Here is a 56,276-nt window from a genome sequence, read left to right as displayed (position 1 = left end):
TCCGAAAGCAGAGGAGATAAAGGCAGACAATGCGGCAAGGCAGGAATGGAATCGGACAGTTGATGTGGCATTAGTCGAGGGCGTTCCCGAAGAAGATATTTTGAAGATCAAGCAGGAAAAAATCGCAGACAAAACGCTGCAATCTATCAGGACACACGGTTGGCTGCCGGATATGTTCCGTCAGATTATCCGAGGTGCGAAGGACTTTTTGCAGGAAGTAATTTTCAAATTTAAACTACCGCCTAAACCTGTACCAAAGATTGATTTGCAGGAATGGAAAGATATGCAGAAGCTCATGTATGAATTGCAGAGACAGTCCATGGAGATAAAACGCACACAGCAGGATATTTCTTCTTTGAAAAAGCAACTGTCACAGTTACGAGGACTATTTAAAGGCAAAGAGCGAAAATCTTTGGAGGGGAAAATTGAACTGTTAGAGGATTTGGAGAAACGTCTGCACAAGAGTTTGGAACAGATAGTAAAGCGGGAAGGCTATCCCAATGTGCAAGCCTTTCAGAAGGTTTATAATAAGGCAGAAGAATTGATTATAGAATACAACGAAGAACTAAGGGCATGGAAAAATCAGACGGAACAGAAGAAAGAGAAAACGTTAGAACAGCCGAAAAAAGCGAGTGTACTGGAAAAGCTGCACCGCTATCAGCAGGAAGGCAGACAGCAGCCGAAACGGTCAGTCAAGAAAAAATCTATGGATAGAGAACGATAAGAAAGGTGGAAACGATTATGAAGAAAACAATATTTGAAGAAATAGGCGGCACTTATATCAGACATGGGGATTATCTTATCCCCTGTCTTACCTTGCCGGAGGAAAAACAGAGGTTTGTAGGCGTATGGGGACAAAGACATTTACGCTATCTGAAAGAATATCGCAGGAGTGTATATTTGAATTTACTTACAAGTGGAAAACTGAATGATTATTTGGCTGATATAGAAGAACAGGCACAGGAACGCTTTGAAAGGGTTGTAGAGCAGATGAAACAGGCACATGGGATCACGGAACAGTTAAAGGCAGAAAATCAGATGGAATGGGTAGCGAGAATGAACAATATACAATCGTGTGCAAGGGAGATTGTGGATAAAGAAATGATTTATCAATAAGGAAAGTGATATGGTGGAAAGCAAGTCTGAAAATGGCTTGCTTTTTGGCTTTACAATGTAGGTAGTTGATGTATATAATTACGATAAAGAGATAAATTTGAATTTGTAGGAGAGAATACGATATGAATTTAACATACAAGAGAGCAACGCTTGAAGATATAGATATATTGACAGAAACAAGAATAGAGGTATTAAGAGCAGCTAATAAACTTTCTGCTGATACTGATATGAGTGAAGTTGAAAGACAATCTTATAATTATTATCAAAAAGCTCTTTGTGACAGATCTCATATTGCATATTTGGTTTTTTGATGAAAATCGTTTTGTAGGGGCTGGTGGTGTTAGTTTTTTTCAAGTAATGCCGACTTACCACAATCCAAGTGGAAACAAGGCTTATATCATGAATATGTATACTAATCCTGAATATAGAAGACTGGGAATTGCTTATAAAACATTAGATATGCTGATTAGAGATACTAAAAGCAAGGGCATTACAGCTATTTCATTAGAAGCAACTGATATGGGGCGACCATTGTATGAAAAGTATGGATTTGTAAAAATGAATGATGAAATGGAATTACCAGAGAGATAAATTACAGGTTTGGAGAATTGAAAAAACGGAATTTACCTATTAAGACATATAAACTCTTGACAATAAAGCTCCTATATAGTATGTTTTTAATAAACTACTATATAGGAGCTTTTGTATGGAAATGAATGGAGGATTTCTTGTCACCAAAATAAAACAGCTTGGAGACCGGATTTTCGAGAAGATTCTCAGCGAAAAGAATATTGATGCGTTTAATGGAGCCCAGGGACGTATTCTTTATGTGCTGTGGCAGGAGGATGGTATCTCAATCAGGTCACTCTCGACTAAATGCGGATTAGCGATAACATCTCTTACTACGATGCTGGAAAGAATGGAAAATCAAGGGCTGATAAGCCGTGTTCAGTCTAAAACGGACAAAAGGAAAACACTCCTGTTTCTGACTGAGAAAGCACATGCCTTAAAGGGCGAGTACGATTCTGTATCTGATGAGATGGGCAGTATTTACTACAAAGGTTTTTCAGAGGAAGAAATTACCCGGTTTGAGGAATGCCTCGACCGCATCAGAAAGAATCTTGAGGAGTGGCAGAAGTCATGAGTATTTGTATCAAAGATCAGATTCAGAACATGAATATCGTCATTGGCTGCACAGTGGGGTGTGCATATTGCTATGCTCGCAACAACGTGAAACGCTGGCATATGATTGATGACTTCGCTGACCCTGAATTCTTTCCGGGTAAGCTCAAGATGATGGAAAAGAAACGTCCGCAGAACTTTCTTCTTACTGGGATGAGCGATCTCTCCGGATGGAAGCCGGAATGGAGAGATGAGGTATTTGCAAAGATCCGTGAAAATCCACAGCATCAGTTCCTGTTCCTTACCAAGCGACCTGATTTGCTGGATTTTGATACCGATCTGGAAAACGCATGGTTTGGCATTACGGTGACGAGAAAAGCAGAACTGTGGCGTATCGACGCCCTTCGGAAAAACGTTAGAGCAAAACATTACCATGTTACCTTTGAGCCGTTATTCGACGATCCCGGCACAGTTGACCTTTCCGGAATCAATTGGATCGTTGTGGGCACCATGACCGGAGCTCAGAGCAGGAAGATTCATACGGAGCCGGAATGGGCATGGTCTCTGACGAACCAGGCACATAAGCTCGGCATTCCGGTGTTTATGAAGGAAGACCTTGTCCCTATCATAGGGGATGAAAATATGATTCAGGAAATGCCGGAAGAATTTAATAAAGTGTTAGAGGTACAGAAATCATGGAAGAAGTAATAAATGGAATCCTCATTCGTGAGGTGGAAACAAAGAACATCATGACTAAGTCTAGTCTGCCGGTAGGCGGTTACTCGGTCAATCCCTATGTGGGCTGTACACATGCCTGCAAGTATTGCTATGCTTCTTTTATGAAGCGCTTTACCGGGCACAAGGAGGAATGGGGCACTTTCCTTGATGTGAAGCATTGGCCGGAAATTAAAAATCCGAAGAAATATGCCGGACAGCGGGTGGTCATCGGTTCTGTGACAGATGGCTACAATCCACAGGAGGAGCAATTCGGGAATACCAGAAAACTTCTGGAGCAGCTGATCGGCAGTGACGCAGATATTCTGATCTGCACAAAGTCAGATCTTGTGGTACGGGATATTGATCTGATGAAGAAGCTTGGACGTGTAACCGTTTCATGGTCGATCAACACACTAGATGAAAATTTCAAGAACGATATGGATTCTGCTTCGAGCATTGAGCACCGTATCGCTGCTATGAAGCAGGTATATGAGGCAGGTATCCGTACAGTCTGTTTCGTATCCCCGGTATTCCCCGGTATCACGGATTTTGAAGCAATCTTTGAGCGGGTAAAGGATCAGTGCGATCTGTTCTGGCTCGAAAATCTCAATCTTCGAGGCGGTTTCAAAAAGACAATTATGGATTATATCGCCGGAAAATATCCTGATCTTGTACCACTTTACGACGAGATCTATAACAAGCATAACCGCAGCTACTTTGAAGCACTTGAAGTAAAAGCTGAGAAAATGGCTAAGAAGTATGATTGTGCCTTTGTGGATAATGAAATGCCTTATGGCAGAGTCCCGCAGGGACATCCGGTGATCGTAGATTATTTCTATCATGAGGAAATCCGTGGGACAGAGAATACCGGAAAAAGAAATCGCTAAATTCAAATTTGAAAAATTGAGAAAACGTAATATTGAACAAAAAAGAAATGCACAGTTCTTAGCTTATCGTGAACTGTGCATTTTTGTAAATAAATACTTTTAATTAGCCGATTACGGCATCCTCTGCTGTAAAATGTTCCAGAGAATTTTCTTTTACCTGAATGCAGATATAAGTAATTCCAGAAATATCGGATGCAAAAAACTGACGCTTTGCAGCAGGTGCGATTTTTAGCCAGTCTCCAGTTGAAAGGCTAATTTCTTCTCCATCAATTATGGCTTTGCCGTTACCTGAAAGAATTCCATAGATTTCTTCATTTTCTTTATGAGAATGAACAAATGGGACATTTGCTCCTGCAGGTAGTTCGTTTAAACTGATTTCTGCACCTGTTAAAGACAACTTTTCATGTAGCTCAATTCGGTTTTCCTTTCCAATAGTTGTTTTTGTGTAATTTGCCATAATAATACCTCCATAGTTAATTTGTAGTTTCTGGTTGCTTGGTATTAGTATAGTGTGAGACACATACAAAAACAAGTACGCACCTTTTTGTAACTGTACACTCAAAAATGAATGTGTTACAATAGACTCGGAGGTGAGAATTATGCGAGCAAAAGAAGAATTACCGGAATGCCCAGTTGCAACAGCAGTATCTCTTATCGGAGGAAAATGGAAACTGCTGATTTTGCGTAACTTGAAAGAGCGTCCATGGAGATTCAATGAGCTACAACGAAGTATAGATGGTATTTCACAAAAGGTTTTGACAGATAGTTTAAGACAAATGATGAGTGATGGGCTGGCATATCGCCACGATTACCATGAGCAGCCACCGAGAGTTGAATACGGCTTAACGGAACTCGGAACAAAAATGCTTCCAATTGTTAATTCACTTGCTGACTTTGGTAACTACTATAAATCAATTATTGAACAGAATTAAGGACGTTAGTATTTGAAAAGCTCGAACAATTCCAGTTGATATTCCACTTATTTTAGGAAATTTAATAACTATTATATTTGATTATCAAATTCTTCGCAAACCCTTGAAAACACTAAGTTTGTAGCAAGTGTACTTTCCCTTACTCTTTCCCTTGTGTTACATTCTCCCATTAGCTTTCATGAACCTTAATATGGGAAAAATTAAGGGAAAGAAAATTTCATAACACAGTATAACAATAACAACATGGTGAACTGATTGAAATGTTTTCGATATTTAACTCTATAACTGATTATTAAAAAAATGGAGATAAGATACGATGAGAACAATATTTGCAGAATACAATCCACACAGAAACAGCATTGATGTTTATACCAATGCCGGTTATATGCTCCGCATTGACTGTTGGGAAGCTGAGAAGAACTTAAAAACCACTCCTGAATCAGACTGCGCATTAAATACACTTGCTATTGATGAGCCACTTGAATATGCACGATTATATCTTGATGGTAATATGCAAATGTGGGTAGATGCAGAAGATTCTTTGGAATTGTAAACCACAAGTAGCCTGTATGCTTTATTTTACATACAGGCTACTTAATCAAAATCACCATAATTGATCAAGCAAGTTTTTTTAATATACCTCGGAGTCATTTTCGTTCGATCTTTCATCGCTAATAAAATTTCTCTGAAGTGATAGCAGATAACAGATTGGCAGGTTTTTCTAAAAAATAATCTGCTTTTATGTGCTTATTATGACTGCCCCATACTGCTAAAGCAAAATCAATTCCCGCATTTTCCGCACATTTACTGTCATATTTACTATCTCCGATATAAAGTACTTTCCTATGGTCTGTTTTTGATAATTCCACATATTTCAAAATCGGTGCGGCATTGGGTTTATGTTCCTGTGTATCGTCTGCACATATGATTGTTTTGAAATAATGACTGATACCAAACGGACAAAAATCATGTGTAAATTCTTCCCTTGTCTTTGATGTGACAATCCCCATTTCATAATCCAGACTTAGAAGATTTTTCAATAATTCAACGATTCCGTCAAATACTTTAATGTTATTTGTATAGTTACGCATATTTTTATCCCATAATTCTATCGCATAGGAAGTGTCTTTTATCGCAAGTTTTTTCAAAGCGTCTGTTCCTGTAATCCCTAACGCAAATCTTAGTTCAGAACATGGTATCTCTCTCCCGGACAATCCCTTTATAGTTTCCTGTAAAGAATGTAATACAGCATATTCCGTATCAATCAGAGTGCCGTCAATGTCAAAAACGATATGCTTATACTTCATGCTGCCACCTTTCCCTGTCTGTATCAAAATAACGTATCACCCTGCATGGATTTCCTACTGCAACACAATTAGACGGGATAGGGCGGGTAACTACACTTCCAGCCCCTATCACGCTGTTTTTTCCTATAGTGACTCCGGGCAGAAGAATACAGCCGCCGCCAATCCAGACATTACTTTCTATTTCTATCGGACGTGCATAGGTTCTAAAAAATGTTGTCTGACGTTCCCTCCAATCCGGCACAAACCTTTCCTGTGGTAAGACAGGGTGTGAAGATGTATAAATCTGCACATTTGACGCAATCAATACCCTGTCGCCAATTCGGATAGTTTTGTTATCCACAAAGGTACAATTCATATTGACGATCACATCATTTCCCAAAAAAATATTTTTTCCATAGTCGCAATGAAAAGGCGTGTCGATTGCCACATTTTCCCCTATTCCGCCCAACAGCTCCCGAAGAATGGAAGTGCGTTTTTCTGTATCTCCATAATCAGAAAAATAATATTTCCGTGTTAATTCCCTTGTGCGGGCAATCTGCTTTAACGTATCGCTGTCCGCTGTTTCCAAAAAATCACTGGATTCGTAATACACAATATCCCCCCTTAACGAAAACTGTTTTCCATAACGCCCGGAAGCAGGGCATAGATAGAACAGCCAATCTGATCCTCAAACCGTTCTTTAATCTCTAAAATCTTTTTCCATCTGTCTATTGTCGCTGGGTGAACGCCGTATCGCATTGTCACGTCTACAAATCTCTTTTCCAAAAGACAGAACCCCGAAGGCATAGCCAATGCGTCACATAACTGTACAAGACGGTCATAATCATCATATACCGCATTTGCAACAAATTCTTTCATAAACAGGTAATCCTCATCACTGACATCAAACTCTCCGATAGATGTGGCAATATCCTGTATCATAAATGCGTGGGATATACATATTTGTGCGGCTTTTCCCCACCCACGCTCCATACAGTAACGATAGCCGTCTATCAGATGCCTTTCCGAACTCACTCCGGCATAACGTCCAATATCGTGTAACAGCCCGAAAATATACGCCTGTTCAGAAGATAAATCTTTACAGTGTGACGCAATGTTTTTACAGGCTTCGGCTACATACCGGGAATGTTCTGCCCATGCTCCCGGATTGGATTCTGCCGCTTCCCTTAATGCCAGTTCTGCGGTCTGAATGTTCAACTCCATTTTTAACTCCTTTCAAAAGGGCGGGGCTGGAAGATAAACTGTCCAGCCCCTTTATGATGAAATATTTACAGATAAATCAGCAATCCCCGGCATAGTACGAAACAATGTTCATATAGTCCGTTGGATTCGGAACTTCTAAAACAAGCCGCAAACAGTTTTTGTTTTGGGAGTATTGCCGCCACAAACTGCCCTGTATCTTTTCTTCCCCATTGATGTTTTGTTTTTTACCATCCGGGCAGAGCATATTTACTTTGCCGGAACAGCTATTGACCGTATCTAAAAAATTTTTCATGTTCAGAATGTTCAGTTTTACCACTTTGCACTCACCTCCTGTAAATGACGGATTTACTTTACAGGTATCATTATAATGCAAAAGGAATAGAAAAAATATTTCTTTTCTGCCCTTATCTATCACTATTCTGCCATTTTCTCCGATATTCTGTGGGTGAACAATGTGTGTATTCTCGAAAAACCTTTCCAAAATAACTGCTACTCCCCAAACCGCACTCATGGCTGATAACGGTAACTGCTTCCTGCCCCTTTGCTAGCATCTGACAGGCAGCTTGCAGACGGTAAGCCTTTATATACTCTACGGGTGTCATGTGCAGACAGTCATGGAACACTCTATAACACTCCCTTTCGCTTAGGTATGCTGCTGCCGCAAGTTCCGGGATAGAGATTTTCTCTCTGTAATGTTCGTGAATATATATCATCATCAGCTTTATTTTATCGTTGCTTTTATTATGTTCCCCCTTTTTTTCACGCATAGGACGGGATAGTTCAAAAAGCATGAGCCATATTTCTGTTAGGGTTTCCCGCAGTTTTATTTCATATCCAAATTCATCACTGGATAAACGAAATGAAGCGGCAAGCAGTTTCAAAATCCTTTCTTCTTCTGCATTGCCTGGAAAAAGCGGAATTACCTCAATCTGTGGGGCTGTTATGATAGGCGCAATATATTTTTGTTCAATCCTGCTTCCCTGTTCCCCGGCAAGTAGGGAAACATCGAAAATATGAAGTAGCTGTATATTCTTTTCTTTCTGCGATATTGCTTTTGTCATATGGAGTACATTGGAATTTACTATGCCGCCGCTTCCAGCCGGAAACAACAGTTTTCCTCCCGGCGTATCATATTCAATGCTACCACTTTCCATATAAAAAAGTTCCACTGTCTTGTGCCAGTGCCACGGTACATAATGTCCGATATACTTGTCAAGTTCTGCCCTTGAAGCGATATAGGGAAAATCTTTTTCAAAACCGGGAAGCAGTTCTTCCTTGCTTCCAGTATAAAATTCAATGCTATGGATATTTTTCATGTCTGTTCACCTGCACATCTGCGATTTTGTATCTGCTTTATGGATTAAATATACTAGAATAGCTCGGTAATTGTCAATCAATCAAAACAGATTCATTTGGAAGATTATAAAAAATAGTGTTAAAAATCAAAGAACAGTTTGTAGAGGAGAAGAGGGATAATGAAAGATAAAAGTATTTTAATTAGTGAGAGGATTTATTGTTGATTTTCTAAGCAAAACCGCTTATAATTTGAGACGGAATATATTGCTATTATCCACAGTTACAGAGCAAGTGTTATCAATGCCGATAACAAAATGATAACATTAGTCCGTATAGGCAGGATAATATGGATAAATCAAATAATCAAAAGAACTGCAAACACGACAACAAATAATCTCTAAACAAAATTGATTAGTAATTGTCGAGTTTGAATAATATTGCGAGAAAAAAAGAGGAAGATGCACATTTGTTATTTTGAGTCATCTCCCTCTTTGATAGTTTAGAGGTGTGGTGAGGCGTAATGAGAAGCCCTGTGTTTGTAACGTGTTTGCAACACCACATTCCAAGAATCCAGTAAAATCAAGCGTTCTCAGTTACGCAAACGTTAATTATACGTTTTCGGAACGTACAATTTCAAAAAGATTTTTCGACTCCTCAGGACTTTGGTTCTGGGGAGTTTTTGTATTAAAAAAACCATGTATTAGCCACATGGTTTTCTATATATAGAAGAATATCTCTGACAGAATGAAGGAGACTGTTTAAAAGAGATTAAGTTCGTGACAATCTGGGAATGCAAAAAGGTGCCACCATTATTTTTTAGCTCGGCATTGAAGTCGGATGAATTCATATAATTGTTCTGCAGCATCCCCGTGAATCTGTTTCGCTTGGCGTTCTATCATCTTTTTTTGAGCTTCTACGTCATTCATAAGACGAATCCCTTTACTGACCTGACCTTTTAAAGTGAGTGCGGACCAGCTCATACCGGCGCGCATAAAGAAGCGACGATTAACCGTTTCGCAGCCTGGAATGGGAGCGGTATGAACCATTGGAACGCCGATGACAGCAGCTTCTGTGGAGGTTAATCCACCGGGTTTGGTAAATACGACATCACAGGCGCTCAAATAAAGAGGCATCTGATTTGTGAAGCCTAATACAATTACGCGAGATTCGTCTTTGAATTTCTTCTTTAATTTTCGTTCTGCTTTTCGATTATTTCCGCAAACGGCAAGGATTTGTTCTGTATCTGTGCGGGAAACTAATCTTTGAATCAGTTCTATAAAATCTCCGGCGCCCATGCTGCCGCCGGCTGCCAGAAAATATTTTTGATTTAATTCTAAGCCTAATTTTTTGCGGGCTTCTTCTTTGCTGATTTTTAATCGACAGTTTTTTGCTACAGGAATTCCAAATGTTTGAATTTTCTCGTTTGGAATTCCTTTTTTTATGCAGGATTTTCGTAAAGCCTCATGGGGAAGAATATAATGGTCGCAGTCTGTTTCCTCCCAAAAGGGAATGCAAGTATAATCTGTCATTACAGCAATCGTTACAGGAAGATCCATTCCCTTTCGTTTCATGTAAGTAACTGTTTCAGCAGGATAGAGATGCGGCATAATCAGAACGTCTGTGGGATGTTCTTTCAGATAGCTGTTGAGATATTTGGCCATACATCCGTTGATATAATAGACAGGTGATTTCCGGGTGAGACGACTGATCACCATTCCTAATTTGTATATAAGTCCAAATAAAAGAGGAGTTTTCTTCACAATCTGCACATAGCCGTCTCCAACTAATTTTGACACGCCATTACCTGCAAGACAGAGGTAATCTAATACATAGGCTTCCTCACCGTGAGTGAGAAGTTCTTCCGCAATTGCTTTTGCCGCAGAATTGTGGCCGCCGCCAGTATTGCAAGATAATAATAATACTTTCATCGAATCCTCCATTCTTTCCTCTTTCCATAGCTTTTTTCTAATGTTGTTCACATGCAACTGCATTTAAATAATGCTTGTGGATGACGATTCCGGCAATTAGTATACATCCATACATGATCATCGTGTGTTTCACAGCAAATACAGCACTGATTCCGAATGTAAAGAAAGCATAGATGCTTTTTCGAGTGTTGGATTTTGCCGGTATTGCCAGAAGAAAGAGTAAATACCAGACAATGAGTAAAACCAGTGGCTGCCAAATAGGAAGCAGCCCCAGTAAAACGCCAAAAGAAACTGCAATTCCTTTTCCGCCATTTCCCCTATTAAAAATAGAGTGTGCATGCCCAAACACAGGCGCTGCGATGACAAATGCAAATAGCCAGGAGTCTGTTCCAATATGGGATATACATAATAGGACGGGAAGAGCTCCTTTTAAAAGATCTAGTAATAGAACGAAAAGTCCGCAGATCGGACCTCCGCATGTGAATGCATTAAATGCTCCAGGATTTCCGTCGTCAGAGTCTTTGGTTACATCGATGTTCTTGAAGAGGAGCGGAATGATCCTGCCAAAGAGAATACTTCCAGAAATAAAACCGGCAACAATATAAAATAAATAGCTATATTCCATAAAATAACCTACTTTCTTGGAATAAAGTTTGATTTGATGATTCTTAAATAAACAATGACAGTTTAACATATTGAAAAAACGCCTGCAACTAAATTGCATATAGAGAATTGCTTTTATTAAAACGTACAGTTTCAAACAAGCTTTTACAACTCCTCAGAAGCCAAGTTCAGAGGAGCTGTTCATGCATTTTATTTAATTGGAAGTTGTAATTGTGTGATATATTCAGATTCATTAGAAGTGGTGTGGATATCAATCCAAAGAATTTCTAATAAATTACCATGAATGGTAAAATTGTGAGTGTGTGCATATTGTGTGAGCTGTTGCCCCCAGTATGCACTTTTTTCATAGCTTCCACGGTATGTAACACAGAGGTAATCACCGCCATCAATGATGTCTGAGCCCTCATCATCTATCAGAAAAACGGATTGGTAGGAGAGTGTTCCCTTATTTAGCAGCGCTGGCAGGGAAACGATGGTTCCGATTTGGTTACTTCCGATGATGTATAATCGATTTTGATTTAAGTTAATGAGCTGTTTAATCAGCAAGTCCATTTCCTCTTCTGTTTCGTATCCTTCGGGGAGGCGATGACAATGGCGAGGGGGAATGTTTCGTAAGTGGATTTTGTCTAAAGGAAGGGATAATGCGGAATGAATGTTGTTTAACCTGTGTTCTACGTTCTTTTGCAGTTTTTGCAGATGCTGCATTTGTTTGGAAATGGCTTCTTTTTCCTCTTCCAACATAGATAGTGAGGATGAGACCGTATGATGATTTAAGTATTTTCGGATTTGCTCCATTGTAAATCCAATGGAACGTAAATCACGGATGACATTTAGTTTCCAGATGTCGTGAATGCTATAATGTCGATATCCAGATTCTGAACGCTTTGGTTTAATAATTCCGATTTCTTCATAATAGCGTATGGAATCTACACCGATTCCGTACAATTTAGAAATTTCACCGATCTTAAAAAAGTTTTTCATAGGCTGTATTTACCTCCTTGACTCTAGTATTATACCAGAGTTTATAATTGCGTCATAGATGGAATCTAAAATTGGATTACAAATTGTAGAAAGAATTGTAGAAAGAGGATTAAAAAATGCGTTCAGTTTTGAAAGAAATTAAACTATCATCGGTATTACTTTTGCTGTTGGGAAGTGCAATATTAGCTTTTGGGCTTTACAACATTCATTCGATGTCCAATGTTACAGAGGGGGGAATCTTAGGGTTAACGCTTCTTTTGGAATATTGGCTTGGCATTTCACCATCGGTTTCGGGTTTTGTACTGACGGTATTATGCTATTTTTGGGGATGGAAATTGCTGGGGAGACTTTTTCTTGTATATTCTTTTATTTCGTCTATTGGCTTTTCTGTTTTTTATAGAATTTTTGAACAGTTTGAACCATTATTTCCTGACATTGGAGAAAGACCACTGTTTGCGGCAGTGGTAGGAGCCCTCTTTGTGGGTGTCAGTATAGGTCTGTGCGTTCGAGTGGGAGGAGCGCCAACGGGCGATGATGCGCTGGCAATGAGTTTGGAGCGGGTATTTCCGGTGGATATTCAATGGATTTACCTGATTAGTGATTTGACGGTGTTAGCTGCGTCGCTTACCTATATTCCGGGAAGTAAGATTGTATACTCTCTGTTAACGGTTATATTATCAGGTCAGGTGATTGGTCTGATGCAAAAGGTTCGCTTTCCTTTTTGTGAGAGCTCCTTTTGCGCTGAAAAATAGATAGAAGAAAAAGGAATAGAAGAAAAATGGTGTGTGAGTTATAATAGGATTAATGAAAGAGGGATCAGGAGATTACAAAGAATGAAAAAGATATTGTTGATTGCCACTGGCGGCACGATTGCATCAAAGTATACAGAGTATGGATTGAAGCCGCAGATTTCTGCGGAAGAACTTCTAAAGTATGTACCGGATGCAGCCGGGTTTTGTGAGATTGATGCGGTAGAACCGTTTTCGTTAGACAGTACCAATGTGTGTGCCGCACACTGGGTAGAGCTGGCGAAGTTGATTGAACAGAAATACGAGTATTATGACGGATTCGTGGTCTGTCATGGGACAGATACGATGGCGTATACTGCGGCGGCTCTTTCCTATCTGATTCAGAATAATCGGAAGCCGATTGTGGTGACAGGAGCGCAGAAACCGATCGATCTTGCGATTACGGACGCCAGGATGAATCTCATGGACAGCCTGCGATTTGCAGCGCATCCGCGGGCGCATGGTACGGTGATCGTATTTGGTGGGAGAGTCATTGCCGGAACCCGGGCGAAAAAGGAATTTTCTAAGAGGTATAATGCCTTTTCCAGCATTAATTATCCGGATATTGCGGTGATCCATGACGATCGGATCGTATTTTATATTGATGATAAGGATCAGGCGACAACACCACTTCGATTCTATCATGCTATGAATAATAAAATATTTCTGATGAAATTGATTCCAAGTATTGATGCTGGAGTTTTGGAAGGGTTGATGCAGTATTACGATGGGCTGATTATAGAATCCTTCGGAGTTGGCGGACTTCCGGACTATGGAGACCATGAATTTATGGCGATGCTGGAAAAGTGGACGAAGGCCGGAAAACTGGTTGTAATGTCTACGCAGGTCACCAATGATGGAAGCGATATGTGCGTTTATGAGGTGGGGAAAGAGATTAAGACCCATTTTCCGATTCTGGAATCTTATGACATGACACTGGAAGCGACCGTGACCAAGATGATGTGGGTTTTTGCACAGACTTTGGATTTTGAAGAATGTAAAAAGCTTTTTTATACAACGATAAATCGGGATATTCTTTTCTAAGAGACAAAAGGAGGGAAGGCTATGCCTGCAATCTATGCACACGACCGCTTCGGCAGGGAGGTGGCGTCCAAATTAAGCGGGGAGATAAAAGAGATTATCAAACGGTATTATACGCAGTTTCAGATTGGGCTGCAGGGTCCGGATATTTTATTCTTTTATCGTCCCTTCTATATCAATGCAGTGGCAAAATACGGAATACATCTTCATCATATTTCGGCGTATCCGTTTTTTGAGCATGCGGTTAAGGTGGTGAAGAAGCGGGGGAGAAATAGCAGAGAGTACGCGTATCTTTTAGGGTTTATCTGTCATTATGCGCTGGATAGTGAATGTCACCCCTATGTGAGTGAGATGATGAAGAAAACGAAGGTTGCACATATGGAGATTGAAGCAGAATATGAGAAAATGCTGCTTCGCATGGATGGTGAGGATCCGTTCTCCTATCCGGTGGCAGACCTGGTGCCGGCAGATGAAGTTACGGCAAGAGCGATTGCGCCGTTTTATGAAAAGGTGAATGAAAAGATCGTTCAAAAATCGCTGTTGTGGCTTCGGTTTGTGAAGCGTCTTTTTACTGCGAAGCATAAATGGAAGCACGATCTTATCAATCTGGTTTTGAAATTGGCTGGTCAGTATCATACGTACAATGGGCTGCTTCATCAACGTATAGATAATGAGAAATGTGTGGAAAGTAGTCTTGGGTTATTGAGAAGAATGCATTATGCAGTGGAGGTTGCAGAAGTGTTGATGCAGGACTTTGATGCTTGTGTTCAGGGGAAGCATACCTTAGGGCTGCGTTTTGATCGAAACTTTGAGTAAATAAAAATCAGAATTTCTTAATAATATTGCACCTCGAATATTAAGGAACCTTCGTTATACTAACAAAAAATTTAGTAAGACGGGGGTGCCATATGAGTTACTTAATGAATGAATATGCAATTTATAGTTTCGGTTGTGTGCTGCTTCCATGTTTGATCTGTCAGCTGGTAATGGTGATACGGGCGGGAAGACTTGGGAATCAATGCGGATTTTCGCATTTTCTGTGGACTTATGTATTTATGGTTTATATTTGGATGGTATTCCAGGTGACAGGACTTGGGACACTAGATGAGATTCTGATGCATTCCGATAGAGGGATTTTTAGAGGAAACATCAATTTGATTCCATTTTCCGATTTGAATGTTAGTTTCTTTCTGAACATTATTATGTGTATGCCTTTTGGGTTTTTGCTGCCGCTGATTTGGAAGGGATATCGAAAAATAGGGCATACGGTAGCCGCTGGATTTGCCTTTTCGGTGATGATTGAACTGACGCAGCTGGTAAACATGCGGGCAACGGATATAGATGATCTGATTGCGAACACACTGGGAGCATTTCTGGGCTATTTAATTTGGAGAGCATTTGCGAAGATATGTGGCGAGTATTTGAAGTCGGAATCCTATGGGAAATGGGAGGCTGTCTGGTATGTGAGTATGTCCGTTTTGGGAACATTCTTTCTCTATCATCCATCTTTTTTGTGGGAATAAGTGCAAATAAATATAAATAATTGTAAATAATGGCAGGTGCAACTGCTGGTTGACAAGATTCCAACTGCTGATTTCTTGCACAGAAATGGAAGGTGCGTTAAACTGAATTCATTGTATAGAATAGATATGGGAAAGGCAGGAAAAGAAACGTGAAGGAAGGAAATCAGGGGAATCATCTGACACTCCGGTTGGGAGAGAAGATTTTAATTGAGAGAAAAAAGAGCGGACTATCCCAGGGGCAGCTTGCCGATATGCTGGGGGGTACCAGGCAGTCGGTCAGCAAGTGGGAGTCCGGCGCAGCTGTACCGGAGCTGGCCAAGCTGGTTGCTATTGCGGAAGTGGTTGGTGTCAGTCTGGACTATTTGGTTAGGGAGTAGGAGCCGCTCTCAGAAGATACAGCCAGATTAGAGGAAAAACTGGATCGTCTGACACGATATGTGAGTGGCTACGAATATACCAGTAAGACAAAAGTATTTGGAATTCCACTGGTATCTATTCGACTGAGCAAAAATAGAACGATCGGGAGGGATTCAACGGCCAAAGGAATTATTGCGATTGGAAATTCTAGGAAAACACCATCCGCGCCTTTGGGGTGTACTTAGAGAATGGATTTCTTTTGTAGGAACACATATGCATTAAGAGGTAAATTAGGCTGGGAGTATTAAAGAAAGAAACCAGAATGGAGATAGAAGAGAGAGATAAGAGAAGGAGTATAAGAGAAAAATGGGAGAGCAGTTGACCAAAAGTGATGTAGAGAAAATTAAGGAAGAAATTGAATACCGGAAACTGGTGGTTCGTAAGAAAGAGCTGGAGGCTGTGAAAGAAGCCAGGGCACAAGGAGATCTGAGTGAAAATTTTGAATATAAAGCAGCGAAACAGGATAAGAACCGTAATGAGAGCCGGATTCGTTATCTGGAGAGAATGTTGAAAAATGCGAAAATCGTATCGGATGAATCAAAGGCGGATGAGGTTGGAATCAACAATACAGTGGATCTTTATTTTGAAGAGGATGACGAGACGGAGACCTATCGTCTGGTTACCAGTGTTCGGGGAAATTCGCTGGCGGGACTGATCAGTATCGAGTCACCGCTTGGAAAGGCCATCAAGGGACACAAGGTTGGTGACCGGGTTCTGGTGAAGACCCAAGGAGGCGGATATTATGTGGAGATTCGAAAGATTGATAAGACGACAGATGACAGCCAGGATACGCTTCGGAAATATTGATAAAGGAATAAGAAATAGGGAAACAGATATGAAAAGCAAGAACAAAAAACATAGTTTGCTATACATATTGGCTGGTGGAATTATCCCAGGAGCATTCCTTGGATCTGTTCTTATTGGTATGCCGGTTTCTGCAAATTCTTCCTGGGTGTGGATTTCACAGACACGGCCCTATGACGTGCTGCCCTGGGTGGCGTTGGTGACAAACCTCTTGTCCTTTGCAGCGCCTTATGTACTTTATTCGTTTGACTCGGTTTTCGTCTGGAGTGGAAGAGATTGGAGAGGCGTTCATTTATACACCGTGGGCGCCATTTATCTACTAATGACCATTGTAGTGGAAATGCCAGTGGTTTATGGGTGCCTAAAGAAATCTGCGAAAGATAGAAAATATCTGATTGGAGCTATTGTAGGCAGTAATGTGGTAACCACACTTATCACAGCAGCTGCCGAGAGGATACTCTGCTGGGGAAAATGGTAAAATCAATTGGGGACGGAGTTTTTTGAAAAAAACTCCGTCCCCAATTGATTTTTTCCTTTATTTTTAATCCTTTTCCAATACCTGATTCGTTATAACAAATGAGGGGACGCCCTTAGAGAGCAGCTGGTGTGGAAAATATGTGGATAGAATGTGGAAAATGTTGTTCTCACAGGAGGTTAGATTTTGACGCGCGAGAAAAAATTAATCAGAAAAATAGAATATGGGGACAGGGAGGCTCTTGGAGAACTGATAGAAATGTATTACCCGGATATTTTGCGATACTGTCGTTTTCATACATTCGGGCGAGTCTGTGCAGAGGATGCAGCACAGGAGACGTTCCTAAAGGTAGTGCGTTATATGGATGTCCGTAGTTTCCGAGGGGAGTTTCGACCGTTTCTTTATAAAATTGCTCAAAATACGTGTATTGATTTGGCAAGGAAACGCTGCTGCAATGATGATGGATTGGAAGATCTGGAGTGGGAGATTCCTTATCTGGAAACAGGATTTGGGAAGGCGGAAGAAGATGCATGGCTGCATCAGCTGATCAGTCGTTTGGAGCCGGAGATACAGGAATTGGTTTTATTGCGATTTGGGCAGGACCTGACACTGGGGGAAATTGCGGAAGTAATGGGGATACCCATGCGAACGGTGCAGTCAAAGCTTCGCACCACATTGAAAAGATTAAAGACAGATCTAACGGATACGAATGTAAAAAAGGAGGCGGGAACGTATGAGACAGACGGAACAAAGACTTTGGGAATATTTTCAGAATCAGAAAATCTGGAAAGGAGATTCTGACAGCGAGGAAATAGAACAAATGGCACTGACGAAAACCATTCAATTAGCGGAGCTGGAACAAAGGGAACGAAAGAAAAGGAAACCTATCGGATTTCGAACGTTTCTTCTGGAGCAGATTCGTCTGACAGGAATGCGAATTTGGAGTGTTCAGATTGGAATCGTACTGGTGATATTTATGCTGTTGGATTTGCTGACAGGAATGGAGTTTGAGTATTTTACGGCAAAGAGCTTTGTGTTTCTGGCAGGAGGAATCGGAGTTTTGCTGTTTTCATCGGTAGTGCCTGTTCTTTATCGGGCAAGACGGTATCAGATGCTGGAGGTAGAAGCATCTGCCAGGTATTCCATATGGGAATTGCTGTTGACGAGAATCCTGATCTATGGAACGGGAAGCTTGTGCATGTTATTTTGCGTTGTATGGCAAATCAGAAAAGTGTCGCCGCTTCCGCTAATGCAGACGATTTGGTGTTTGTGCCTGCCGTTTCTGGCAGCGTGTAACGGTGGGATTTATCTGCTTCGTAAGGTTAAGTTTTTTCATTTTCAGCGGTGGGCGTATGGAATGTGTGTAGGAATGGTGTCAATTCTTGCGAAATTTGCGCAGTCTTATTCCGAATATTATCAGGTGGAATCTTTGGTTTTCCCTGCCTTGATGGCACTTTTTGCAGTGGGGATTGTCTATCAGTGTATCGATCTTTTGCGCAAGGAGGGGCGCACCGTATGTGAATAGATGTGCAGTGTAGGAAGCGTATTCTGTATATGGATAGAAAAGGAGATAAATATGGAACTGGAAATCAGAAATATTTCAAAATATTATAAGGACAAAAAAGCGGTGGATCAGGTGTCCCTTACCCTGACGCCGGGCGTGTGGGGGCTGTTAGGCGCAAATGGTGCGGGGAAGACGTCTTTGATGCGGATGATTGCCGGAATTGTACAGCCTACATCCGGAGAAATTTTTTACGATGGGCTGCCAATTACCATGTTAAAGGGAAAATACAGAGAAATCTTTGGTTATCTTCCGCAGGAATTTGGATTCTACCCGGAGTTTACGGTGAAATCTTATCTGGAATATGTGGCCTCATTAAAAGGCCTTTCAAGGGTGGAGAGTAAGAAAAAGATTGCCGAACTTTTAGAGAGACTGACTCTAAGCGAGGTGAAAAATAAAAAGATTGTGAAGCTTTCTGGTGGAATGAAACGAAGAGTGGGTATTGCCCAGGCGCTTTTAAATGATCCCAAAGTATTGATTCTGGATGAACCAACCAGTGGGCTGGATCCGGGAGAGAGGATTCGCTTTCGCAATCTGTTGTCAGAATTTGCAAATGATCGGATTGTGTTGATTTCGACTCATATTGTATCAGACGTGGAGTATATGGCAACGCAGAATGCGATTATGAAGGAGGGACACATTATTGAGACGGGATCCACAGAAGAGCTGATTTGTCTGGTGGAAGGAAAAGTATGGAGTGGGGTGATCCCGGCGCAGGAGATCGCTTCTTACGAGAAAGGTATGCGGATCGTTAATCTGCGAAACGAAGACTATGGAATGGTGTCCGTGCGTTATCTGGCAGATGGTCCGCAGATCCCGGATTCGAAATCTGTGCCGCCGAAGCTGGAGGATCTGTATCTGTGGTTATTCCCACAGGAGGATTGTATGGAAAGAAATGGGGAAGGAGGAGAAGTGGAATGCGGTTTTTAGGATTGGAAATGAAACGGATACTGACTACAAAACGCACCTGGATTTTACTGGCGGCAGCGCTGGTGTTTTCCGGGATGCTGGCATATATTCCGGTTACCTTTGAGGAGGTTAGCTATACCGATGAACAGGGGCAGGAGATTTCTCTAAAGGGAAGAGAAGCCGTAACTTATCTTCGGGGACAGCGGTCTAAGCTAGAAGGAGAGGTAACGCCAGAGAAGGTAAAGCAGGCTCTTTTTGCCTATCAGGAATGTCTGACGAAATATGGCGTGGAAGATACCTACGAATTGCCGGAGGAAGCAGATACGACGATGCTGATCCCTTACTGGGAGCTCATTCATGGCGTCAGGGAAGCATTTGCGGATGAAAATGGAATGGCGCCGGCGCTGACAGAGATTCCGATTGAGGAGACGAATCGTTACTATGAAAAGGTTCAGGAAAGGACGAAAGCTCTTCTTGCGATGGAGCAGCCAGGACACAGATCTGCCCAGAAGATAGGAGAAAATCTGTATCAGGATGTGGAGAAACCATTTCAATATTATTCGGGAATCAGCAGTAATGCGATGGATTATCAGGTGCTGCTGATCTATTTGATTACCATCTTGTGCGTCGTGATAGCGTCGCCGATATTTAGTTCTGATTATCAGACGGGAGCAGATGACATCCTTCGATGCACGAAGCACGGAAGGGGAAAGATGGCGGCCTGCAAGATTGGATCTGCAGTTTTGATCTGCGGCAGTACCTTCCTGATCTGTTCTATGGTGTGGATTGCAGTTACCAATACGTTGTTTGGATGGGAGAGTACGAAAACATCGCTGCAGGTCATCTTCTCTATTTCCAGTTTGCCGAACTTAGACATAGGACAGACGCAGTGGCTGAATCTGGCAGCTGGATTTCTGATGTTTTTGGCAATGATCAGTTTTGCTCTGTATTTGTCTACGAAGATGAAAAGCATGGTTTCATCTTTGGCAGCTGCGTTGGTGTTCTGTTTCTTGCCGGTGTTTGCAACGTCTGTATTTCCAGGTCAGTTGGGGCTGTGGCTGCAGTGCCTGCTACCGGGCGGTGGAATTGGGATGGGCAATAGTTTTCTGTATATGCTGATTGATTTTAAGTTCCTGCATTTGGGAAGCCAGTCGGTATGGATCCCTTATGTACTTGTGGCGGTAACCCTGGTTCAGATTCCGGTGTTCTTGGGAGCAGCAGTGCATTCCCATTGTAAGATGAGAAAGTAATTAGCAGATGAAATAAAGAAAAAGATCGGAGATAATGGCGTTTTTTTTGATATGGTGTTGACTCTTCTACAAGTGTAGAGTATAATAATTCTACAATAGTAGAAGAAGGAGGGAGAAGGACATGAAAGTGATCAAGCGATTGCCGGAAAGCGAACTTGAGATCATGCAGATCATCTGGAAGGAGACAGCGCCGGTCTCCAGACTTTTGATAGAAGAAAGGCTTCAACAAGAACATCCTCTGGCGCCGACCACCATATTGACACTTCTGACACGCCTGTGTGAGAAATCCTTTCTTGAGATGAAAAAAGAAGGACGCACCAACTATTATTATCCAGTCATAACAGAGAAGGAATATCTGGCGTCTGAGAGTCGATCTTTTTTAGACAGACTATTCCAGGGATCTGTAGCAAATTTTGCGGTGGCACTCAATGACGGTGGTGTGAAGAAGGAGGAATTAGAAGAACTGAGACAGCTTCTTGAGAAAGGAGAGATCTAAATGACAGATACAGGAATCATATTTATGATGCGGATCTTTTGGGCTGTATTTATGGCATTGATGCTGATAGGCGGCTATCGGGGATCCTGTAATGTGGAGAATGGAAAGGCAACACCGATGCGGGTGCGGACAGATGATTCACTGGTGTGGCTGGATCCGCTTGTGTTTCCCATTGTGATAGGAATTATGGCTCTGATCATGTGTCTGTTTTTAGATGGAGAAATGCTGGCAGAGCAGTTCTTTTCCTACATTTTTGATACGTTTTTCTTCCTGAATGCGTATTTCCTTTTCCTGCTGCTCTTCCTGCCGGTGCTCAGGAAATATTATGCGGCAAAAATGTGTGCAACGCTTTGGCTGGTTCCGATTTTTCTTTATTATCAGCCATATATCTTTTATCAACTGTCACAGGGCAAACAGATCATGGTCTGTTACATCCCCAAAGAAATCATCTTTTTGTTGTTGGGAATCTGGCTGCTGGGATTTGCAGTTTTTATGCTGTGGCAGATCCTGTCGCATGTTCAGTTTTCAAGACTTCTGAAAAAAGATGCGGGAGAGGTAGAAGATCCGGAATTAAGAGAGAGCTTTGAACGGGAAAAAAAGAAATTGAATTTTTCCGAGAGTTTTACGGTTGGACTGAAGTATTCTAATCGAATCAAAACCCCTCTTACGGTGGGAATGATTCAAAAAAATATGGTGATTTACCTCCCGAGGAGAGCCTATACAACAGAAGAAGCTGCGTTTATCTTCCGGCATGAATTATGTCATATCAGAAGGCGTGATACACATACAAAGTTTTTCTTAAGATTCTGTAATGCATTTGGATGGATGCATCCTTTTGCGTGGATTGCGGTGAAGAGAGCAGAAGACGATCTGGAGTTATCCTGTGATGAACTTGTGTTAAAAGACGAAAATGCAGCTGGGAGAAGAGTGTATGCTAATTTGCTACTTACGGATACGGGAGTATCAAGTGGATTTACTACGTGCCTTTCTAGGAGGGCGAAGACGCTAAGGTATCGGATGCGGGAAACGATGCAGGAGAAAAAGAAAAGACGGGGGCTGTGGATTCTGTTTTTGGTGATGTTTCTTAGCTGCTTTTTTCCGGGGCGTATGATATTTGCGACAGATCGCACCACAGTTGGGGAAGTCTTGGGAGAACATATCCACGATATCAAGGAGGTTACTTATACTTACAGTAGTGATCATAAGAATCAACAGAAGCTGCAACGGGCAGAAAACAGGGAAGAACTTTTGGAATATCTGTCAGATCTGGAGATAGAGAAACTGATAGGCGATTATGAGGTGCCCTGTCAAGAAGAGGGTCTGCGTATATTTCTAGAAACAAAAGATCAGAATTGTACCTTTGTGATAGAAGGAGAATATATAGTATGCTATGTATATGATATAGAGTCCAAAGAAAACAGCAGGATACAGTATCATGTGGTTGACAAGAACTGGTTTTCGCATTATGATAAGAGAGCATGTGGGAACACATGAATATAAAACAGAATAAAGATTGATGACAAGGGAGCTTGCACGGAAGCGGGCTGAGAGTGGGCTGACACCGCCCAGACCTATAACCTGATTTGGATAATGCCAACGTAGGGATGCGTTTATAAGGGATTTTTGAATCTCCTTTGTCTTCAATCGAAGACGAAGGAGGTTTTTTTATGTTCAATTTTTTAGTGAATGCAGAAGGAGGGCTTACGACGGCGGGATATGCTGTCAGCATCATAGCAGGTGTGCTTTTGTTCGTGTTGGCGCTTGTGTTTGCCGGTAAGACTTCAGAAAAAAAGAAAATGTCTACAAAACAGTTGGTGTTCTGCGCAATGGCAATGGCGCTTGCATTTGTAACATCTTATGTGAAGGTGTTTTCCTTGCCGTGGGGTGGAAGCGTAACTCTTTGTAGTATGTTGTTTATCGTATTGGTTGCAAACTGGTACGGAGTGAAGACAGGTGTCTTAGTAGGTCTTGCCTATGGAATTTTGCAGTTTATTCAGGAGCCTTTTGTACTCTCCTTTTTCCAGGTTTGCTGTGACTATGTTCTTGCATTTGCGGCGCTTGGTCTGGCTGGATTATTTGCAAAGAAGTCCCACGGTTTAATTAAGGGATATATTGTGGCGGTTCTGGCAAGAGGCGCTTTTCATGCGCTTGGCGGCTACTTGTACTGGATGGATTATATGCCGGATAATTTTCCAACCGCATTGAAGAGCATTTACCCGATCGCTTATAACTACAGTTTCTTACTTGCTGAAGCATTAATCACATTGATTATTATCTCTATTCCGGCAGTTTCAAAGGCATTGGATCAAGTGAGAAAGACTGCATTATCCTAGAGGAAATTAAGAAGAACAAAGTGGATTGCGTAAACAGATCAAAAGAGAGAAAGAAGGAATCAAAGATGTTAGGAGCTTATGTTGAAAATGTAAGAAAGAATACACCGCTGGTACATAACATTACAAACTATGTAACAGTAAATGATGTTGCAAACGTTCTGCTGGCGTGCGGTGGAAGTCCGATCATGTCAGATGAACCGGAGGATGTGGAAGATATTACCTCCATCTGTGGTGGCTTAAATATCAATATCGGAACCTTAAATCAGAATAGTATTAAGGCAATGTTCTTAGCCGGAAAGAAAGCGCAGGAACTTGGACATGTACTACTTCTTGATCCGGTGGGAGCGGGAGCGAGCGCCCTTCGTACGAATACAGCAATTAACCTGATGAAAGAACTTTCTTTCGATGTCATTCGCGGAAATATTTCCGAGATTAAAACGCTGGCTCTTGGAAGTGGTACGACCAAAGGCGTGGATGCGGATGTGGCGGATGCAGTGACCGAGGAGAATCTCGATGAAGCAGTTGCCTTTGTAAAAACATTTGCAAAAGAAGCAGGATGTATCGTGGCAGTGACTGGAGCCATTGATTTGATCAGTGATGGAGAGGCGTGTTATGTGGTAAGAAACGGACGTCCTGAGATGGGAAAAATTACAGGGACAGGATGTCAGTTGTCTGCACTTATGACAGCATTTCTTGTGGCAAATAAAGAGGACAAGCTTCCGGCAGCGGCAGCAGCAGTCTGTGCGATGGGACTTGCAGGAGAGATTGGCTTTCGTCATATGAAGCCGGAGGATGGAAATTCCACGTACAGAAACCGAATCATTGACGCAATTTATCACATGGATCAGGAGACTTTGGATCAAGGAGCAAACTATGAAGTGCGATAAGAGATGCGAAGAAAAAGATTTGCTTCTCTATGCAGTGACAGACAGAAGCTGGCTGAATGGAAGAACGCTTTATAGTCAGGTGGAAGAAGCCATCAAAGGCGGAGCAACATTTATTCAGCTGCGGGAAAAGGAATTAAATGAAGACGCCTTTTTAGAAGAAGCAAAAGAAATCAAAGAATTGTGCGCTCGTTATCATGTGCCTTTTGTGATCAATGACAATGTGGAAATTGCGCTGGCGATGGATGCAGACGGTGTTCATGTGGGACAAAGTGATATGGAAGCTCTGGACGTGCGGGCGAAGCTTGGACCGGATAAAATTATCGGAGTGTCAGCGCAAACGGTAGAGCAGGCGCTGCTTGCGCAGAAGCATGGAGCAGACTATCTGGGCGTAGGCGCAGTGTTCACAACCGGTTCCAAGGCAGATGCCGATGATGTGAGCCACGAAACGTTAAAGGCAATCTGTGACGCCGTTGATATTCCAGTGATAGCTATTGGCGGAATCGGGATTCACAACGTCATGGAGCTTGCAGGAAGCGGAATCTGTGGGGTGGCAGTCATCAGTGCAATCTTTGCTCAGCCGGATATACAGGAAGCAACAAAAGTATTGAAAGAAGAGACACAAAAGATGGTGACTGCATGATAAAAGGAGCAATTTTTGATGTAGATGGAACCATCTTAGATTCTATGAGTATTTGGGATGAGGCGGGAATTCGCTATTTGAAGTCCAATGGCATTGAGGCACCATCAGATCTTGGAGATACCTTATTTGCCATGACCATTACAGAAGCGGCTGATTATCTAAAAGAAAAGTTTGCTCTGAAGGAGACGACGGATGTTATTGAACAGGGCATTCTGGATACCGTGAAAGATTATTATTATGAAGAAGCACCGCTGAAAAGTAAAGTAGTGGAAATTTTAGATATACTGAAAAGAGAAAACATTCCTATGGTGGTGGCTTCATCCAGTGAAAAAGCGCATATTGAAGCAGCGTTTCAAAGGCTTGGGATCCTTAAGTATTTTCAGGCGATTTATACTTGTCAGGAAGTAGGTGAAGGAAAGAGTAGCCCTCTGATCTTTGAGAAGGCATGTGAAGAGCTGGGAACAAATCCAGAGGAAACTTACGTGTTTGAGGATGCGCTTCATGCAATCAAGACGGCGAAGAAAGCCGGATTTCGAACGGTTGGAATCTATGATCGATATAGCGAGAAAGACCAAAAAGAGATTCAGGGAACAGCAGATATTTATATCGAGAGCTGGGAGCAAAGTTCAAAGCTGTGGCAGGGGTTGAAAATAACGCTGAAAAGGAATCGGTAAACAGGTAAATAGGTAAGGATATGAGGAATAAGGCGGCAGATCGGGGGCACCACTTTCTGTCGCCTGTCTTAAAAGACAGTATAAAATTAATGCATATTTTTTAGAGAAGTTCAAAGGGAAAGAGGAGAAAAGAACATGAGAACAGCATTAACAATCGCTGGAAGTGATTCCAGCGGAGGCGCCGGAATTCAGGCAGATATTAAAACAATGATCACAAATGGTGTGTATGCCATGAGCGCAATTACAGCGCTGACTGCCCAGAATACGACTGGCGTAACAGGGATTATGGAGGTGACTCCAGATTTTTTAGGCGAACAGATGGACAATGTTTTTACAGATATTCGGCCGGATGCGGTGAAGATTGGAATGGTATCATCCGCGGCTTTGATTGAGAAAATTGCAGAGAAGTTAAAAGAGTATCAGGCGGAAAATATTGTGGTAGATCCGGTGATGGTAGCGACCAGCGGAGCAAAGTTAATTCAGGAGGATGCAATTGAAGCATTGAAAATACATCTGCTCCCAATAGCGACGGTGTTAACACCGAATATTCCGGAGGCGGAAATTCTGTCCGGAATGAAAATAGAGAATGAAGAAGCTATGATAGAGGCGGCGAAAAAAATCAGTGAGAATTATCATTGCGCAGTTCTTTGTAAAGGCGGACATCAGCTCAACGATGCCAATGATCTGCTGTATAGTGAAGGTGAATTTCGCTGGTTTTACGGAAAACGTATTGATAATCCAAATACCCACGGTACAGGATGTACCTTATCAAGCGCAATTGCTTCGAATCTTGCGAAAGGTTACGCGTTGGAGACTTCTGTGGAGCGGGCAAAAGATTACATTTCCGGAGCCCTTGGCGCGATGCTTAATCTTGGCGCCGGAAGCGGTCCTATGAATCATGGTTTTGATCTGAAGAGTGATTTTATTGAGAAATGTGGTAATAGTCAGCAAACATGTGAGAATGTGTTGCAAAGAGATAAGGAGGTATAGAGAGAATGACAGAGAAGAGAACCTCCTTATGGGAAAATGGATTGATCTGGTTTGGCGCAGGCGTATCCATTGCGGAAATTTTAACTGGAACCTATCTTGCGCCTCTTGGTTTTGGGAAAGGGCTTGCGGCAATTGTTCTTGGCCATCTAATTGGCTGTTTGATGTTGTTTTTTGCAGGAGTGATCGGTGGAAAAGTAAGAAAAAGCGCAATGGAAACCGTTAAGATGAGCTTTGGGCAGAAAGGAAGTCTGCTTTTTGCGTTCTTAAATGTGCTTCAGCTTGTAGGGTGGACAGCGATTATGATCTATGACGGAGCGCTTGCGGCGGATGGAGTGTTATCCGCGGGACGCTGGGTGTGGTGTCTGGTCATTGGTGTGCTGATCGTTTTGTGGATTGTGATTGGAATTACCAATCTTGGCAAAGTGAATGTCATTGCTATGTCGGCGTTGTTTGTGCTGACTCTGATTTTGAGTAAGGTGATTTTCCTTGACAGCGGTGCGGTTGGAATGGCAGCGGACGAAAGTATGACGTTTGGTGCGGCTGTGGAACTGTCTGTAGCCATGCCGCTTTCCTGGCTTCCGCTGATTAGTGATTATACCAGAGAAGCGAAAGCGCCGGTGAAGGCAACTGCCATCAGCGCAGTGGTCTATGGCGTAGTAAGCTGCTGGATGTATGTCATCGGAATGGGGGCGGCAATCTATACCGGCGAGTATGATATTGCTCAGATTATGCTGAAGTCAGGACTTGGCATAGCAGGGCTTTTGATTATCATTTTCTCCACAGTTACAACAACATTCCTTGACGCGTATTCTGCGGGAATTTCCAGCGAATCCATTGTAAGAAAATGGAATGGCAAACATGTGGCGATTGTTGTGACGGTCATTGGAACGGTGGCGGCAATGGTTTATCCGATGGATAATATTACGGATTTCTTATATTTGATCGGCTCTGTATTTGCACCGATGATTGCCATTCAGATTGCGGATTTCTTCCTTTTGAAACGGGATGCCAGCAGTCAGAATGTACAGCTGACAAATCTGATTGTATGGCTGATTGGGTTTATTGTGTATCGAATGTTGATGCATGTGGATATGCCGGTGGGAAATACCTTGCCGGATATGGCGATTACCATGCTTGTGTGCGTGGTTGCTTCGAAAGTAGGAAAAGAAAGATAGGGGAAATATAAGAACTGATAAACCGGTAAAGGGGCTGTGAAATAACAGCCCCTTTTTTCGGCGAAAGAAATATACGGTTCAGGCAACCGCCTTGTGCAATACACCGAGAAAAATAGGTGTAGAGGTATGACAATCAATGATCATGTAGAGGAATGGACGGTCCAAGCGGATCGTCTTTATTTCTTCCGGTGGAATCATGGACATTTTTGCAGTCATTTCTGCCGCAGAGGCAGCGCCCGCTTTTGTTCCTGTTTCTGTGACGTTGATATGGGTTTTGTGGAGAATTCTTCCGATACAGATATTTCCGTCTTCGTAGGCGCCAAGGTCAGAAAAATCTGCGCGTTTATAGTCAAAGGCATCGGTCATTCCCATATTTTGAAACATTTCGGCCATATTTGTGTCAGAGCCGGATTCAAATTTAGGAATAGATGCTTCTACCGTTGTAAGTTCTGAAGTTGTAAGGAGATTCCGAAGCTGTTCTCCGGTTAAGGAAGCAATATAATCTTCCATGGAAATGCCCTCGTTCGGCAAAAGAGCAGCAAACGCATAGTCTCCGTTTGCATAATATTTCAGAAAACCGGAAGCCTGCCCGTCTTTTAAGTATTCGTATTCAGAAGAATGGAGATATTCGACCTCCTCGGTTGTTCCGTCTTCTCTCGTAAAGGTTCCCTGATCCACCTTATCTTCAGTATAAGGCGCCTCCCAGTCTGCTTCAAAAGCAAGTGCATTGACAAGATACATGACAGCCTCGTCAGGAATTTTATCAAGAAGCGTTGGAATCATTTCTTTGGTATGCACAGAAGTCCAGTCGTTAATAGCGTTAACGGTGGAGTTATCAAAAGGAGCTTTATAGATACCCGCTTGGAAATAATCTGCGTTTGTCTGCAGAAAATCAGGTTTTACAGTCAGTTTTTTATCCTCTTTTAACCAAATGCTGTTTGCAAGGTGAAGTGCTGCGTGTTCATCATCGGTTAATTGCTTTGCATAAGCATGGAGATAAGGATTGAGTTTGCTGACCGGAAGACCAAGAACCTCTTCCATCTGGGTAAGCGTATCTCCCACGGCGCCGTTTGCAGTCATGGTAAGCGCAAGCTCTAGAGAAAGAGGAGAAATCAATAGATTTTCCTTATTCGTAATACTTTCCTGCAATAATCGTACTGCAAAATCCGTGGAAGAAAGAAGTGTTTCCTCTGTTAGCGCAGTGTCCGTTTGAATTTCGGCAGCTTTTACATCTTTCATTAAATCGACTGCCTTCGATGAACTGCTGCATCCGGAAAGAAATAAACTGCCGGTCAGGAGCAAGGTCAGAGCGGCTGCTGTTAATTTTTGTTTCATAAAGAACCTCCTTGTTGGTTAATCTGCTGAGTAGTTTCAACTACTTATTGTGGGATCATTATACTATACTTGCGTCAGGAAAGAAAGCAATCGGAAAGAAATGGAAAATTGTTTTACAAGTAGATGGTGGAATGATAGAATAGAAAAGAAACTTATATGATAGAAAGATAAGGAGTGTAATCTCGATGGAAGAGAAGCAGCATAAAAGACGTGTGCGTTATTCAGGAACGCATCCGCGAACATATAAAGAAAAATATAAAGAGCATCAGCCGGAAAAATACGCAGATACGATTTCCAAAGTGATTTCAAAAGGGAGTACGCCGGCGGGGATGCACATTTCCATTATGGTGAAGGAAATTTTAGATTTTCTTGATATTAAGCCGGGGCAGCAAGGTCTTGACGCTACGCTTGGATATGGCGGACATACGAAAGAAATGCTAAAAAGCCTAAATGGAGAAGGGCACATTTATGGGTTGGATGTGGATCCGATTGAATCTGCAAAGACAAAAGAACGTCTGGAAAAACAAGGGTTTGGAGAAGACGTATTAACCGTAAAGCTGATGAATTTTAAAGATATCGATAAGGTGGCAGAAGAGGCTGGAAAGTTCGATTTTATTTTAGCAGATTTGGGAGTGTCTTCTATGCAGATTGACAATCCGGACCGAGGATTTTCTTATAAGGTGGAAGGTCCTTTAGATCTTCGTTTGAATCCGCAGAAAGGAATCAGTGCGGCAGAACGCATCCGTAATATTTCTGCGGAAGAGCTGACGGGAATGCTGATTGAAAATGCGGATGAACCTTATGCGGAGGAAATTGCCGACGCAGTTGTGACTAGACAGAAACGTGGAGAGAAAATCGTTACAACAAAAGATCTTCAGCGCGTGATCGAGGAGGCATTATCGTTTCTTCCGAAAGGGGAGCAAAAAGAAGCGGTGAAAAAATCCTGCCAGAGAACCTTTCAGGCGCTTCGCATTGATGTAAATCAAGAGTATGAGGTGCTGTATGAGTTTTTAGAAAAGCTTCCGAGAGTGCTTGCATCGGGAGGACGTGTGGCAATTTTGACGTTCCACTCAGGAGAAGACCGTCTGGTGAAAAAATCATTTAAGCGTTTCTTAAAAGAGGGGGAATATGCAGAAGTTTCCAAAGACGTGATCCGTCCGTCACAGGAAGAGTGCGTGAAAAATCCGCGCGCCCGTTCTACGAAAATGAGATGGGCGATTAAAGCATAAAACAAAGGAAGATAGGGGAGAAAGAATGGATTATATATTATTACTTTTAGGATTTTTATTACTGATTAAGGGAGCGGATGCGTTTGTAGACGGAAGCTCCAGTGTTGCAAAAATTTTGAAGATACCGACCATTATTATCGGACTTACAGTGGTTGCTTTTGGAACAAGTATGCCGGAGTTTTCTGTCAGTCTGACAGCAGCAATGAAGGGAAGCAACGATCTGGCGGTAAGTAATGTGCTTGGGTCAAATATTTTTAATCTGCTGGTTGTCCTTGGAGCCTGTTCTTTGATTCAGCCGGTACAGGCAAAGAGCTCATTGTTGAAAAAAGAGTTTCCATTTTCCATATTTATTGCAGTAATTCTGCTTCTGCTGAATTCTGACTTCTCCATCTCTAAAGTATTGGAAGGGGAAGGGACTTTTACGCTTGGAAGATTAGGCGGAATTTTATTTCTGATTTTATTTGCAGTCTTTTTGTATGCGACAGTGAAAACAGCACTTCGCGCTAGAGATGAGATGGTAGATGAAGAGGAATATAAGGTTATGAGTCCGATAAAGAGCGCGCTTTATATTATTATCGGACTTGCCGGAATCATCTGGGGCGGAGATCTTGTAGTAGATAGCGCATGTAATATTGCAGAGACATTCGGATTAAGCCAGACATTTATCGGACTTACGATTGTGGCGGTCGGAACGTCCTTGCCAGAGCTTGTAACGTCTATGGTTGCTGCCGGAAAAGGAGAAAATGATCTGGCAGTCGGTAATGTAGTCGGATCAAATATTTTCAATATTCTTCTGATTCTCGGAGCGTCTGCGACGATCAAGCCAATTGCACTCGATATCACAGCAGTCTATGACACGCTGATCTTAATTGCAGCAAGCCTGATCGTTTATCTCTGTGCGCTTAGTAAACGGGAGATTAAAAAAGGAGAAGGAGCAATCTTTCTTTTATGTTATCTCGTATTTTTTGTGTATGTATTGACTCGGTGATTAATTTGGGACGGAGTAAATTTCATTTTACTCCGTCCCAAATTGCGTTTTGCCCTGTCCCAAATTTTCCCATATTTACAAGGAGCCTAAGAAGCACTATAATATATTCACATTTATATTTTAGTTCTTAGAATTTTATCGAGGAATATTCTGATTCCAAATTCTAGGGCAGATTCAAATGTCTATCCACAAATTCTGTGGACGTATCCAAGAAAGAGAAAAGTTAATATAACAAGAGAGAAAGTGAGGAAATTGCATGGGAAAAAGTAATGCGGCGGTGAAAAACTGGATTTCTGTAAAGGAGCGTTTTGCGGACTTTTACAATGGCACAGTATTTGATGGAAGGCAGGTGGTGAGAGCGGAAGAATTGCAGAAGATTTCCGATTAATCTAGTGGACGTCGGAAGACTGGGGAGGTTGGATGGATTTCAAACAGATCTACAAGTGGTATTCGGAATGATAAAATATAAGGGAAGTAAATATAAAAAAGAAATACAAAGTTATGTAAATGAACATAGAGAATATTTTGGGTGTCTCAGCTGGGATGATTTTCTTGCCATTCGTGAGATGATGAACCTAAATAAAAAGATGGAGAAAATATTAGAAAAGGAGAATAAGGAGGTTGTAGATATGTGTGGATCCTTAGATGCGTTATGTGAAGATTATAAGGAGGAAGGAAAAGTTGAAGGTTTTCAGCTCGCGGTAAAAATCTGTAAGGAATTAGTGCAATGTGCAAATATTACAGATGAAGAACTGGCAAAGAAGTACCACTGTACGGAAGAAGAGGTCACGAATGCCAGAAAAATGCTTGCAGAGTAACGGGAGAATTATGACTACTATGAAAGAGAAAAATGCATACGAGAAAATCTATGATGTGATTCGTGAAATCCCAGAAGGAAAGGTGGCATCTTACGGTCAGGTGGCAGAGCTTGCCGGAAATCGCAGGTGGGTGCGAGTAGTGGGCTATGCGCTTCATGCACTTCCGTCCGGAAGTGATGTGCCTTGGCATCGGGTAGTAACGAAGGAAGGAAAATTATTTTCCTGCAAGGACGGAAGTGGCTGCAATATTCAAGCGGCATTGTTGAAAAAAGAAGGGGTAAAACTTGCGGCTGGAAAGGTGGATATGGAGCAGTTCCAGTGGCGCAAGAGATTGCTGTAAGAAATAAATTAACCCTGTATCATAATCGTCACTGTAAAGGTATCATTGGTATAAGAGATGTCCATATCGCCGCCATATTTTTCAACAATAGTCTGTACGCTTCGAAGCCCGATTCCGTGGGCTTCTTTTTCTGTCTTGTCCGTAAGAAACCGTCCGTTTTTTACGAGGACTTCGTTGGCTTTCGCATTTGTAATCTCATAACTGAAAAAGCCTTTTGTATATCTGGCTTTCAGTGACAGCGCCCTTTTAGATGTTTCCGGGACTTTGCGGAGAGCTTCAATGGCGTTGTCAATGGTGTTTCCAAGGATGGAACAAAGGTCAATGTCATCGATTTTCGGAGACGTTTCTAAATCGATCTGAAAATCATATTGGATATTGGAGTCCAAGGCAAGTTGTTCTTTGCTGTTTAAAACGGCGTTTACAATTTTATTAGGACAATAAACTTTAAGATTGGAAGCAAATTCTTGATTTAATTCTTGAAAATATTCTTTTGCCTGTTCAATCTCATTGTCTCTTAAAAATGTGCCGATGATATTCAGATGATTTTTCATATCATGCCGAAGTCTTCGCACCGTCTGTTGGTTCTGTTCCAGTTCTTGGTAGTAAGACTGCTGGTATTGGAACGTTTCAAGCGCCATATCAGAGCGCACCGTCTTTGCCATATAAGTGCATAAGTAGCAGCCAAGGGTTGTGAAAACACAGGCGACACAAGCCGGATACGCGGTGTAAGAATGTGCAGTTTCCGTATTTTTGATGACAGTTATAATTCCGGTAAAGGAAGTAAGAGCCACCAGATCAAGCACGATCCACATGCGGGGAAGTAAAAGTTTTACCGTATAAGAGAGCCAGTGCTTCACCAACCGGTACAGAAGATACCAGATAGGGAGGCGAAGGGCTAACGTTGTCGTATGTAAAACTGTCTGCACGATGGAAGAAGGCGTACGATCAAAGGCATAAACCCAAATGAGATGACCGATATCCTGCGTAATATAGTTAATAGAAACAACCACAGGGAAGATCGAAATCGCTGCAGATAATTTCAAGTACCATTCATTTTTGAATAAGAGAAAAATAATCAATATAAAACAAAAGAAGAAGCCGACAGTGCCTGTCAGTTCTTCCGGATAAACTACAATATTTGCGGAGCTAAACAACAGTAATACGGAAAAAGCGGTGGAGACCGGATGCTTCCACCTCGGTGTTAGGAAATTTCGCACGACAGAGAAAATCAGATAACCGAAAAGGATACTGATCATCCAGAGTATAATTGTTTCTGCCAAGTATGGCACAGTCCAAGTCATCATAATGAAAACCTCACATTTCTTTCGTGTAAATAAATTTCACTATATCGGAAATTAAGAAACCTCACGTTATTGGAGCATGAATTTTGCAAATGCAATAGATAGCGCAGATTTGCAGGATCGACTGACGGGAAGGGATTCACCGTCTACGATTGCTTGATTTCCTTGAATCTCACTTAAGTATTTTAAATGAATGAGAGAACGATTGTGAATGCGCACAAATGCGTCGGAAAGCTTCGTTTCCAAATCATTTAATTTGTCATAAAAATCATAAGTTCCGTTATCTGTCACCACCCGTACGATACGTTTGTCGCTGGTAAAGTAGCGGATAGAACTTAAAGGAATACGGATAGCGCCGGAACTTTATCTTTCATCCCATGCCCTCTTTCCGTCAGGATATATGGAATATTTAATGGAGGTGCTGAGTATCAATCGGCACCTTTCTGTAGTTTCAGGCGAGAAAACAAAGGCAGATGATTGGGTGGGAGAAGCAGAAGTGTGGAGGATTGTAAAAGAACAGATACAGGAAATATGCGGAGGTGTTGAAGAAAAAGCGTGTCAGGTGTTGGAAGTAAGAAGGGACGGGGAAGTCGTTGGATTGGTGGTGAGGATAGGTGTGTACAATTAATAGATTTTTGTATATACTGAATATAATATCTTGTTTAGAGGGGACAGTCAAAAGGAGAGCAAAATGCAGATATGCACTAAACAGCCGTTGAAGACGTGCTGCTCAATTGAAAAATAGTTATGGGGGAGTTTGTTATGATGGAGAAAACAGTAACCTTATATACCAGACAAAATGATAAGACACTGCGCCAGCTTGAACGTGACGGCAGAATCATTAATCATCGTGCCTATGTGCAGATGCATTTCGGAGATATTGCGCCTCTTTTTATGGAGAGCTACGACTGGTTTACCAAAGAGGCGTCTAAGATATTGGAAAAACCAGAGGATGTACATGCGCCGATCTGGTGTTCCATAAGCCCGGATAATTGTTTGAAGCCAATCGAAGGAACGGTGGTCTATGTACTGGAAGTTCCGGAAAATAAAGTGATTTATTTTGACGATGTGAAATGGGATTATGTGCTGAATCGGATTTATCTTCCGGATGACGAAGCGGATGCAAAGGCCTATAAGCAGCATTTGAAAGAGCTCGGTGTTTCCAACGGATTTGAGTTTTTTGAAGGAAGATATAAAGGGATGTACCCGGAGGAAGTGACGCGAATCAAAGAAAGCTGGAAGCGGGCGTTTCGGATTGATCATTGGACCATTTTTAATGTGTGCGGAAATATTTGGGAAATAAAAAAAGAGTGGGTGAAAAGAATCATAAAACCGGGCGAAGAAGTCTCTTTGGAATCTTGAAGTCGTCTGTTTTTGGAACCTGTTTTCGCTTGCCGGGAAGTGTAAGACCGGATACCATGTTGGTAAAGTGGGTAAATGGTGAAAGCGAAAATATTGCCGTAAGCAGGATACAGAACCCAAGCAGGAGAATAGAACCTGTAATGGTATCGATTTCGGACAGGATATTAGACGAACCCTTCAGAAAGGAGTAAGTCAATCCATGGAACAGATAGACTGCCATAGTACGGCTTCCGGCAAAGGAACAGCGAAGCCTTTTTTCGGAAATAAGCAGCGCTATTGCAAAGGTCATGGCAAAACCAATGGCATAGCAGAACAGGCGACAGAGGATTCCATCCAAGGCTGTCTGTCCCAGATAATCATAATTATAGCGTCCGTAGAAAATTTTAGGAGACAGCGCTTTGTGTCCGGGTTCCAAAATCAGGAACAGTACGAAAGAAACGATGAATATACCGGACCACCATTGGTTTTTTCGGGTACGAAACCTCGTAAGTAAGGAACGGTCAAAACGGGTTCCTGCAAGGAAGAACGGAAAGAAAACCAACGTTCTTGGAATACTTAACAGGTTGTCCGGCATGTCGGAACAGCCAACGAGAAGTCCTGCTATGACAGATAAGATCATATATCCCGGAATTCGCCGTATTACTGGAGTTAAGAGGCGCCAAAAAAAGAGCGCCTGAATATACCACAGAGAAAATTTGGGGTACAGAAGATATAATTCTGTAGGTTTTTCAATGATAAAGGTATATAAAGCATAGTATAAAAGTTCGTATACCAGATAGGGGATCAGTAGTTTTTGGATCAATGTTTTGAGCGGAAGATCCCGTTTGGAAAAGTATCCGGATATAAAAATGAACGCCGGCATATGAAAAGATACGATCAGCCACTTGACAGTATATAAAAAATCGTTGTTTCTATAGCTGAGTTCAATAAAATGTCCCATCACCACAAGAGCGATAAGCAATACCTTATAATTATCAAATAAATAATCTCTGGATTGTTGTTTGTCAGATGACATCATATGATTTCCTCCACTGCTGAATTTTTAGCAGAATCTATTTTACCCCGTGCCCATTTATTGGACAAGGAGTAAAATAGATGAAAAATTCATATTTTTGTCATAAATTTGTAACAAATATACCGAAGATGTTATAGATTTTAAGATGGAATCGGAAGAATCGTTTGTGAAAGGGTCTGCATTTCGGATTCTGTCTGGTCAGATAAAAGAAGAGATTCTGTATTCAAAGTAATGGTCATACTAGTTTCAGCTCCATAGGTTGGTGTGGCTGCATATTTCTCCATTGCCTGTACCAGTCCTGCGGATGCTTCTTCAATAGAATAGTAGGTTCCTTGCTCAAATTCATGGAAGGCATCTACAAAGCTGTTGTTAGGAGTTAAGGTAACCTCAACGGTGTAACCGCTGGTAACCTTCTTTGGAATTCCGACGGTGTACTGAGACTGCTTCAGAATATTTTTTAATGCGTTCTGATAACGCTGTGCGTAGTCCGAACTTAAGTCAGAAGGCGGTGTGAATGTGTCAGATTCATACCAGGCGAGCGCTTCTTCTTCGGTACGGTGTGTGTGCAGTGCAAAGTTTGTAACATCGCCTTTAAAAGAAGCATTCAGATAAGAAGTCATGAAGTCCTGGATATCTAATATTTCACAGACGGATTCATAAGGCTTCATATATCCGACCAGTGCTTTTTTCAGGAAAGCATTTAGCTCTTTTTCGGCAAAAGTGTATCCTTTGTCTGTTTTTTTGAGATGAAAGGTAGAAGAAGTCTTTCCCTGGAATACGGGATCCCCTTTTAAAGGAGAGTCCTTGGCTTCTAACAAAGCTTTCATTTCCTGTGTCAAATCAGCAGAACTCATGGAATCAAGATGCTTCTGGCAGGCATCCTTCATGGTTTCGCCGATGCTGATAGGCTGAAAAGAAACCGTGACAACCTGAGTCTTGTCTTCCTGTTTCTTAGGTTTGGAAATCTCAAATTCCATACGGTTAAACGCCTGCTGTAAGAAGCTGACGTAAGTCTTTTTCAGTTCGTCTGGGAACTGAAGTACATAAGATTCGTTGGGCTCTTTGATGCCTTCGTTTAGAAGTGTCTCGAAGGGTTTGGGGTCCTCCCTTTTCAGAGCGTTGATTTTGGTGACAATGGCATCGTCAGCGCCTTCTTTTTCGCAGCCGGTCAAAAGCAGAAGTGCAATGATGCACGGGATCAAAAGCAATCGTTTTTTCTTCATAAGAAATACCCCCTTCATATTCGGATTTAATTAGAATTATTATAGCATTCCCTCCTAAAATAGAAAAGAAAAATCGAGCGCAAATTTCTCGGAATATAGACTGGTAAAACCGATACATTTTATATATAATAGAAGGGCAGTTTGAAATACTTGCTGATGACGAATGAAAAGGAGAGGTATTCATGGAAATGTTAAACATTGAGAAAGAATTACAGGGCAATTCTTATCCTGGGCGAGGCATTATCATAGGAAGAAGTGCAGACGGAACAAAGGCAGTGACCGCTTACTTTATTATGGGAAGAAGTGAGAACAGCCGTAACCGCGTATTTGTAGAAGACGGCGAGGGAATCCGCACGCAGGCTTATGACCCATCCAAGCTGACAGATCCAAGCCTTATTATTTATGCACCGGTTAGGGTACTGGGCAATAAGACAATTGTGACCAACGGAGATCAGACAGATACCATCTATGAGGGAATGGATAAACAGATGACGTTTGAACAGTCCTTAAGATGCAGAGAGTTTGAGCCGGATGCACCGAATTATACACCTAGAATTTCCGGAATTATGCATATTGAAAATGGAAACTATAACTATGCGATGTCCATTTTAAAGAGCAATAATGGAAGTCCAGAAGGGTGCAACCGCTATACATTTGCGTATGAAAATCCGGCGGCAGGGGAAGGCCATTTTATTCATACTTACCAGTGTGACGGCAATCCGCTTCCAAGCTTTGAGGGAGAACCCAAGCTGATTGAGATCCCGGATGATATGGGTGCATTTACAGATATGCTCTGGAATAGTCTGAATGCAGAGAACAAGGTATCCTTGTTTGTTCGCTATATCGATATTGCAACAGGAACCTATGAAACCAAAATCGTGAATAAGAATCAGTAATCAGTAAGGAGACAGATGATGAAAGAGTTAGAATTAAAGTATGGCTGCAATCCAAATCAGAAACCATCCAGAATTTATATGAAAAATGGAGAAGAACTTCCGATTCAGGTCTTAAATGGAAGACCGGGATACATTAACTTTCTGGATGCTTTTAATGGCTGGCAGTTGGTAAAGGAATTGAAACAAGCGACCGGACTTCCGGCGGCGACTTCATTTAAGCATGTGTCACCGGCAGGAGCAGCAGTAGGACTTCCGCTTAGCGATACGCTGGCGAAGATTTACTGGGTGGATGATCTGGGAGAATTGTCTCCGCTTGCATGTGCATATGCAAGAGCAAGAGGAGCAGACCGCATGTCTTCCTTTGGAGATTTTATTTCTTTATCTGATGTGTGTGATGCGGATACGGCGCGACTGATTAAGAGAGAAGTGTCTGATGGTGTGATTGCTCCGGGATATGAGCCGGAAGCTTTGGAGATTCTGAAAGCAAAGAAGAATGGCAATTATAACGTTATTCAGATTGATCCTGATTATGTACCGGAAGCTTTGGAGCATAAAGATGTATTCGGAATTACGTTCGAGCAGGGACGCAACGAACTGAAAATTGATGAAGAGTTCTTTCAAAATATCGTAACGAAGAATCAGGATTTGACAGAACAGGCAAAGATTGATCTGGCTATTTCCATGATTACATTAAAATATACCCAGTCTAACTCCGTATGTTACGTTAAAGACGGACAGGCAATCGGAATTGGGGCAGGACAGCAGTCTAGAATCCACTGTACCCGGTTGGCAGGAACGAAGGCTGATAACTGGTGGCTGAGACAGTCTCCTCAGGTGATGAATCTTCCATTTGTGGACTCCATCCGAAGAGCAGATAGAGATAATGCGATCGATTTGTATATCGGAGACGACTATATGGACGTACTTGCAGATGGTGAGTGGCAGAAGATTTTCAAAGAGAAGCCAGAAGTATTCACCAGAGAGGCAAAGAGAGAGTGGCTTGATAAGCTGACGGATGTGGCTCTTGGCTCGGATGCATTTTTCCCATTTGGAGATAATATTGAGCGGGCACATAAGAGCGGTGTGAAATACATTGCACAGCCAGGTGGCTCTGTAAGAGATGACAATGTAATCGAGACGTGCGACAAGTATGGAATGGTGATGTCCTTTACGGGAATCCGTTTGTTCCACCACTAAAAGCACAGAACGGGATCGCTGCCCGTTGTATCGGAACATAGAAATGGACCAGAAGAAAATCGTAGTCTGAAGGTTGAGGAAGCTAGGGTTGCGATTTTTTTGGAATTAGTCAGGGAAACTGGAAAATCAGGGAAGAAGGTATAGTATGAGTAGGAATGTAACCGGAAAAACAAAATTATTCGGGGTGATCGGAACACCGATTGAGCATAGCTGTTCTCCGAAAATGCACAATGCGGCATTTGATGCACTGGGTTTGGACTATGAATATCTGGCTTTTGAGGTGGGACAGGATACGCTTGCGCAGGCGGTGGAAGGCTTGAAGGTGCTGGGCGTGAAAGGATTTAGTGTTACGATGCCAAATAAGCAGGTTGTTGCTCCGTATTTGGATGAATTAAGTAAAGAAGCAAGACTTTGTGGTTCCGTGAATTGTGTTCATAATGAGAATGGAAAGCTCATTGGTTATAATACGGACGGTCATGGTTTTGTGGAAACGCTTCGCAGAAATGGGGTGAAGATCGAAGGAGCGAAGATGACGCTGATCGGAACAGGCGGCGTCAGTGCAGCTGCCTGTACGCAGGCTGCCTTAGATGGAATGAGAGAAATCTCACTGTTCGGAATTAAGGATGCCACCTTTGAAGCAGGATTAAAGCTGGCCGAGAGATTAAATCGTGAGACGAACTGCAAGGTTCAGGTATATGAATTGGCGGAGGAAAATATTTTAAGAGAACAGACGGCGCAAAGTGATATCCTTGGAAATGCAACGCCAGTCGGCATGGGAAAAATGGAAGGGAAGAGTCCGGTGAATGATCTTGCGGTGTTCCGGCCGGGACTGTCGGTAATCGATGTGATTTATCATCCGGCTAAGACAAAGTTTCTGGAGATGGCAGAAAGCTGTGGATGTAAGATTATGAACGGGAAGCAGATGCTGTTGTATCAGGGGGCGAAAAGTTTTTCCATTTGGACAGGAAAAGAAATGCCGCTTGATGTGGTGGCGCCAATCGTGGCAAAACATCAGTAGTGAGAGCGGAAGTGTTTGCAATGGATCAGTATGATGTAATTATTATCGGCGCAGGTCCGTCTGGGATTTTCTGTGCGTATGAGCTGAAAAAACAAAGACCTGATCTGAGAGTTTTGATGCTTGAAAAAGGACGATCTATCGAAAAGAGACAGTGTCCGAAACGAAAGACAAAGGTATGTGTGGGCTGTCAGCCATGTTCCATTACAACCGGATTTGCAGGAGCGGGAGCATTTTCTGATGGGAAATTATCGCTATCTCCGGATGTAGGAGGGACGCTTCCGGAAATTCTGGGCTATGAGAGGGCAGAGGAATTGATCCGTGAGGCTGATGATATCTATCTGAAATTTGGTGCAGATGAGAAAGTCTATGGAATCGAAGATTACGAGGCGATTGAGAATATTCGGGCCAAGGCGATTCGTGCGAATCTAAAGCTGATCGAGTGTCCGATTCGTCATCTGGGGACGGAAGAAGGTTATAAGATCTATACACGTCTTCAGAATCATCTGCTGGAACAAGGTGTTGAGATCCAGTTTATGACCATGGTGAAGAATATCCTGGTGGAAGACGGCGTGGCAAAAGGTGTTGTGACGGATAAGGGTGAGACATACTACGCATCGGAGATTGTAGCAGGAATCGGACGGGAAGGATCGGAGTGGTTTTCTCATATCTGTAAAGAGCACAATATTGAGACTCGAAACGGTACCGTGGATGTGGGCGTGCGTGTGGAAGTGCGCGATGAGATTATGAAGGAACTTAATGAGAAGCTTTATGAAGCAAAATTAGTGTATTATACGCCGACATTTGACGATAAGGTGCGCGTATTTTGTACGAATCCATCCGGGGAAGTGGCAACCGAATATTATGACGAGCGGCTGGCTGTGGTGAACGGACATGCGTATAAGTCACAGGATATGAAGACGAATAATACGAACTTTGCGCTCTTGGTTTCCAAAAACTTTACGGAGCCTTTCAAGTCTCCGATCGAGTATGGCAAGCATATTGCGCAGCTGGGAAATATGCTCTGTGACGGTAAGATTCTGCTGCAGAGATACGGAGATTTCCGAAGAGGAAGGCGTACCACACAGGAGCGTCTGATGCGAAATAATATTACGCCGACCTTAAAGGATGCGGTACCGGGAGATCTGTCGCTGGTATTTCCGCATCGAATTATGGTGGCGATCGATGAGATGATTCAGGCGCTTGATAAAGTGACGCCGGGAATTGCATCAGATGAGACGCTGCTGTACGGTGTGGAAGTGAAGTTCTATTCCAATAAGGTGGTTGTAAATCAGGAGTTTGAGACGAATATCAAAGGCCTTCGCGCAATGGGCGACGGAGCGTCTATCACCAGAGGCCTTCAGCAGGCATCTGCCAATGGAATTTGTGTGGCAAGATGTATTCTTGAGAAGTAGATCCAGACGGAATACAGAGGAAATATAGAAAATATAGAAGAAATATAGCAGAATTACAGCCGGGGATTTGGTGATTTTTTGAGAAGACCAAGTCCCCGGCTGTAATTTTAGGTTGTAATTTCAGACAAAACCTCGTATAATAGAACACATGTTGAAATCCGATTGTGCAAAAAAATCGGACAAAAAGGCAAATACAAGGAGATTATAATTATGGGTAAATATTTTGGCACGGATGGATTCCGCGGAGAAGCAAATGAAGTATTGACGGTTGAGCATGCGTTTAAGGTTGGAAGATTTCTTGGATGGTATTATGGACAGGATCATAAGGCGAAGGTTGTGATCGGAAAGGATACCAGAAGAAGCAGTTATATGTTTGAGTATGCTCTGGTAGCAGGATTGACGGCATCTGGAGCTAATGCGTACCTTTTGCATGTGACGACGACTCCAAGTGTATCTTACGTGACAAGAACAGAGAATTTTGACTGTGGTATTATGATTTCCGCAAGCCATAATCCGTTTTATGATAATGGAATCAAGATCATCAATGGAAAAGGGCATAAACTGGAAGCCGAAGTGGAAGAAAAGATTGAGGCGTATATTGACGGTGAAATCGGGGAACTTCCGCTTGCTAAGAAAGAGGAGATCGGTCGAACCGTAGACTATGCAGCGGGAAGAAATCGTTACATTGGTTATCTGATTTCTCTGGCAACAAGGTCCTTTGAAGATATGAGAGTAGGTTTGGACTGCTCTAACGGAAGCGCATTCGCCATTGCAAAAAGCGTTTATGATGCATTAGGAGCAAAAACCTATGTGATCAACTGTGAACCGGATGGAACGAATATTAATACGAACTGTGGTTCCACACATATTGAAGTGCTTCAGCAGTATGTGAAGGAGCATCAGCTGGATGTCGGATTTGCATATGACGGTGATGCCGATCGGTGTATTGCAGTGGATGAGAATGGCAATGTGATTGACGGAGATTTGATTCTGTATGTCTGTGGAAAATATCTGAAGGAGAATGGACGGCTTAACGGCGACACGATTGTAACGACGATTATGTCCAATCTGGGACTTTACAAAGCATGCGACAAAGCAGGTCTTAAGTATGAAAAGACGGCAGTTGGAGATAAGTATGTATATGAAAATATGGTACAAAATGATTATTCTCTTGGCGGAGAGCAGTCCGGCCATATTATTTTCAGCAAACATGCGACGACAGGAGACGGAATCCTGACATCTCTGATGGTGATGGAAGTTATTTTGGAGAAGAAGATGAGTCTTGGAAAGCTGGCAGAGGCGGTTAAGATTTATCCACAGCTTCTAAAGAACGTACGCGTGGCTGATAAAAAAGAAGCGAGGGAGAATCCAGCAGTTGTAAAAGCGGTGGAAGCTGTTGCCGAAGCTCTTGGCGACGATGGACGTATTCTGGTAAGAGAAAGTGGAACGGAGCCGGTGATTCGTGTGATGGTTGAGGCGGCAACGGATGAACTTTGTGAGAAATATGTAAATCAGGTGGTTGATGTTATCAAAGCCGAAGGTCTGATGATTGAATAATGAACGTATTCCGGGCACAGTGTTTTCACTGTGCCTGTTGTATTATAAGCCTCTTTATTTTGCATGAGTTTTTTAAAATTGACACATACTATAGAATCATGTGGAAAAGGAAGGAGAACTTATGTATAAGTATTTGCCGATTACAGATATTTACGCAAGAGAAATTCTTGATTCTCGCGGGAATCCTACGATAGAAGCTGAGGTGTTGGCAGGAGATGAGTTTCTCGGACGCGCAGGAGTTCCGTCCGGGGCTTCTACCGGGAAATTTGAAGCGGTGGAACTTCGGGACGGCGGAAAGCGATATGGTGGTCTGGGGGTACGTCGCGCAGTGGATCATGTCAATGCCAGGATTGCACATGCATTGGTGGGAATGAATGTGTTCGATCAGAAGGCGATCGATGAAACGCTACAGAAGTTGGATGGAACCAATAATAAATCAAATCTTGGTGCAAATGCAACGCTGGGAGTTTCCATGGCTGCGGCAAAAGCTGCGGCAGCTGCGCTTCGGACGCCACTTTATTCTTACTTGGGCGGCATTCATGTGGGAAAGATGCCGGTTCCGATGATGAATATCTTAAATGGCGGTGCTTGTGTTATTATAATGACACAAGGCAGAACCCCTTATAATACAAGGGCTCTAGCGATTTAGTCCTAAATAAATTTCGTAACCAATCAACGAATTTATGAAGGAAAGGCCTCTCTTTTATAAATAACACAGTACAGAAGTAATAGAATTTCAGAACTCTGCTGAGATGTATTTACTATACCACGAAAGCGGTGATAATTGAATAAAAATATATTTTGGACTGAATTAGCTCGCATGAGATTTATATCTCAGCTGTCTGATTCAGTCTTTTTATTTAACAAGAAAGAAGGGAAAGATTATGGCAAAAGTAATTTCTATTGTAAACCAAAAAGGGGGAACGGGAAAATCAGCATGTACAGCTAATTTAGCAGTAGGATTAGCACAAAAGAATATGAAAGTGTTAATCGTTGATGCCGATCCACAGTCTGATGTATCCGCAGGATTTGGATATCGTGATTGTGATGAAAGTAATGAAACACTTACAGCTCTTATGGATACAGTAATGAAAGATGAAGATATTCCTTCAGACTGTTATATCAGGCATCAGGCAGAAGGAATAGACATTATCTGTTCTAACATTGGACTGGCAGGTACGGAAGTACAGTTGGTAAATGCAATGAGCAGGGAATATGTATTGAAACAGATTTTATATGGTATCAAGGATCAATATGATGCAATTATCATTGATTGTATGCCATCATTGGGAATGATCACAATCAATGCACTGGCTGCATCAGATGAAGTACTAATTCCGGTTGAAGCGTCTTACCTGCCAATCAAAGGATTGCAGCAGTTATTAAAAACAATCGGTAAGGTCCGTAAGCAAATCAATCCGAAGCTGCAAGTCGGTGGAATTCTGTTTACGATGGTCGATGCTCATACGAATGATGCCAGGAATAATATGGAACTTCTCAGAAATGTATATGGAAGTCAAATTCATATCTTCGATAATTATATTCCATTTTCTGTAAGAATGAAGGAAGCAGTCAGAGAAGGACAGAGTATTTTCTCTTATGATCCGAAAGGCAAAGCTACAGAAGCTTATCGGAGAGTGACGGAGGAGGTGCTGAAAGATGCCATCTAAAAAAAGAGCAACTCCCGTTTCCTTACAGCCGCTTGATGCATTGTTTGGAACAAACGAAGAGACAACCAATGGAATTAGTGAGATAGCAATAGGAAGTCTTCATCCATTTACGAATCACCCGTTTCAAGTAAGAGATGATAAGAAAATGGAAGAATTAGCGGAAAGTATTACACAATATGGCGTGTTGGTTCCTGGTATTGTGCGGTTGAGAGAATCCGGTGGTTATGAGCTGGTAGCTGGTCATCGGCGAAAACGAGCATGTGAACTTGCTGGACTAGAGAAAATGCCGGTTATCATCAAAGATCTAACAGATGATGAAGCGACGGTGATTATGGTAGATTCCAACATTCAACGAGAAGAGCTGCTGATCAGCGAAAAGGCATTTGCTTATAAAATGAAATATGAGGCGTTAAAGCGTCAGGGAAAACGATCTGATTTAACTTCTTGCCAAGTTGGCAAGAAGTTGGCGGCAGAAGAAGTCAGTCAGAATACAGGAGATAGTTCCAGACAGATTCTTCGATATATTCATCTGACAGAGTTAGTAGCAGAGCTATTAGAATTGGCAGACGAGAAGAAGCTTCCCTTTAACACAGCTGTTGAACTTTCTTATTTGAGAACTGAAGAGCAGCAGATATTATTTCAGTATATGAGTAATCACAATATGGTACCTTCCATGAAGCAGGCAAAGGAATTGAAGCAGATTTCAAAAGAGCGGATGTTGACGTATTCAGAAATTGACCAGATTTGCATGAATGAAAGTACTGAAAAAGTTCAGGTGCAGATTCCGGCGAAGAAATTGAAACAATATTTTCCAGATACATATACAAAGACTCAGATGGAAGAAATTATATTTATGCTTCTGGCATCGTGGGCAGAAAGAGAGGGTAAAGAATGAGCAATGAAGATATGGCAAGTAGAATACAAGTCTATCTGAAAAAGATAGAAAAGATACGTGTTAAACGGATAAAAAGAGAGAAGTTTAAACATTTGTTGAAAACATTAGGATTATCAGCAGGAAGGAAGTGAAAGTATGGCTTTAAAAATTGTACGAAGATATGATGCGAACGGAAGGGAGCTTACGGAGAAAGATCTGGAAACCTTTCGATTGGATTCTCCTGTGGTTAGAGAAATATTGGCAAACCTTAATCGGGAGGTGGCGGAAGGAATCAGACAGAGGGAGAAAAAAGATGACGATTGAAGATGTAATTAAAAAATCGATTCTGCCACTGGCATTTATGGTATTCTGGTTTTGGATGACAAAAACAATTATGAAGGTCAGTGGACAGACGGATTGGTTCTGGTGGGTATTTATTGCTGGACTTCCATTTGGAATACATAAAATGCGGTTGATTCTGATTCCGAGAGGAATGGATACCACAGCAACACTTGGGATGGCTGCATTAAGTGTCATCATTGGAGCATTGATTGGAAGTATCATGATTCCAGTGTATGTGATTAGAGCGATATACGTGTTTATACGGTATGTCATTGGAAAATAGAATATTAGATTGATAAGAGGCAGGCTTGCGAAAACAAAAATCGTAAGTCTGCCTCTTTTTTTGTGCTTAAAACCAGGCAATTCAGGGGAAGTCCCTTTTGCAAATATATATTCTTGGAGGATTTTTAATATGAGAGAGCGAATTGAAAGTAAGCATGTAACTAAGGAAATCAAAAGTCAGATGCCAGTAATTCCGGTGGAAATTGTTAAAGAAAGAGGCTGTACGTTCTGCCCGTATTATCTGGGCAATTATGAGAAACAGCCACGTTGTATGATGAAAACCTGTGCCTGGGATGATGAAAATGAACGTTTCCATCCAGTTCTTCGTGAACTGATCCCATTTTACAAAGAGAAGATGGAAAAAGCAGAAGAAAAGTTCCTTGCAATGAAAAAGATTTATACAACACTGTTAGGAATGTTTGCCGATGAAATGAAGCAAGAAGAGTTGGAAAAAGATGAATGTTACGGATGTGCCTATGGAAAATGTGGACCATGTATCGGCATCTGTTACAAATCAATGAAAGCATAGGAGGGTTAAGCCAATGAATACAACAGTTATTTCCGGGCGATTGGTAAGAAATCCCGGATACAACGAAGTGGAGAATGAAAAAGGACTTCATAAGATTGCCAAGTTTGTTCTGGCAGTCAGAAGAAATTATTCCGATGAAGTCAGTTTCATTCCGGTAAAGGCTTTTGCAAAGAAAGCAGAATTTGCCAGAGATTATCTGATGCAGGGCACGAAGGTCATGGTGGAAGGCGAGATTGTCACAGGTAATTATGAAGATAAGGATACCGGGAAAAAAATTTATACCACCGAAGTGTATGCAAACCGGATTGAATTCGCAGGTGCAAAAATGGTTGACAGACCACCGTTTCCAGAAGATGCGGAAGGGTTCTTAGAGATCCCAGAGGGCATGGAAGAAGAAATGCCGTTTAGATAGAGGAGGATAAAAGATGGTTTCAGTAGATCAGGCGTATATGGTAGGGCATATGAAAAATGCCGATGGAAGTATCAATAACAAAAATGTAGTGCTGTCAGCAGCATGTGAAGCAGCGGAACTGTTCCAGTGCATGATGTCAGTAAATCAGAAACTGGAGGACTGGCAGAGATTTAACCACACCTTGGAGCAGCATCTTAGAAGTGTGGAATGTGAGAAAATCCATGATATCTGTCAGGCAGTATATGGAATGAAACATCCGTCCGATGAACTGGAAGGATTGTATCTGGCAAGAGAGGATGAACAGATATGCCTTCTGTACTATCAGGTATTTGTAGGGATGTTGGAAATCAATATCAATTCAGCTGAAGTGCTGTACAAACAGAAGGAGGAAACAATCAATGAGTAAGATGGAGTATATGCCGGTAGATTGTCTGCAGGTGCCGAAGGTGCTGTTCCAGATGGAAAAATACAAAAATCTGTCAAATACAGCAAAGATTTTATACAGCTTATTTCTGGATCGTTTGAAATTTGCGGTGCAGAATGATTGGGTAGATGGTAAGGGGGATTTGTATGTAATCTATCCAAAAAGTGAAATGAAGAAAGACCTGAATACAACTAGATATGGGGTAGATCAGGCAGTACAGGAACTGGTGGATGTTGGAAATCTAGTGCGTATCATTCCGAACAATGGAAAGGCAAACCACTTTTATATCAACGATATTTATGAAAATGAGATGGAGGAAGAATCAATGATGACATTAGACAGCATTATGGCAAATATGCCGATGGAAGAAAGAGAAATCATTATGGACAAAATGGTGAAAGCATCCAGAGATATTCTGGAAACAATTGCAGATATGGGATATCTGGATGAATATGAGACACCACTGACTTCAATGGAAGAAAGAAATTATCGAGATGAGCTGGGACAGCTTGATGTTGATCAGATTTCCTGTGATGGCTATGAATTTGGCATGGATCTGGCGTTTGGAATTCTTGAAGAGAATGAGGAAAATGCTGATAGAGTACTGGATATTCAGCAATATGTGAACAGGCAGAATAAAAAGTGTTCAAAAAAGAAATTTATGAAAGTTCTGGAGACTCTGGTACACGCAATAGGAAATGATGAAGGATTTATTGCCGATATGTATGCGTGTGATAAAGAGGCTAGGAAAATCTATTTGGAAGAAGCGATGAATGCATTCAATTATGTGCTTGATGAATTATGTCATGGTACAGGCAGTGCTGCAAATTGTGATTTTGATGTAGAAGAGTAGGAAAATATTATGGCAGATTTTGAATATTTCAGAGCAGAAGAATCTGACCAGTTTTCTTTCTTTCGGATACCAAAAGCTCTGTTCACAGAAAAAGAGTTTGCAAGCCTGTCCACAGACGCAAAGCTTCTTTACGGAATTCTGCTTGATCGAATCAGTCTATCCAAGAAAAATGGCTGGATTGACAGTGATGGTTATGTCTATATCATTTACACGATTGCAGAATTGCAGGAGCTGTTGCGAATGTCGCATACAACAGTAACAAAGCTTCTTTATGAGCTTGACAGTGTGCATGGAATTGGATTGATCGAACGGTATCGGCAGGGGAATAATCGTCCTTCTGTCATATATGTGAAAAATTTTGTGAAACGGATCAGAGGAAAGCCAGTAAGATACGTTGCTTCTGGAACGCCAGAAACTGGAAATCCAGACTGCAAAGAATTGGAAATCCGGATTGCAAGAAACTGGAAGTCCGGAACGCAAAAAAATAGAAGTCCGGACTGCAAGAATCTGGATGGAAGTAATACTAAGATAAATAAGACTGAAAAGAATCATACTGATAAGAGTAATGGCAATACTCCCGCGTTGGAAGAAAAATTCAGTCTGTATGGGAGATTTAAAAATGTTGTTCTGTCGGAAGCTGAACTGCGGGAGTTGATGATGCTTTTTCCATGGGATTACCAGAAACGAATTGATCATCTTTCTGTTTATATGAAATCCAGTGGAAAAGAATATCAGAACCATTTTGCAACAATCTGTCTTTGGGCAGAACGGGATGGAGCCAGGGCAGGAATGGATAAATATGAATTTCAGGAAGGAGAAAGCCTGTGATGGAAAATAAAGTAACAGCAGATTATCTGGACAAAGAGGGATGTCTTCATTGTGGCATCTGTGGAAAAAGAAAACAGATGAAAGTCAGTCTGATGGGATTTGAGCATGTAGTGTCCTGTTTGTGCGAATGCGAGGTGAAAGCCAGACAGGAACTGGATGAAAAGATGCAGTGGGAAGAAGCACAGCGGCTGCTTTATCAGAGAAAATCCGTCGGACTTCGGGAAAGAAGATTCTGGGAATGGAAATTTGAAAATGACAATGGAAGCAACCAGAAGACACTAATTGCCAGGCAGTATGTAGAAAACTGGACAGATATGAAGAGAAAAAATGTAGGATTGCTTTTGATGGGACCAGTTGGAACTGGGAAAAGTTTCTTTGCAGGCTGTATTGCAAATGCACTTTTGGAACAGGGAGAACGTGTCATGATGACGAATTTTTCCAGGATTTTAAATGAAATGACCAGCTATCAGGCAGATAAGAACCAGATTATACAAAATCTTGTGGATTATCCGCTGCTGATTATTGATGATTTAGGAATAGAACGAAATTCTGAGTTTGCTTTGGAGCAGGTCTATAATGTGATAGACAGCCGCTATTGTAAAATGCTTCCGCTGATCGTAACAACGAATCTGGGACTGAATGAAATGAAATCCACAGATTTGGATACTGCCCATCAGCGTATTTACAGTAGAATACTTGAAATGTGTGTTCCCATCTATTGTGGTGGAGAAGATAAGAGAAAAGAAGAAGGAACAGAAAAACTCGTACAGGTGCAGAACCTGATTACCGGTTAATTTGTCTTTTTTTATTAAAGGGGGTGATTGCCATGATTACAGATCTGGACAGCAGTTGAATCGCTGAAAGGAGGGAAAAGTCATGCAGGAAGAGGTAACTCAGAAAACGGTCACGTTCTGTATTCGGGCTACTAAGATTACGGCAGACCTGTTGAAAAAGGTTCTTGTTGCGTATCTGCGTCATCAGAAGCAGAAATCAGTAGAGAAGAAAGCACAGAAAAATCAGCCGAAACAGGGAAAGGTCACGGTAAAAGAGCTGGCAAAACAGAATGCCGGGATGGTCAATATCGAGATCACGGACAAAAATATCAAGTCCTTTGAACGGTATGCCAGAAAATATGGGATCAATTATGCTCTGAAAAAAGACAAGAGCAAAGAACCTCCGGTTTATCTGGTATTCTTCAAGGGGCGTGATCAGGATGCACTCAATGCTGCTTTCCGTGAGTTTTCCCAGAAACAGATTCAAAAAGCGAATAAACCTTCCATTCATAAGCGTCTTGCAGCTTACCGGGCAATGATGCAAAAGAAGACGAAGGACAAAGTAAAGAACCGGCATCAGGAGCAGAGTCGATGAAAAAGAAAAGCGGCAAAACTCTGATGCAGAAGTGGAAGAATAAAATCGGGGGTAAGCTGTCCGCCCTGGATAAAAAGAAACTGGTTCTTACAAATATCCCTTATGCTCTGGCTGCTTTCTATGCAGACCGGGCATTTTTTCTTTACCGGAACAGTCCGGGAGAAGATATGGGGAACAAACTATTATATGCAATGGAACACGCAGACCGGATTTTTGCAGGTTTTGTGTTAAGCAATAACTGGAAAGATCTGCTAGCAGGTATTGTTGTTGCAGTCGTTCTGAAAGTGTTGGTCTGGCAGAAACAGGCAGACGCAAAGAAATTACGGAAAGGCATCGAGTATGGTTCAGCTAGATGGGGAACCGCAGAGGATATCAAGCCTTATATGTCGGAAGATCCCTGGATGAATATTCCATTGACAGCAACAGAAGCATTGACTATGGAAAGTAGACCTAAACAGCCAAAGTATGCAAGAAATAAAAATATAGTGGTCATTGGCGGCAGTGGTTCCGGAAAAACTCGATTTTTCGTTAAGCCGTCAGTCATGCAGATGAACTGTTCCATGGTCATTACAGATCCGAAAGGCACTCTGATTGAGGAGTGCGGGAAGATGTTAGCAAAGGGACCACCTAAGAAAGATAAGAATGGAAATATTATGAAAGATAGATCTGGAAAAGTAGTTCATGAGCCATATGTGATTAAGGTTCTGAATACTATCAATTTTTCCAAATCGCTTCATTACAATCCATTTGCTTATATACGGTCTGAAAAAGATATCCTGAAGCTGGTGACAACAATCATTGTTAATACCAAAGGCGAAGGGGAAAAAGCTTCCGAAGATTTTTGGGTGAAAGCAGAGAAATTGCTGTATACAGCACTGATTGCTTTTATCTGGTATGAAGGGGATGAAGAGGAAAAGAATCTGAATACCCTTCTGGATCTTTTGAATGAAAGCGAAACCCGTGAAGAGGATGAAACTTACCAGAATCCTGTGGATATGATGTTCCAGGAACTGGAAGAAAGAGATCCGCAGCACTTTGCGGTCAGACAGTATAAAAAATATAAAATGGCGGCTGGCAAAACGGCGAAGTCGATTTTGATTTCCTGTGGTGCGAGACTTGCCCCATTTGATATCGCAGAACTTCGTGAGATCATGTCTTACGATGAAATGGAACTGGATAAGATCGGAGACAGGAAAACAGCCTTGTTCTTGATTATGTCCGACACAGATACAACCTTTAACTTTGTGATTGCCATGTTACAGTCACAGCTTTTCAATCTGCTTTGCGATAAGGCAGATGATGAATATGGTGGAAGACTGCCAGTTCATGTGCGTGTCATCGCTGATGAGTTTGCCAACATCGGGCAGATTCCACAGTTTGACAAGCTGATCGCAACCATCCGAAGCAGGGAAATCTCTGCTTCTATTATTTTACAGTCACAGAGTCAGCTAAAGGCAATGTATAAGGATAGTGCAGATACCATTCTGGGTAACTGTGATACGACACTATTTCTTGGAGGAAAAGAGAAAACTACCTTAAAGGAAATGAGTGAGCTTCTGGGTAAGGAAACCATTGATCTGTATAACACTTCGGAAACGAGGAGTAATCAGAAGTCCTTTGGATTGAATTACCAGAAAACAGGCAAACAGCTGATGACAGAAGATGAGATTGCAGTCATGGATGGAGGAAAATGTATCCTTCAGATTCGTGGTGCCAGACCATTTTTCTCAGACAAATATGATATCACGAAACACAAAAATTATCGTTTTCTTGCAGATGAAAATGAGAAAAACCGATACAAAGTAGAAAAAGAGTTAAATCCGCAGTACACACCGAAACCCGAAGAAGAAGTGGAGGTAATTCAGGTGGAGCTGTCGGAATAACCATGGGAATGAACGAAAAATAATGAGGAAAGGAATAACTGACATTAGGTGCGCCGGCTTTTTAGTCGGTGTTTTTTCATTCCCGTAAACACCTGAAAGAAGTCAGTTTTGGTGAATGTATATGGCATTTTTTAGCAGTGCAATTACAACTTTAAAAACTCTTGTAGTCGCAATCGGCGCAGGTCTTGGCGTGTGGGGTGTCGTAAACCTTCTGGAAGGATATGGAAATGACAATCGTGCGACACGTTCGTAAGTGAAAAGCTTACGCACAAAGTCGAAGGGCAATTGTAGCCCGAAACTTTGGAGAACTGATATTCCGATTGGTGAAATGAGGGGGTAACGTCCCGAAGCGCCACCCTAATACTCCGAATGGCGGGGAGCATGCAACGGCTCTCTCCAAAAGTTTATAGAGCTCGGTGAAGTCGGCAGAGAGCAACCGTAAGACTGGTTTTCAGACCAGACACGAAAGCTGTCCAGAGGTGGATGGTGTTGCCTATATGCCGGGGGTCGGATATCCATGGTGAGAATGTATGAAAATACTGACGAAATTCTGAATGTACGAGTCTAAACGTTGATGCGGTCGAAAGGCAGTACACCCTTCATGGTGGTATCTGTGGGCGAGTAAAATTGGTTGTTATGAAAGTCCATGCATCGTTACAGGCGGTGCGGTTATGCATGACCAGATACAGGTTTAGAGGAAGAACCTAAAGATATCCAATGATAGGAATATCGGAACGTGGAAAGCTGGGAACACGGAGGCGGTTGCAAGCCAGTGATGTGGTGGATGGGAATACCTTCGCGAGAGGGCAATAACCATTCTTTATTCCAGTGAGAGTAGTGGCACAGTACCTGTGAAGCCGTGAATAAGTAAGCGGTGGAGGGATAGCCACAAGTCGAATTCAGCAAAGAAAATGAAAACACAACAAACACAGCTTCGAGTATGACAAAGAAAATCCAAACCGAAGGGAGAGGATGCCTGTGTTGACTTCGGGGCAGCAAGAAAGGAAAAGTAAACAGAGAAAAATCCGCAACTCAGAGTATTACGACATGGAAGGTACTTTTGACAGGCTGTATGCAGAAAGTAAGAAAGATAAAACCTTCAACCATCTGATGGAAATCATCGAGAGTGAAGAAAATATCAAGCTTGCATACAGAACGATAAAGAAGAATACAGGAAGTGATACTTCGGGAGTGGATAAAAGGACGATAGCCGACCTTGCAAAGTTAAGCGAGGAAGAATACGTCCGTCTCATACGGAAACAATTCAGTAATTATCATCCACGACCCGTAAGGCGAGTGGAGATACCAAAGCCCAATGGAAAGTCCAGACCTCTGGGAATTCCAACTATCGTAGATCGGATCGTACAGCAATGTATTTTGCAGGTCATGGAGCCGATATGTGAAGCAAAATTCAGTGAGAACTCCAACGGGTTCCGCCCGAACCGTTCCGCTGAGACTGCTATTGCGCAATGCATGAGGCTGATACAGGTACAGCATCTGTACCATGTGGTTGACCTCGATATTAAAGGCTTCTTTGATAATATCAGCCATACAAAGCTGATTCGTCAGATATGGGCATTGGGAATCCGGGACAAAAAGCTGTTATGCATTATAAAAGAGATGCTGAAAGCACCTGTTGTTCTGCCAGATGGGAAGAAAACATATCCCGCACGGGGTACCCCGCAAGGCGGTATTTTGTCGCCATTGCTTGCAAACATCGTATTGAATGAACTGGATTGGTGGATTGCCTCACAATGGGAGGAGATGCCAACAAAAACAAAATTCAAAACGAGGAGCAATGCGCAGGGAACAGAGATTAAGAGCCACGCTTACAGGGCTCTGCGCCGGAGCAGATTAAAAGAGATGCATGCAGTTCGGTACGCAGATGATTTTAAAATTTTCTGCGCAACACATGAGGATGCTGTCAGAGCATACAAGGCAACAGAGTTATGGCTAAAGGACAGGCTGGGGCTGGAAATCAGCCCTGACAAATCCAAAGTAGTAAATCTCAAAAGACAGAATTCTGATTTTCTCGGGTTCAAGCTGAAAGTTCGTAAAAAGGGTAAGAAATATGTGGTTCGGTCTCATATGAGCGATAAAGCATACAAAAAGGCTCATGAAAAAGTCTCGGAAGAAGTAAAGAAACTGGCTCATTCGTCAGATGATAATGCTCAGTTCATGCAGCTTCAGAAATATAACTCTGTAGTTGCCGGACTTCATGAATACTATTGTATTTCTACAGAAGTATCCCATGACTTCAGCAGACTTGCCTTCAGTATCAACAAACAGCTCAGAAACAGACTGAAAGGAGACTTATCCAAAAAGGGACAGCTCAGAAATGGGTTCATTAAAGAAAAGTATGGAGCAAGCAGACAGATGAGGTTCCTTCATGGACGTCCGGTGGTTCCACTGGGATATGTCCAGTCAAAGAATGCCCAGCATAAAAGGAAATCCATCAATAAATATACGGTAAAAGGTCGGGAACAGATTCATAAGAATCTTGCAATCGACACAGCGACAATGTTATGGCTGATGAGAAATCCTGTAAAGGGCAGAACCATTGAATATGCGGATAACCGTATTTCTTTGTATGCGGCACAGTATGGTAAATGTGCAGTGACAGGAATTCCGATGGATTCCCACGATATTCACTGCCACCATAAAGTGCCGGTTAGCAATGGCGGTTCGGATGAATACGCAAATCTTATTCTTGTCAGCAAAGCGGTTCATATCCTTATCCATGCTTCTTCAGAACTTACGATTGAGAAGTACCTGAAATCCTTAAATCTTGACAATAAACAAATAGAAAAGCTTAACAAACTTCGTATTATGGCAGAAATGCCACCTATTATTCTTTGAATTTAATGCTGTAACGAAGTGTGTAAGTTGTGTTTAAAAGCCCTGGACGGCTGAATTCGATGGAGCGCCGTGTGCGGTGAAAGTCGCATGCACGGTGTGGAGCGGGGGAAAATCCGGAGATAACTTCAAAGGATTACCTATCGCTATCCGGTGCTAAGAGCCAGGGCATCAAACACTTAATGTCT

Annotated in this window: 66 protein-coding genes, 2 pseudogenes and 1 riboswitch (1 of these 69 cut by a window edge); of the genes and pseudogenes, 54 read left to right on the top strand and 14 right to left on the bottom strand. The window is 42.0% G+C overall.

Going from position 1 to position 56,276, the window contains the following annotated elements:
- The 6 genes and pseudogenes from WKT00_RS09690 to WKT00_RS09665 all read left to right on the top strand — a co-directional run.
- Positions 1–724, top strand: partial view of a MobA/MobL family protein gene (locus tag WKT00_RS09690; protein ID WP_117570250.1) — the 3' portion only. It extends 707 nt beyond the left edge of the window; the window shows 724 of its 1,431 coding nt (coding positions 708–1,431); its start codon lies beyond the left edge, outside the window; it ends in the stop codon at positions 722–724.
- Between the two features lie 17 nt (positions 725–741).
- Positions 742–1,116, top strand: a complete 375-nt coding sequence (locus tag WKT00_RS09685) for a TnpV protein (protein WP_117570251.1) — start codon at positions 742–744, stop codon at positions 1,114–1,116.
- Between the two features lie 122 nt (positions 1,117–1,238).
- Positions 1,239–1,707: pseudogene (locus tag WKT00_RS09680) on the top strand (GNAT family N-acetyltransferase).
- Between the two features lie 115 nt (positions 1,708–1,822).
- Positions 1,823–2,260: a radical SAM mobile pair system MarR family transcriptional regulator gene (locus WKT00_RS09675; protein ID WP_015567822.1), complete on the top strand. Its 438-nt coding sequence runs from the start codon at positions 1,823–1,825 to the stop codon at positions 2,258–2,260.
- Positions 2,257–2,946 (top strand): radical SAM mobile pair protein A, encoded by a 690-nt coding sequence (locus WKT00_RS09670; RefSeq protein WP_055170004.1) that lies wholly within the window; start codon positions 2,257–2,259, stop codon positions 2,944–2,946. The genes WKT00_RS09675 and WKT00_RS09670 overlap by 4 nt, the downstream gene beginning before the upstream one ends.
- Positions 2,934–3,842, top strand: coding sequence for a radical SAM mobile pair protein B (locus WKT00_RS09665; protein WP_118188423.1), 909 nt, complete (start codon positions 2,934–2,936; stop codon positions 3,840–3,842). The genes WKT00_RS09670 and WKT00_RS09665 overlap by 13 nt, the downstream gene beginning before the upstream one ends.
- Before the next feature lie 103 nt (positions 3,843–3,945).
- Here the strand turns inward: WKT00_RS09665 and WKT00_RS09660 are convergent, their stop codons facing one another.
- On the bottom strand, positions 3,946–4,299 hold the full coding sequence (locus tag WKT00_RS09660) for a cupin domain-containing protein (RefSeq protein ID WP_004614173.1): 354 nt from the start codon (positions 4,297–4,299) through the stop codon (positions 3,946–3,948).
- Positions 4,300–4,441: 142 nt separating this feature from the next.
- Between WKT00_RS09660 and WKT00_RS09655 the strand changes: the two genes are divergently transcribed.
- On the top strand, positions 4,442–4,774 hold the full coding sequence (locus tag WKT00_RS09655) for a winged helix-turn-helix transcriptional regulator (protein WP_008373705.1): 333 nt from the start codon (positions 4,442–4,444) through the stop codon (positions 4,772–4,774).
- Between the two features lie 316 nt (positions 4,775–5,090).
- Positions 5,091–5,327, top strand: coding sequence for a DUF6061 family protein (locus tag WKT00_RS09650; RefSeq protein WP_117570252.1), 237 nt, complete (start codon positions 5,091–5,093; stop codon positions 5,325–5,327).
- A 118-nt stretch (positions 5,328–5,445) separates the two neighbouring features.
- On the opposite strand, the gene WKT00_RS09645 is transcribed toward WKT00_RS09650, so the two are convergent.
- The 8 genes from WKT00_RS09645 to WKT00_RS09610 form a co-directional block, all read right to left on the bottom strand.
- Entirely contained in the window at positions 5,446–6,081 is a 636-nt protein-coding gene (locus WKT00_RS09645; RefSeq protein WP_016304801.1) for an HAD family hydrolase, read from the bottom strand.
- Positions 6,071–6,673, bottom strand: a complete 603-nt coding sequence (locus tag WKT00_RS09640) for a sugar O-acetyltransferase (protein ID WP_120105591.1) — start codon at positions 6,671–6,673, stop codon at positions 6,071–6,073. Before WKT00_RS09640 ends, WKT00_RS09645 begins: the two co-directional genes overlap by 11 nt.
- A gap of 11 nt (positions 6,674–6,684) precedes the next feature.
- Entirely contained in the window at positions 6,685–7,284 is a 600-nt protein-coding gene (locus WKT00_RS09635; RefSeq protein ID WP_019162948.1) for an HDOD domain-containing protein, read from the bottom strand.
- 76 nt (positions 7,285–7,360) lie between these two features.
- Positions 7,361–7,600, bottom strand: a complete 240-nt coding sequence (locus WKT00_RS09630; protein WP_016304805.1) for a hypothetical protein — start codon at positions 7,598–7,600, stop codon at positions 7,361–7,363.
- A gap of 88 nt (positions 7,601–7,688) precedes the next feature.
- Entirely contained in the window at positions 7,689–8,600 is a 912-nt protein-coding gene (locus WKT00_RS09625; protein ID WP_016304806.1) for an AraC family transcriptional regulator, read from the bottom strand.
- Between the two features lie 789 nt (positions 8,601–9,389).
- Positions 9,390–10,508, bottom strand: coding sequence for an MGDG synthase family glycosyltransferase (locus WKT00_RS09620; RefSeq protein WP_340263346.1), 1,119 nt, complete (start codon positions 10,506–10,508; stop codon positions 9,390–9,392).
- A 37-nt stretch (positions 10,509–10,545) separates the two neighbouring features.
- Positions 10,546–11,133, bottom strand: a complete 588-nt coding sequence (locus WKT00_RS09615; RefSeq protein ID WP_101695854.1) for a glycerol-3-phosphate acyltransferase — start codon at positions 11,131–11,133, stop codon at positions 10,546–10,548.
- A gap of 188 nt (positions 11,134–11,321) precedes the next feature.
- On the bottom strand, positions 11,322–12,113 hold the full coding sequence (locus WKT00_RS09610; RefSeq protein WP_340263343.1) for a MerR family transcriptional regulator: 792 nt from the start codon (positions 12,111–12,113) through the stop codon (positions 11,322–11,324).
- Positions 12,114–12,229: 116 nt separating this feature from the next.
- Between WKT00_RS09610 and WKT00_RS09605 the strand changes: the two genes are divergently transcribed.
- The 19 genes from WKT00_RS09605 (at position 12,230) to cytX (ending at position 28,076) form a co-directional block, all read left to right on the top strand.
- Positions 12,230–12,865: a YitT family protein gene (locus WKT00_RS09605; RefSeq protein WP_340263342.1), complete on the top strand. Its 636-nt coding sequence runs from the start codon at positions 12,230–12,232 to the stop codon at positions 12,863–12,865.
- Between the two features lie 81 nt (positions 12,866–12,946).
- Positions 12,947–13,945: an asparaginase gene (locus WKT00_RS09600; protein WP_340263340.1), complete on the top strand. Its 999-nt coding sequence runs from the start codon at positions 12,947–12,949 to the stop codon at positions 13,943–13,945.
- A 21-nt stretch (positions 13,946–13,966) separates the two neighbouring features.
- Positions 13,967–14,758, top strand: a complete 792-nt coding sequence (locus WKT00_RS09595) for a zinc dependent phospholipase C family protein (protein ID WP_340263338.1) — start codon at positions 13,967–13,969, stop codon at positions 14,756–14,758.
- Positions 14,759–14,850: 92 nt separating this feature from the next.
- Positions 14,851–15,465 (top strand): VanZ family protein, encoded by a 615-nt coding sequence (locus tag WKT00_RS09590; protein ID WP_340263336.1) that lies wholly within the window; start codon positions 14,851–14,853, stop codon positions 15,463–15,465.
- A 149-nt stretch (positions 15,466–15,614) separates the two neighbouring features.
- On the top strand, positions 15,615–15,842 hold the full coding sequence (locus WKT00_RS09585) for a helix-turn-helix domain-containing protein (protein WP_340263334.1): 228 nt from the start codon (positions 15,615–15,617) through the stop codon (positions 15,840–15,842).
- Between the two features lie 346 nt (positions 15,843–16,188).
- On the top strand, positions 16,189–16,689 hold the full coding sequence (gene greA, locus WKT00_RS09580) for a transcription elongation factor GreA (RefSeq protein ID WP_101695770.1): 501 nt from the start codon (positions 16,189–16,191) through the stop codon (positions 16,687–16,689).
- A complete protein-coding gene (locus tag WKT00_RS09575) occupies positions 16,625–17,164 on the top strand; it encodes a hypothetical protein (RefSeq protein WP_173814719.1) in 540 nt (179 codons plus the stop codon). The genes greA and WKT00_RS09575 overlap by 65 nt, the downstream gene beginning before the upstream one ends.
- A 183-nt stretch (positions 17,165–17,347) precedes the next feature.
- Positions 17,348–17,962, top strand: coding sequence for an RNA polymerase sigma factor (locus WKT00_RS09570; RefSeq protein ID WP_101695772.1), 615 nt, complete (start codon positions 17,348–17,350; stop codon positions 17,960–17,962).
- A complete protein-coding gene (locus WKT00_RS09565) occupies positions 17,895–18,686 on the top strand; it encodes a hypothetical protein (RefSeq protein WP_340263331.1) in 792 nt (263 codons plus the stop codon). Before WKT00_RS09570 ends, WKT00_RS09565 begins: the two co-directional genes overlap by 68 nt.
- 51 nt (positions 18,687–18,737) lie before the next feature.
- On the top strand, positions 18,738–19,652 hold the full coding sequence (locus tag WKT00_RS09560; RefSeq protein ID WP_173814717.1) for an ABC transporter ATP-binding protein: 915 nt from the start codon (positions 18,738–18,740) through the stop codon (positions 19,650–19,652).
- Entirely contained in the window at positions 19,640–20,881 is a 1,242-nt protein-coding gene (locus tag WKT00_RS09555) for an ABC transporter permease subunit (RefSeq protein WP_173814716.1), read from the top strand. Before WKT00_RS09560 ends, WKT00_RS09555 begins: the two co-directional genes overlap by 13 nt.
- A 121-nt stretch (positions 20,882–21,002) precedes the next feature.
- Positions 21,003–21,377, top strand: coding sequence for a BlaI/MecI/CopY family transcriptional regulator (locus WKT00_RS09550; RefSeq protein WP_101695775.1), 375 nt, complete (start codon positions 21,003–21,005; stop codon positions 21,375–21,377).
- Complete coding sequence (locus tag WKT00_RS09545) at positions 21,378–22,871, top strand: M56 family metallopeptidase (protein ID WP_101695776.1); 1,494 nt, start codon at positions 21,378–21,380, stop codon at positions 22,869–22,871.
- Between the two features lie 17 nt (positions 22,872–22,888).
- Positions 22,889–22,999, top strand: a riboswitch (TPP riboswitch).
- Between the two features lie 45 nt (positions 23,000–23,044).
- Positions 23,045–23,710: an energy-coupled thiamine transporter ThiT gene (locus tag WKT00_RS09540; protein ID WP_101695777.1), complete on the top strand. Its 666-nt coding sequence runs from the start codon at positions 23,045–23,047 to the stop codon at positions 23,708–23,710.
- A gap of 65 nt (positions 23,711–23,775) precedes the next feature.
- Positions 23,776–24,597: a hydroxyethylthiazole kinase gene (gene thiM / locus WKT00_RS09535; RefSeq protein ID WP_173814715.1), complete on the top strand. Its 822-nt coding sequence runs from the start codon at positions 23,776–23,778 to the stop codon at positions 24,595–24,597.
- On the top strand, positions 24,584–25,237 hold the full coding sequence (gene thiE, locus WKT00_RS09530) for a thiamine phosphate synthase (protein WP_340263325.1): 654 nt from the start codon (positions 24,584–24,586) through the stop codon (positions 25,235–25,237). Before thiM ends, thiE begins: the two co-directional genes overlap by 14 nt.
- A complete protein-coding gene (locus WKT00_RS09525; protein WP_340263323.1) occupies positions 25,234–25,911 on the top strand; it encodes an HAD family hydrolase in 678 nt (225 codons plus the stop codon). Before thiE ends, WKT00_RS09525 begins: the two co-directional genes overlap by 4 nt.
- Before the next feature lie 135 nt (positions 25,912–26,046).
- Positions 26,047–26,901 (top strand): bifunctional hydroxymethylpyrimidine kinase/phosphomethylpyrimidine kinase, encoded by an 855-nt coding sequence (gene thiD, locus WKT00_RS09520; RefSeq protein WP_101695780.1) that lies wholly within the window; start codon positions 26,047–26,049, stop codon positions 26,899–26,901.
- A 5-nt stretch (positions 26,902–26,906) separates the two neighbouring features.
- A complete protein-coding gene (gene cytX, locus WKT00_RS09515) occupies positions 26,907–28,076 on the top strand; it encodes a putative hydroxymethylpyrimidine transporter CytX (RefSeq protein ID WP_340263320.1) in 1,170 nt (389 codons plus the stop codon).
- A gap of 78 nt (positions 28,077–28,154) precedes the next feature.
- Here the strand turns inward: cytX and WKT00_RS09510 are convergent, their stop codons facing one another.
- The gene (locus WKT00_RS09510) at positions 28,155–29,411 is read right to left on the bottom strand and encodes a serpin family protein (protein WP_340263318.1); all 1,257 of its coding nucleotides are present in this window, start codon (positions 29,409–29,411) and stop codon (positions 28,155–28,157) included.
- 185 nt (positions 29,412–29,596) lie between these two features.
- Here WKT00_RS09510 and rsmH point away from each other — a divergent pair, with 185 nt between their 5' ends.
- From rsmH to WKT00_RS09485, 5 genes are all read left to right on the top strand, one after another.
- Complete coding sequence (gene rsmH / locus WKT00_RS09505; RefSeq protein ID WP_101695783.1) at positions 29,597–30,640, top strand: 16S rRNA (cytosine(1402)-N(4))-methyltransferase RsmH; 1,044 nt, start codon at positions 29,597–29,599, stop codon at positions 30,638–30,640.
- 25 nt (positions 30,641–30,665) lie between these two features.
- Positions 30,666–31,628, top strand: coding sequence for a calcium/sodium antiporter (locus WKT00_RS09500; protein ID WP_173814711.1), 963 nt, complete (start codon positions 30,666–30,668; stop codon positions 31,626–31,628).
- Positions 31,629–31,884: 256 nt separating this feature from the next.
- Entirely contained in the window at positions 31,885–32,016 is a 132-nt protein-coding gene (locus WKT00_RS09495; protein ID WP_274602433.1) for a hypothetical protein, read from the top strand.
- Positions 32,017–32,083: 67 nt separating this feature from the next.
- On the top strand, positions 32,084–32,446 hold the full coding sequence (locus WKT00_RS09490; RefSeq protein ID WP_145995112.1) for a hypothetical protein: 363 nt from the start codon (positions 32,084–32,086) through the stop codon (positions 32,444–32,446).
- 19 nt (positions 32,447–32,465) lie between these two features.
- Positions 32,466–32,786, top strand: coding sequence for an MGMT family protein (locus tag WKT00_RS09485; protein WP_340263313.1), 321 nt, complete (start codon positions 32,466–32,468; stop codon positions 32,784–32,786).
- A gap of 8 nt (positions 32,787–32,794) precedes the next feature.
- On the opposite strand, the gene WKT00_RS09480 is transcribed toward WKT00_RS09485, so the two are convergent.
- Positions 32,795–34,090 carry a sensor histidine kinase gene (locus tag WKT00_RS09480; RefSeq protein ID WP_340263312.1) on the bottom strand — a complete coding sequence of 432 codons (1,296 nt, stop codon included), beginning with the start codon at positions 34,088–34,090 and terminating at the stop codon, positions 32,795–32,797.
- A 66-nt stretch (positions 34,091–34,156) separates the two neighbouring features.
- Positions 34,157–34,432, bottom strand: a complete 276-nt coding sequence (locus WKT00_RS11825; RefSeq protein WP_445292933.1) for a LytR/AlgR family response regulator transcription factor — start codon at positions 34,430–34,432, stop codon at positions 34,157–34,159.
- A 55-nt stretch (positions 34,433–34,487) separates the two neighbouring features.
- Here WKT00_RS11825 and WKT00_RS09475 point away from each other — a divergent pair, with 55 nt between their 5' ends.
- Together WKT00_RS09475 and WKT00_RS09470 are read left to right on the top strand one after the other, a co-directional pair.
- Positions 34,488–34,715, top strand: coding sequence for a hypothetical protein (locus tag WKT00_RS09475; protein ID WP_173814707.1), 228 nt, complete (start codon positions 34,488–34,490; stop codon positions 34,713–34,715).
- Between the two features lie 134 nt (positions 34,716–34,849).
- Complete coding sequence (locus WKT00_RS09470; protein ID WP_340263309.1) at positions 34,850–35,449, top strand: DUF3841 domain-containing protein; 600 nt, start codon at positions 34,850–34,852, stop codon at positions 35,447–35,449.
- On the opposite strand, the gene WKT00_RS09465 is transcribed toward WKT00_RS09470, so the two are convergent.
- Entirely contained in the window at positions 35,412–36,467 is a 1,056-nt protein-coding gene (locus tag WKT00_RS09465; protein WP_340263307.1) for an acyltransferase family protein, read from the bottom strand. The two genes, WKT00_RS09470 and WKT00_RS09465, sit on opposite strands and share 38 nt — an antisense overlap.
- A gap of 137 nt (positions 36,468–36,604) precedes the next feature.
- Positions 36,605–37,687, bottom strand: coding sequence for a hypothetical protein (locus WKT00_RS09460; RefSeq protein ID WP_340263305.1), 1,083 nt, complete (start codon positions 37,685–37,687; stop codon positions 36,605–36,607).
- Positions 37,688–37,869: 182 nt separating this feature from the next.
- On the opposite strand from WKT00_RS09460, the gene WKT00_RS09455 reads away from it, so the two are divergent.
- The 20 genes and pseudogenes from WKT00_RS09455 to ltrA all read left to right on the top strand — a co-directional run bounded on the left by WKT00_RS09455 (position 37,870) and on the right by ltrA (position 56,091).
- Positions 37,870–38,583 (top strand): IMP cyclohydrolase, encoded by a 714-nt coding sequence (locus WKT00_RS09455; protein WP_173814705.1) that lies wholly within the window; start codon positions 37,870–37,872, stop codon positions 38,581–38,583.
- 18 nt (positions 38,584–38,601) lie between these two features.
- Positions 38,602–39,780, top strand: coding sequence for a phosphoribosylaminoimidazolecarboxamide formyltransferase (locus WKT00_RS09450; RefSeq protein WP_101695792.1), 1,179 nt, complete (start codon positions 38,602–38,604; stop codon positions 39,778–39,780).
- A gap of 145 nt (positions 39,781–39,925) precedes the next feature.
- Complete coding sequence (gene aroE / locus WKT00_RS09445; RefSeq protein WP_340263303.1) at positions 39,926–40,798, top strand: shikimate dehydrogenase; 873 nt, start codon at positions 39,926–39,928, stop codon at positions 40,796–40,798.
- A gap of 20 nt (positions 40,799–40,818) precedes the next feature.
- Positions 40,819–42,210, top strand: coding sequence for an NAD(P)/FAD-dependent oxidoreductase (locus WKT00_RS09440; protein ID WP_101695794.1), 1,392 nt, complete (start codon positions 40,819–40,821; stop codon positions 42,208–42,210).
- A gap of 210 nt (positions 42,211–42,420) precedes the next feature.
- Complete coding sequence (gene glmM / locus WKT00_RS09435; protein ID WP_340263299.1) at positions 42,421–43,767, top strand: phosphoglucosamine mutase; 1,347 nt, start codon at positions 42,421–42,423, stop codon at positions 43,765–43,767.
- Positions 43,768–43,888: 121 nt separating this feature from the next.
- Positions 43,889–44,353, top strand: a pseudogene (gene eno, locus WKT00_RS09430) (phosphopyruvate hydratase); the annotation flags it as partial.
- Positions 44,354–44,651: 298 nt separating this feature from the next.
- The gene (locus tag WKT00_RS09425) at positions 44,652–45,437 is read left to right on the top strand and encodes a ParA family protein (protein WP_118142723.1); all 786 of its coding nucleotides are present in this window, start codon (positions 44,652–44,654) and stop codon (positions 45,435–45,437) included.
- Positions 45,427–46,332: a ParB/RepB/Spo0J family partition protein gene (locus WKT00_RS09420; RefSeq protein WP_118142724.1), complete on the top strand. Its 906-nt coding sequence runs from the start codon at positions 45,427–45,429 to the stop codon at positions 46,330–46,332. The genes WKT00_RS09425 and WKT00_RS09420 overlap by 11 nt, the downstream gene beginning before the upstream one ends.
- A gap of 135 nt (positions 46,333–46,467) precedes the next feature.
- Positions 46,468–46,635, top strand: coding sequence for a hypothetical protein (locus tag WKT00_RS09415; RefSeq protein ID WP_165853758.1), 168 nt, complete (start codon positions 46,468–46,470; stop codon positions 46,633–46,635).
- Entirely contained in the window at positions 46,625–46,936 is a 312-nt protein-coding gene (locus WKT00_RS09410; protein WP_022068206.1) for a DUF6050 family protein, read from the top strand. The genes WKT00_RS09415 and WKT00_RS09410 overlap by 11 nt, the downstream gene beginning before the upstream one ends.
- Positions 46,937–47,065: 129 nt before the next feature.
- Positions 47,066–47,464 carry a hypothetical protein gene (locus WKT00_RS09405; RefSeq protein ID WP_044921493.1) on the top strand — a complete coding sequence of 133 codons (399 nt, stop codon included), beginning with the start codon at positions 47,066–47,068 and terminating at the stop codon, positions 47,462–47,464.
- A 13-nt stretch (positions 47,465–47,477) separates the two neighbouring features.
- Positions 47,478–47,876: a single-stranded DNA-binding protein gene (locus tag WKT00_RS09400; RefSeq protein WP_005344165.1), complete on the top strand. Its 399-nt coding sequence runs from the start codon at positions 47,478–47,480 to the stop codon at positions 47,874–47,876.
- A 13-nt stretch (positions 47,877–47,889) separates the two neighbouring features.
- Complete coding sequence (locus WKT00_RS09395) at positions 47,890–48,282, top strand: hypothetical protein (RefSeq protein ID WP_055060295.1); 393 nt, start codon at positions 47,890–47,892, stop codon at positions 48,280–48,282.
- A complete protein-coding gene (locus WKT00_RS09390) occupies positions 48,275–49,153 on the top strand; it encodes a replication initiator protein A (RefSeq protein ID WP_117579928.1) in 879 nt (292 codons plus the stop codon). The genes WKT00_RS09395 and WKT00_RS09390 overlap by 8 nt, the downstream gene beginning before the upstream one ends.
- A gap of 9 nt (positions 49,154–49,162) precedes the next feature.
- The gene (locus WKT00_RS09385; RefSeq protein WP_118142726.1) at positions 49,163–49,981 is read left to right on the top strand and encodes a replication initiator protein A; all 819 of its coding nucleotides are present in this window, start codon (positions 49,163–49,165) and stop codon (positions 49,979–49,981) included.
- The gene (locus WKT00_RS09380) at positions 49,981–50,775 is read left to right on the top strand and encodes an ATP-binding protein (RefSeq protein ID WP_118142727.1); all 795 of its coding nucleotides are present in this window, start codon (positions 49,981–49,983) and stop codon (positions 50,773–50,775) included. The genes WKT00_RS09385 and WKT00_RS09380 overlap by 1 nt, the downstream gene beginning before the upstream one ends.
- Positions 50,776–50,857: 82 nt before the next feature.
- On the top strand, positions 50,858–51,349 hold the full coding sequence (locus tag WKT00_RS09375) for a PcfB family protein (RefSeq protein WP_118142728.1): 492 nt from the start codon (positions 50,858–50,860) through the stop codon (positions 51,347–51,349).
- 23 nt (positions 51,350–51,372) lie between these two features.
- Positions 51,373–53,232, top strand: coding sequence for a VirD4-like conjugal transfer protein, CD1115 family (locus WKT00_RS09370; protein ID WP_445292932.1), 1,860 nt, complete (start codon positions 51,373–51,375; stop codon positions 53,230–53,232).
- A gap of 121 nt (positions 53,233–53,353) precedes the next feature.
- Positions 53,354–53,485 carry a Maff2 family mobile element protein gene (locus tag WKT00_RS09365; RefSeq protein ID WP_026650183.1) on the top strand — a complete coding sequence of 44 codons (132 nt, stop codon included), beginning with the start codon at positions 53,354–53,356 and terminating at the stop codon, positions 53,483–53,485.
- 719 nt (positions 53,486–54,204) lie between these two features.
- On the top strand, positions 54,205–56,091 hold the full coding sequence (gene ltrA, locus WKT00_RS09360; protein ID WP_208062150.1) for a group II intron reverse transcriptase/maturase: 1,887 nt from the start codon (positions 54,205–54,207) through the stop codon (positions 56,089–56,091).
- Positions 56,092–56,276: the final 185 nt, after the last annotated feature.

The organism is Dorea sp. ICN-14282 (genome assembly GCF_037890115.1).
Classification (GTDB): Bacteria; Bacillota; Clostridia; order Lachnospirales; family Lachnospiraceae; genus Dorea_B; species Dorea_B phocaeensis.
Note: the sequence above shows the minus strand (reverse complement) of the source record. Positions and strands in the feature narration are given on the sequence as shown.

Excerpts from the sequence above, each read along its gene's own strand:
- WKT00_RS09685 (WP_117570251.1), top strand. The coding sequence starts at position 742 with ATGAAGAAAACAATATTTGAAGAAATAGGCGGCACTTATATCAGACAT.
- WKT00_RS09675 (WP_015567822.1), top strand. The coding sequence starts at position 1,823 with ATGGAAATGAATGGAGGATTTCTTGTCACCAAAATAAAACAGCTTGGA.
- WKT00_RS09670 (WP_055170004.1), top strand. The coding sequence starts at position 2,257 with ATGAGTATTTGTATCAAAGATCAGATTCAGAACATGAATATCGTCATT.
- WKT00_RS09665 (WP_118188423.1), top strand. The coding sequence starts at position 2,934 with ATGGAAGAAGTAATAAATGGAATCCTCATTCGTGAGGTGGAAACAAAG.
- WKT00_RS09660 (WP_004614173.1), bottom strand. The coding sequence starts at position 4,299 with ATGGCAAATTACACAAAAACAACTATTGGAAAGGAAAACCGAATTGAG.
- WKT00_RS09655 (WP_008373705.1), top strand. The coding sequence starts at position 4,442 with ATGCGAGCAAAAGAAGAATTACCGGAATGCCCAGTTGCAACAGCAGTA.
- WKT00_RS09650 (WP_117570252.1), top strand. The coding sequence starts at position 5,091 with ATGAGAACAATATTTGCAGAATACAATCCACACAGAAACAGCATTGAT.
- WKT00_RS09645 (WP_016304801.1), bottom strand. The coding sequence starts at position 6,081 with ATGAAGTATAAGCATATCGTTTTTGACATTGACGGCACTCTGATTGAT.
- WKT00_RS09635 (WP_019162948.1), bottom strand. The coding sequence starts at position 7,284 with ATGGAGTTGAACATTCAGACCGCAGAACTGGCATTAAGGGAAGCGGCA.
- WKT00_RS09625 (WP_016304806.1), bottom strand. The coding sequence starts at position 8,600 with ATGAAAAATATCCATAGCATTGAATTTTATACTGGAAGCAAGGAAGAA.
- WKT00_RS09620 (WP_340263346.1), bottom strand. The coding sequence starts at position 10,508 with ATGAAAGTATTATTATTATCTTGCAATACTGGCGGCGGCCACAATTCT.
- WKT00_RS09615 (WP_101695854.1), bottom strand. The coding sequence starts at position 11,133 with ATGGAATATAGCTATTTATTTTATATTGTTGCCGGTTTTATTTCTGGA.
- WKT00_RS09610 (WP_340263343.1), bottom strand. The coding sequence starts at position 12,113 with ATGAAAAACTTTTTTAAGATCGGTGAAATTTCTAAATTGTACGGAATC.
- WKT00_RS09605 (WP_340263342.1), top strand. The coding sequence starts at position 12,230 with ATGCGTTCAGTTTTGAAAGAAATTAAACTATCATCGGTATTACTTTTG.
- WKT00_RS09600 (WP_340263340.1), top strand. The coding sequence starts at position 12,947 with ATGAAAAAGATATTGTTGATTGCCACTGGCGGCACGATTGCATCAAAG.
- WKT00_RS09595 (WP_340263338.1), top strand. The coding sequence starts at position 13,967 with ATGCCTGCAATCTATGCACACGACCGCTTCGGCAGGGAGGTGGCGTCC.
- WKT00_RS09590 (WP_340263336.1), top strand. The coding sequence starts at position 14,851 with ATGAGTTACTTAATGAATGAATATGCAATTTATAGTTTCGGTTGTGTG.
- greA (WP_101695770.1), top strand. The coding sequence starts at position 16,189 with ATGGGAGAGCAGTTGACCAAAAGTGATGTAGAGAAAATTAAGGAAGAA.
- WKT00_RS09575 (WP_173814719.1), top strand. The coding sequence starts at position 16,625 with ATGTGGAGATTCGAAAGATTGATAAGACGACAGATGACAGCCAGGATA.
- WKT00_RS09565 (WP_340263331.1), top strand. The coding sequence starts at position 17,895 with ATGAGACAGACGGAACAAAGACTTTGGGAATATTTTCAGAATCAGAAA.
- WKT00_RS09560 (WP_173814717.1), top strand. The coding sequence starts at position 18,738 with ATGGAACTGGAAATCAGAAATATTTCAAAATATTATAAGGACAAAAAA.
- WKT00_RS09555 (WP_173814716.1), top strand. The coding sequence starts at position 19,640 with ATGCGGTTTTTAGGATTGGAAATGAAACGGATACTGACTACAAAACGC.
- WKT00_RS09550 (WP_101695775.1), top strand. The coding sequence starts at position 21,003 with ATGAAAGTGATCAAGCGATTGCCGGAAAGCGAACTTGAGATCATGCAG.
- WKT00_RS09545 (WP_101695776.1), top strand. The coding sequence starts at position 21,378 with ATGACAGATACAGGAATCATATTTATGATGCGGATCTTTTGGGCTGTA.
- WKT00_RS09540 (WP_101695777.1), top strand. The coding sequence starts at position 23,045 with ATGTTCAATTTTTTAGTGAATGCAGAAGGAGGGCTTACGACGGCGGGA.
- thiM (WP_173814715.1), top strand. The coding sequence starts at position 23,776 with ATGTTAGGAGCTTATGTTGAAAATGTAAGAAAGAATACACCGCTGGTA.
- thiE (WP_340263325.1), top strand. The coding sequence starts at position 24,584 with ATGAAGTGCGATAAGAGATGCGAAGAAAAAGATTTGCTTCTCTATGCA.
- WKT00_RS09525 (WP_340263323.1), top strand. The coding sequence starts at position 25,234 with ATGATAAAAGGAGCAATTTTTGATGTAGATGGAACCATCTTAGATTCT.
- thiD (WP_101695780.1), top strand. The coding sequence starts at position 26,047 with ATGAGAACAGCATTAACAATCGCTGGAAGTGATTCCAGCGGAGGCGCC.
- cytX (WP_340263320.1), top strand. The coding sequence starts at position 26,907 with ATGACAGAGAAGAGAACCTCCTTATGGGAAAATGGATTGATCTGGTTT.
- WKT00_RS09510 (WP_340263318.1), bottom strand. The coding sequence starts at position 29,411 with ATGAAACAAAAATTAACAGCAGCCGCTCTGACCTTGCTCCTGACCGGC.
- rsmH (WP_101695783.1), top strand. The coding sequence starts at position 29,597 with ATGGAAGAGAAGCAGCATAAAAGACGTGTGCGTTATTCAGGAACGCAT.
- WKT00_RS09500 (WP_173814711.1), top strand. The coding sequence starts at position 30,666 with ATGGATTATATATTATTACTTTTAGGATTTTTATTACTGATTAAGGGA.
- WKT00_RS09495 (WP_274602433.1), top strand. The coding sequence starts at position 31,885 with ATGGGAAAAAGTAATGCGGCGGTGAAAAACTGGATTTCTGTAAAGGAG.
- WKT00_RS09490 (WP_145995112.1), top strand. The coding sequence starts at position 32,084 with ATGATAAAATATAAGGGAAGTAAATATAAAAAAGAAATACAAAGTTAT.
- WKT00_RS09485 (WP_340263313.1), top strand. The coding sequence starts at position 32,466 with ATGAAAGAGAAAAATGCATACGAGAAAATCTATGATGTGATTCGTGAA.
- WKT00_RS09480 (WP_340263312.1), bottom strand. The coding sequence starts at position 34,090 with ATGATGACTTGGACTGTGCCATACTTGGCAGAAACAATTATACTCTGG.
- WKT00_RS09475 (WP_173814707.1), top strand. The coding sequence starts at position 34,488 with ATGGAATATTTAATGGAGGTGCTGAGTATCAATCGGCACCTTTCTGTA.
- WKT00_RS09470 (WP_340263309.1), top strand. The coding sequence starts at position 34,850 with ATGATGGAGAAAACAGTAACCTTATATACCAGACAAAATGATAAGACA.
- WKT00_RS09465 (WP_340263307.1), bottom strand. The coding sequence starts at position 36,467 with ATGATGTCATCTGACAAACAACAATCCAGAGATTATTTATTTGATAAT.
- WKT00_RS09460 (WP_340263305.1), bottom strand. The coding sequence starts at position 37,687 with ATGAAGAAAAAACGATTGCTTTTGATCCCGTGCATCATTGCACTTCTG.
- WKT00_RS09455 (WP_173814705.1), top strand. The coding sequence starts at position 37,870 with ATGGAAATGTTAAACATTGAGAAAGAATTACAGGGCAATTCTTATCCT.
- WKT00_RS09450 (WP_101695792.1), top strand. The coding sequence starts at position 38,602 with ATGAAAGAGTTAGAATTAAAGTATGGCTGCAATCCAAATCAGAAACCA.
- aroE (WP_340263303.1), top strand. The coding sequence starts at position 39,926 with ATGAGTAGGAATGTAACCGGAAAAACAAAATTATTCGGGGTGATCGGA.
- WKT00_RS09440 (WP_101695794.1), top strand. The coding sequence starts at position 40,819 with ATGGATCAGTATGATGTAATTATTATCGGCGCAGGTCCGTCTGGGATT.
- glmM (WP_340263299.1), top strand. The coding sequence starts at position 42,421 with ATGGGTAAATATTTTGGCACGGATGGATTCCGCGGAGAAGCAAATGAA.
- WKT00_RS09425 (WP_118142723.1), top strand. The coding sequence starts at position 44,652 with ATGGCAAAAGTAATTTCTATTGTAAACCAAAAAGGGGGAACGGGAAAA.
- WKT00_RS09420 (WP_118142724.1), top strand. The coding sequence starts at position 45,427 with ATGCCATCTAAAAAAAGAGCAACTCCCGTTTCCTTACAGCCGCTTGAT.
- WKT00_RS09415 (WP_165853758.1), top strand. The coding sequence starts at position 46,468 with ATGGCTTTAAAAATTGTACGAAGATATGATGCGAACGGAAGGGAGCTT.
- WKT00_RS09410 (WP_022068206.1), top strand. The coding sequence starts at position 46,625 with ATGACGATTGAAGATGTAATTAAAAAATCGATTCTGCCACTGGCATTT.
- WKT00_RS09405 (WP_044921493.1), top strand. The coding sequence starts at position 47,066 with ATGAGAGAGCGAATTGAAAGTAAGCATGTAACTAAGGAAATCAAAAGT.
- WKT00_RS09400 (WP_005344165.1), top strand. The coding sequence starts at position 47,478 with ATGAATACAACAGTTATTTCCGGGCGATTGGTAAGAAATCCCGGATAC.
- WKT00_RS09395 (WP_055060295.1), top strand. The coding sequence starts at position 47,890 with ATGGTTTCAGTAGATCAGGCGTATATGGTAGGGCATATGAAAAATGCC.
- WKT00_RS09390 (WP_117579928.1), top strand. The coding sequence starts at position 48,275 with ATGAGTAAGATGGAGTATATGCCGGTAGATTGTCTGCAGGTGCCGAAG.
- WKT00_RS09385 (WP_118142726.1), top strand. The coding sequence starts at position 49,163 with ATGGCAGATTTTGAATATTTCAGAGCAGAAGAATCTGACCAGTTTTCT.
- WKT00_RS09380 (WP_118142727.1), top strand. The coding sequence starts at position 49,981 with ATGGAAAATAAAGTAACAGCAGATTATCTGGACAAAGAGGGATGTCTT.
- WKT00_RS09375 (WP_118142728.1), top strand. The coding sequence starts at position 50,858 with ATGCAGGAAGAGGTAACTCAGAAAACGGTCACGTTCTGTATTCGGGCT.
- WKT00_RS09370 (WP_445292932.1), top strand. The coding sequence starts at position 51,373 with ATGCAGAAGTGGAAGAATAAAATCGGGGGTAAGCTGTCCGCCCTGGAT.
- WKT00_RS09365 (WP_026650183.1), top strand. The coding sequence starts at position 53,354 with ATGGCATTTTTTAGCAGTGCAATTACAACTTTAAAAACTCTTGTAGTC.
- ltrA (WP_208062150.1), top strand. The coding sequence starts at position 54,205 with ATGCCTGTGTTGACTTCGGGGCAGCAAGAAAGGAAAAGTAAACAGAGA.